Origin of the sequence: Moorena producens 3L (genome assembly GCF_000211815.1) — a bacterium.
Taxonomy (GTDB): domain Bacteria; phylum Cyanobacteriota; class Cyanobacteriia; order Cyanobacteriales; family Coleofasciculaceae; genus Moorena; species Moorena producens.
The window spans coordinates 1-49,697 of the sequence record NZ_GL890920.1 but is presented as its reverse complement, the minus strand read 5'-3'; the positions used below and the strand labels follow the sequence as shown (position 1 = coordinate 49,697).

Sequence of the window (49,697 nt, the reverse complement as noted above, 5' to 3'; positions counted from 1 at the left end):
CAATGCCCACCCTACGATCTTTTGCTGTTTGACCTGGTGGTGCGTTACGGGGCGGACTATACCAAGGCTGGCGCTTGAGCAAACAATTAGGGCAAGTCCGCCCCTAACGCACCCTACGCAACTGTTCCCGATTCCCAATTCCCAATTCCCAATTCTAAATTCTAAATTCTAAATTCTATTTCTTTTCCGTACATTTTCTTTCAATACCCCTTCAGAAAAAAAATTCTAAAATTCCTTGACAATTTTAACTATAATCGTTATGATTATAGTTGTAAACTTCAAACACGAGTTTAATTATGACTGAAGACTTTGTACCAAACGAAAACAACAATCCTGAAGAGACTACTCCCGGTAATACTCCTCAGGAACCTTCTCCAAAAAAATACCCAGTTAAGCACATTTTGAAAGGGTCACGTAAGGCAATACTCAATACCATGTATGCCCTTTATGCACTGCGTTACGCGGAAATCTCGGAGTGGAGCCCCCTTCAGCCCACTGGGATCCCAGGGGAATTCATTACGATAATGACGAAGTACTTAATTATCGGTTAAACTAACTTATGGGGGGTTTTACCCCCTTGGCAAAAAAATCGGGTCTGAAGTCAGTAGTCAGCGGTCAGCGGTCAGCGGTCAGCAGTCAGCGGTCAGCAGTCAGCGGTCAGCAGACATAACTCAGATTAAACAAATAGTTACCTGTTTTATTCAAAAGCTGTTGGCGTAGCGCATAAGCTGATAACTGATAGCTGATAACTGAAAGCTGATAACTGATAGCTGTTCCCGTAGCGTGCGCGTAGCGCATATGCTTACGGTCTAATCATATCGGATTATGTTGTCTGGTTTGGTTTACAAAGTTGAGTCATAAAGATAAATTCTAGCCGTGGAAAGTATTTCTGCGGCTATTTTTTTGGGGGTTGAAAGTTGTTCGGTTGAAGGTTGTTCGGTTGAAGGTTGAAGGTTGTTCGGTTGAAGGTTGAAGGTTGAAGGTTGTTCGGTTGAAGGTTGTTCGGTTTAAGGTTGAAGGTTGTTCGGTTGAAAGTTGCGTAGGGTGCGTGATAAGACGGGCTCACCCTCATTTTCTGCCTCGTCCTCAGCATTGCTACAGCCGGTCGGTGTAACGCACCACCGGGTCAAACAAGAATCAAACCGGTTAGTATGATTAGTGAAATTGTTAAATGCGTTCGCATAGGGTCGGCGAAGCCGAATCCCATTGAGTATCAGTTAACAACAATTGTTCGATTGTAATTAATTCTTGGTGGGCAGTGCATACCTACGCAAAATCCAAGCCAGATCAATCGGTCTGTTGCACTGCCCACCCTACATCTACTCTTGCCTATTGCTAGCATGCCTATTGCCTATTCAAAAGGGTGACAAACATCATTAACCTCCGAGTTAGTGTTCAAATAATCTTGTATCCAATTGCAACCATAGATTAGTAACTGATCTAAATCGAGGACTTGATCTAAATCCCATATAATAACAGTGTTGTCTCCACTAGCGGAGGCGAGCATCTCACCATTTGGGCTGAAAACTACGGCTAAGACGCCATCGCTATGTCCTTTCAGGGTAGTTAAAAGGGTTCCATCCTGCTTCCAGAGTTTGACGGTTTTGTCATAACTAGCGCTAGCAATTCTGTTACCGTCAGGGCTAAACACTACTGCTAATACCCCTGCTTGATGACCGTTGAGGGTAGTAATCAAGGTACCATCGCGCTTCCAGAGTTTAATGGTTTTGTCCCAACTCGCTGACGCAATGGTTTCACCGTCGGGACTGATGGCAACGCTGTAAACCCGGTCATGGTGTCCTTTCAGGGTAGTAATCAAGGTTCCGTCTGGCTTCCAAAGCTTGACAGTTTTATCCCAACTGGCGGAAGCAATTAGAGTCCCGTCTTTCTTGATGCAGTCGCTCATGGGGGAAACCCCCAAGACCGCGCTGCATCGCTTGCTGAAGGCTACTCCATCAATGCGATCGCTATGGCCCTTGAGGGTATTAATTAAGGTACCGTCCTGTTTCCAGAGCTTAATGGTGTTATCGGCACTAGCAGAGGCAATCATCTCACCGTCGGAGCTGAAGACTACTGCTAAAACGGCGCTGGTATGATTTGTTAAAGTTTTTAGCAAGCTACCGTTTCTGTGCCAGAGCTTGATGGTGTTATCGGCACTAGCGGAGGCAATCATCTCACCATCTGGGCTAATCGCTATTCCGGAAACTCTAGCACTATGGCCAGTTAGGGTTGTTTGTAGGCTACCGTCTTTATTCCACAGTTTGACTGTGTGATCCCAACTCGCCGATGCAATGGTTTTTCCGTCTGGGCTAATGGCCACTGCCCAAACTAAATCACTATGCCCCCTGAGCCTGGTGAGGATGATGCCATCGGGTTTCCAGAGCCTGACCGTTCCATCCCAACTCGCGGATGCAATAGTTTTTTCGTCTGGGCTAATGGCCACACCGTACACTAAATCTTGATGTCCTCTGAGGGTAGTGAGTAATGTGCCTTCCCAACTCCACTGGTTAACGGTTCCGTCCCAACTCGCGGACGCAATGGTTTTACCATCTGGGCTGATCGCAAGGTTGTAAACGCGATCGCTATGGCCCTGAAGGGTGTTTAGTAAAGTGCCATCAGTACCCCAAAGTCTAACGGTTTTATCCCCTGACGCTGACGCAATGGTTTGACCATCTGGGCTGATGGCAACGTTGTAAACGCGGTCATTATGCCCCTGAAACGTCCTTAGTAATTTCCCATTATAGCCCCAAAGTTTAACGGTTTTGTCCCCTGACGCTGACGCAATGGTTTGACCATCTGGGCTAATGGCCACTCCATAAACAGTAGCGCTATGGTCTTTAAGAGTAGTAATCAAGGTACCGTCAGCTTTCCAGAGCTTAACGGTTTTGTCTCCAGACCCTGAAGCAATCATCTGGCTGTCGGGGCTAATGGCAACACCATAAACGCCAGCTTGATGGCCGTTGAGGGTTTTATAGGGTCGGGGTTGAAACGTTCCCTGACTATCCCGTTTCCAGAGTTTGACGGTTTTGTCGTCACTAGCGGAAGCAATCAGATTGCCGTCTAGGCTAATGGCAATGTCGTAAACTCCAGCTTGATGACCGTTGAGAGTAGATAGTAGTTTACCATCCAGTGTCCAGAGTTTGATGGTCTTATCGTAACTAGCGGTAGCGATTAGATTAGCATCCTGGTTAATGGCAACTGCCCAAACCTGATTACTATGCTTTACTAAGCGATTATATTCAACAGTCCCATAAACTGCCTGTCTTAGCACCGATTCTACTTGAGTTTCCGTAGTGGGGTCTGCGTTACCAAAGCTTTTCAATCGTTCCTTGGCTCTGATCGCTTCTACTAGGGCGTCCAATTGTTGATTGGAGGCAAAGAGCGCTGCTGAGGATTTTGCGATCGCATTCATTTCGCTAATAGCTGAGCGTCTATATCCGAGGTAAGTGGTCACCCCTAACCCTGTGGAAACCATCAATGCTGTGCCCACTGCCATTAGCAAGAACTTGAGTCGTCTGGCACTTTTTTTCTGTTCTGCTAATCTTGCTTCTGCTTCCTTAGCCCGTTCTGCTTCTAAATACCGTTGCTGTTCAATCCAGCTTAATTCTTGAGAAGCAGCTAAGAATTCATCATCTACTATACTCAACCGTTTGCCCGCTTTCCAGTTTAAGGCTTCTGCTAAAGCTTGTCCTCGCAACAGCCGAGAATTATCTTCACGGTTGGAGGCTAACCAAGCGTTTAGGGCTTGATTATAAGGTCGCAGATTCCCTAATTTTTGCTCAACCCAATCCTGATTAAAAATAGACTGGTAGATGGGATTATAAACCCTTAATACTGGGGAAGTTTTGTTATCCTGACCAGGCTCCTTGACAACTAACCCACTTAGCCGTAATTCTATTTGTTCAGGAGTATCATCTGCAGCAATTTCTCCCTGTTGTAAGATTTCCTGATAAAGGGCTAATAACCGACTAGAGCCTTGTTCATTTCTGAGAATGCGTTCCCGTAGGGTTCGTAAATGCTCCGGTTGATCATTGGCTTCCCAGTTTTCAATAATTTCCTTACGCACAAGCTGCTCTAACCAAAATCCTTCCGTACCAGGGGGAATCGTCAGAGAGCCACTAATTGCCTTTTGATTCGATATCTGCACCAGATAGCACAGCTTTTGAGTCAGAAATGGTTGTCCTCCTGTCCAAGCCAATATCTCTTTGAGAATAGTTTGATGATTCTCTACTAATCCTACTAATCCTGATGCTAATGGTTGAGCTTCTTCTAGGGTAAAACCATGCAAATCAATAGCTTTACCAATATTAAAAGGAGTTCGTTTTATCTGGGAAATTAAATCCGAAGGGGTGGCGACTCCAAATAAAGCAAAGGTGAGGCGATTGTAGTCTGGATTTTCTGCTCGCTGGTTATAGCAGGATCGAATCAGAGCAAAAAAATCATCGGTCGGGAAATTGAGGCTAATCACGCTATCGATTTCATCGATAAAAATAAAAATCTTTTCGCTTTTGAGGTTAACTAACAAAATCTCTTCGATCACCTGACTCAATCGCTGGATTTCCGATAAATCATCGTGCTCACGCCACCAAGTTTTTAAATTAACCTTCCGGTAAAGTTTGAAATTCCTTAATAACTCAACTACTAATCCCTTATACCACTGCTGGGGAGTAATAGTTTCGCTACCAATGCGCGTCATATCAATAGAAGCGCAGCTAAAACCAGCCTGTTGCAGTCGATGCTTGATCCGTAAGCGCAAGCTAGACTTACCCATCTGTCGGGAGTTGAACACATAACAAAACTCACCCCTAATTAAGGCATTATAAAGTTCAGCATCAGCTCGACGCTCTACATAACTAGGGGCATTTAATTTTAAACTACCACCGACTTGATATTCGTAGGTGTCCATGTGTAGCAGTTTTGAATTGGGTGAGCTATTTTTATTCTGGGTTTTAGGGAGTAGGGAGCTAAGCTATCAGCTATCAGCTTTCAGCTATCAGCTTTCAGCTATCAGCTTTCAGCTATCAGCTTTCAGCTATCAGCTTTCAGCTATTAGCTATTAGCTATCAGCTTTCAGCTATTAGCTATCAGCTTATGGGTTAGGTCACAGCGTCGAAGCCTGTGCCACCCTACTGTTCGCGCAGCTTGCGCGTAGCGCAATCGGTGCTTTTGAATAAAATAAGCTGACCGCTGACCGCTGACTGCTGACTGCTGACTGCTGACTGCTGAATGCTTACAAAATCTTGAACTATTAAATTCTCCCGTCAAGGTTTATCTTAAGCACCTCAAGTAGCGTGAGCTTTTAGCTGACGGCTGACAGCTGACGGCACCTCAAGTAGCACCTCAAGTAGCGCATATGCTTACTGGGAATCAAAATTTGGGATACGTAACAATAAAGTTATCCTCCGCTTGAGCATTGTAATTCAGTCCAGATTCAAAACAGGTTACCGGAAATCCCATGGGAATACGGAATCCCTGACATATTGAGTAGTGGGGTTTTTGTCGTTGTTGGTTCATTGTTTCCTTAGGGAGTAGGGAGTAGGGAATCGGAACCCACCCCTAACCCCTCCCAGGAGGGGAACGGGAATCGGGAATCGGGAGCGGTGCGACCCGTGGCGAATTTAATTCGCCTACGGAAAGCGCACCGAGGGAGTCGGGGGAAGAAAATTGACTGTACCTCATCTAGCAATTATCAGACTCATTCGGAGTTTTTTTAGGGTTATGTTATATCAGCAATACTTTTGATTATATACACAACATACTATAGCATTAAATTTAAATTATAGGTCATAAATTTGCAGTTTTATTGTTAATATAAATAACCATAATGAATGAATTAGTATACTTCTCAATATTGTTGAGATATAATCGAAAATTGGATGGCTGATAAAACGCTGATGAATTACTAATTATTGGGTAAATAATTTATAATTACTCCTGAGGCGATACTCCTGAAGTGATATTACTGACGCGATACTCCAAATTCTTAACTTATGGATAACGTTGGTTATATAGAACTAAGGTAAATCCGTTTAATCACATTATTTATAGTAATATTGTTTGTTGTCCTTTGTGTTTTATACAAAATTAATTAAAAATTCACTATATAGCGTTTATCATACTTATGAGGTACAATTTTTTCCCGATTCCCGATTCCCGATTCCCGATTCCCGATTCCCGATTCCCAATTCCCGATTCCCGATTCCCGATTCCCTGAAATGATTATTCAAACCCTACCTAAAAACGTAGTTCATCTAATTGCTGCTGGGGAAGTCATTGATTCAATAGCGGCAGTGGTGCGAGAACTGATCGAAAATTCCCTTGATGCTGGGGCAACTCGGATTACTGTTTCCCTGTGGACTGAGCAATGGCGGGTACGAGTGGCAGATAATGGCACAGGGATGGAGGTGAAGAATTTGCAAAAAGCGGCTTTTGCCCACAGTACTAGCAAAATCTGTAGTAGTGATGATCTGTGGAAGATTACTAGTTTGGGATTTCGTGGGGAAGCGTTGCATAGTTTGGCGGCTGTGGCAGAGTTAGAAATTTTGAGCCGATGTCCAGGAAATAGTCAGGGGTGGCGAGTTATCTATAATTCCCAAGGTCAACTGCGTCAGATTGAATCTGCTGCGATCGCACCCGGTACGATTGTGATAGTGTCTAATTTATTTGGTAAATTGCCCGTGCGTCGCCAGGGTTTACCGCCGATGGCACAACAGTTGCGTGCTGTCCAAACCATTATTCATCAACATGCTCTGTGTCATCCTAGGGTTAGCTGGCAAGTGGAGCAAAATGGACGTCCATGGTTTAATCTTTGTCCTGGTCATACTGCCCAACAGATTCTGCCTCAAATTATCAAGCAGTTAAAGGAAAGTGATTTGCAGCCGTTAACGGTAGAAGTGCCCATACCGGATTCGGCAACAGAACAACAACAGGATAAAAGCACCAAGGGAAATCTCGGAAATGGTTTGATGGAGCTAGTGTTAGGATTACCGGATCGATGCCATCGCAGACGTCCAGACTGGGTAAAGGTAGCGACTAATGGACGAATTGTGCGATCGCATGAATTGGAACAAACCATGATCACAGGATTAGCTCGAACCTTGCCTCGCGATCGCTATCCCATTTGTTTCCTGCACCTGCGGATTTGTCCGAGTCAAATCGACTGGAATCGTCATCCAGCAAAGACCGAAATTTACTTACACTCCGTATCTTACTGGCAAGAGCAAGTTGCTGAAGCTATCGAGCACGCTTTGCGAATCACCCCAGCCAATCTCCCAGAAAGCATTCACTCCAACAGGGTAAAACAGTTACTCAAAACATCAGAAGCTAGAGGAGGTTACACCACTAGTCGTTCAATTGAACTGATACCAGACACTCAAGAAATTACTGACAAAACTGATCGCAAAATTGATAGCAAAATTGATAACAAAACTGATGATATTGGGCTAATCCAACTGCGAGCCATGGCTCAGCTTCATAATATGTATATTGTAGCCGAGCATCCTACTGGTATTTGGTTAATTGAACAGCACATTGCCCATGAACGGGTGTTGTATGAAGAATTATGCGATCGCTGGCAGTTAGTCCCCTTAGAACCTCCCATCATTCTCCAGCACTTATCCCCTAGCCAGGTGGAACAACTACAGCGCATTGGTTTAGAAGTGGACCCCTTTGGAGAAGAGCTGTGGGCAGTACGGAATGCACCAGAACTGTTGCGTCAGCGAGACGATTGTGCCAAAGCCCTATTAGAGCTGAGTTTAGGAGGAGACTTACAAACCGCTCAAGTAGCAACTGCCTGCCGCAGTGCAATTCGCAATGGCATCCCCCTGAGCTTGTCAGAAATGCAGCAGTTATTAGATCAGTGGAAAAAGACTAGGCACCCTCGCACTTGTCCCCACGGGCGTCCTATTTATTTATCCTTAAAAGAGTCTGCTCTTTCCCGTTTTTTCCGCCGTCATTGGGTAATTGGAAAAAGTCATGGGATTTAAGTAAGGGTTGGTAAGTTGAAGGTTAGCAGATTGGTAAGTTGAAGGTTGGCAAGTTGAAGGTTAGCAGGTTGGTAAGTTGTTCGCCCAAGGCGTTCGGTGTAGGGTAGGTTAGCAAGTTGTTCGCCCAAGGCGTTCGGTGTAGGGTAGGTTAGCAGGTTATCAAGTTGTTCGCCCAAGGCGTTCGGTGTAGGGTAGGTTAGGCAGTTGTTCGCCCAAGGCGATTCGGTGTAGGGAGTGACTGAATAGAAAATATCTATAGCGTTTATAAATGAGATGTAAACCTAGGAGGTATTTTTTTATTGGACAATACACTTCAGATCTCTTTACCCTCTTGCCTTTAGCCTTTTGCCTCTTGCTTCTTGGCGTTTGGGAGTATGTTCACAACTCAAATATAAACCCTATATATAATGACTGCTAGACATTGTGTCTTTAGTCATGGTGCTAGAGGGTAGACAATTAATTCTATAATCAGGATGAATAAAAAATGGCAATAGTTGTCAGGGTTTAAACACTATGTCGTCTACTAAAAAACAAGCCAGAGGTTTTCCACAACAACTTAAGTTGAGCAAGCCTCGCCATAGATTATCGATTTGGCTCAAAACTCAGCAACCTAGTAGTTTAGGTCGTTCTAAAAATGATTGGAACTTTAGCAATCAGGAACAAGGCTTCACACTGCTTGAGTTGCTTGTAGCAATTATTATCATAGGAATTTTGTCTGCCATTGCACTTCCTACATTGCTTAGACAAGCTAATAAAGCAAAAGAAGTTGAAGCTATTACTAGGGTGCGGAATCTACTACAACTTCAGCATGAATACTATATCACTAATGGAGAATTTGCTAATTCCCTAGAAGAATTAGGATTTTCACTTTCTTATGAGACTGAACAATACCAGTACATAGTATTATCTTCTCAGCCATTATTAGATGGTTCAGTTTTGTTAGGTTTATCTAAACAGCCTGAGCTGAAATCTTATGCAGGAGTAGTGTTTTTACAAGATGGTCAGACTAAGACCTGTCCTAAGATTCCTATAGATATCAACACGGATAATTTGAATAAGTTAATCATCCCACTTATTTTTAAGATTCTTGCTAATCCCAAAGAATACTGTTCATAACTCCTCTAGAAGATGCCGTGAACTCAAAGTGTCCATAAACAGGGTAGTGATCACAAAGATCCCGTCGGAGGGTTTCTGTTGCTTGATTCCATGGTTGGTCTGCACGAATGAGACGAACCTGATAGAATGCTTCTACTAGACGTAAATGGTTGTTTGAGTAAAAAATAGGAGATAGTTTTCGGTGTGTTGTAAGCATTCAACTGTGAGGCTATCAACTATCAGCTGTCAGCGTCACAGCGTCGAAGCCTGTGCCACTAAGCTGTTGCGCATTTAAACTGTGATAACAGCATTGCCTTTGTTTTTTATTTTTCGTACCCATTTTATAATTAACCCTCCTTCATTTAAAAGATGATTTAACAAACATTCTAATTCTTCAATTGATTTGAAAACTCGATTGGCAATATATTCTTTTGCTGAATGCCAAACCAATTCAATTAAGTTATAATCAGGACTATACTCGGGAAGATATTCTAAATAAATATTCGGCATATCTTCTTCTATTTTATGAATATATTCGGCTTTTTTGTGAAAACTAGCATTGTCTAAAATAATGACGATTTTCGGTCCTTTCTTAGCAAAGTCTTCTAGTTGATTACCCGCTTCCATCCATTCATTTTCTAGCTCTTTATAAAAGGTTTTTAAAACTTCATAAAAAGTTTGACTATTGCTTTTTTTGAGGAAATCTACAAATCTTTTTTTATCTGAATATCGCAAAGCTCCCATCACATTAACTCTCCCTTGCCTTTCGGGCAAAGCCCGACGCTGCGCGAACGGTCTCCTCTAACTTTTTTTCGCTTTCCTCTTTTACACCAGTTTTTTCTTCTGATGACTCTCAAACTAAATCCGCTTTCATCCCAAAACCATACCTGAAGACGCTCTGGGCTTTCTTTTTCTATTTTTAAATACTCATCTAGTTTCTTTTTAAATGCTTCCCTTTTTTTAGGGTCTTTTTTAGAATCTAAGCTATACTTTGACCAAAGGTAAACATATTTTTTCTTGACTAGTATCCTACGAACTTGAGACCCACTTAACTTGATGCCTGTTGTATCTTCTAAATGAACGGCTAATTTTTGAGCTGTCCATCGACCAAATTCATATCCTAATTCTTCGGGTTCTTTTTCGACTAATTCTAATAATACTTCTATATATTGTTTTGTTGCTTTTTGGTGATTGCCTTTCATTCTTTTATCTTTAAGACTCTCTAAGTCATCTGGATCTCCGTGGACACACCAATAACAGACTGTGTTCTTTGAACAACCCAAAACTTCAGCAATTTCTAACTGTGTTTTTCCACTATTCAACAACAGCAAAATTAAAATACGTTCTCTAATATTTCCATTTTCTTCTATTTTTAAGGCTTTTTGAAGTATTGTTTTTTGCTGTCAGATAATTTTTTGCTGGCATATTTCCTATTATTGGGTTATTTATTAATTTTTATTATACCAATTTAAATGCCGAACAGCTTATTCCCGATTCCCTATTCACTGTTCCCTGTTTCCAGAATATCTTTGAGCAAAATGTTCTTGCAGTATGCGGTGAATGAAGATATAACCACCCCCAACTTTTCTTAACAAGATACGTTCTGTGGCGTAGTCAAGGAAGCGGGCATAATGCCAAGGAGTATAGCCTTGCCACCAGAGAATTAGACGTAACGTAAAGTGTTGAATTAAAACAACTCCAGCAAATACTGGTCCTGTTCCACCTACTATCCCAGTAAGTAAACCAACCGCTAATGCAATACTGATGAGCTCATGAGGTGCTTGGATGTAATTTAAGCTATAGAGTATTCCTACAAAAAAAAAGATTCCAAAGAAAATACCAGCATTTTTAGCTGACTTCCAAACACCCTGGTTAGGAATTATGGTTTGTTCTAGGTTTTCTCCTTTGCCTAAAAAACCAACCAGTCCAGGAAGTGTTGAGAATACTATAACCTCAATAAAGATATCAAAATAAGCTCCGAACTGGCTGAGATCATATCTTTTTGTAAACAACAAACGCACAAGGATATAAATTAAACCACCTATTAGTCCAACCGTTCCATATCTTATGGCTTGCTTAGGATCTCGCTTGATAGTGTCAATAATTCCTATTTCTCTGTTGATAAAGCTTAACAAGAACCCCATAGCTACTCCATCAGCCGTCACAGGAGATAGAATAGCCCTCCATTTATCATCTTTTATGCCCTCTCCAACCATGGGATAGATCATTAAAGCAGTAATGATGATATAGAGTAGCCCAGATATAATTCCAGGAATAAGCTTAGATAGTTTTTGAGATAGTTTTTGGATTTTTTGAGGGATCAACTCAACCCTAAAACCTGGTATAGTTATAGTTCTCAAATAAGATAGCACTGGAAAACTTAGACAGGATACTATAGCTGCTATCACTGAAGGAATTACCAAGGAGATTTGTACTCCTATATCATCGGTAACCTGGGTACCAAAGTGTAAGGCTGTAGTCAATCCAGCTATCAGTCCAAGAATCACTCTAAAAACAACACTATAGATCCATTGTTGAATACCTACAGGTAAGCAATCAGGCTGCATCCGCTCAATTAATAATTCTTTTCGCTCTCTTTGTGTGATTTGATGAGCTATCCAAATTAACCATTTTTTTGAGCTTTTTTTTGAAAATTTTACCGGCTTTTCTTCAAGTTTTTTTTGAATATAAGCATCAAGTAAATGCTTTCGACGTTTTTCAAATAAGCTTATGTCTAATAAGTCATTGTTTAAGTCATTGTTTAAGTCATTGTTTAAGTCATCTTTTGTCTGACCTTTATAGGCAACAGCAATAAAGTTTAGAGTCAGAGGACTTTTCACTAATTCCTGTATGGCTTCGTCTTCTTCTTTTAATTCCTTAACTCCTGACAAGGCGTCTCCAGCATCGTCAAAATACCGTTGGATTTGTTGGTCTGTAAGTTGCCTATAGAAAACAGCAGTTTGAAATTGAAGCTTCTCTGAAATTTTGTGGTAATCTCGAATTCGAGAGCAAACCACCATTTCGGTTTCTTTATAGTTTACTATAAACTGATTGATTGCTCTAATGCAATCTCCTCTTTTGCTTTCTCTGACTTCATCTAAACCATCTAATAAAAGTAGTAGTTGCTGATTTTTTACCCAATCCTTACACTGCTTTTCAGAAAACTGATAGATTCTATTCAGTTCCGTAACCAGCCACTGGGCTAAGGGTTTTGGCTCTTTCTCCCCAGCCCAACTGGAAAGGTTGAGCACTACAGGAATTGGTAGGGTTGTGTTTTTCCTGGCATCACTGATTAATTCATCAGCAATTTCGAGAAGTGCGGTGGTCTTACCTGACCCCGATCTACCAAGAATCAGCATTGTTCTGGTGTTTTCAAGTTCCCCAAATACGTCAATTGCTCTAGTTCCTTCAGGCAGATCTTGTCTTTGCCGACTTGAATTTGCTCCTTGTTGACTTGAGGGATTGATCACGGCGCTAGGGTCTTCAATTAGACCCAATTCAAGGGTTTCTTCGATATGTAAAGACTTCTTAAGAACACCTTGAATCCAGAATTTTTCTACCCGCTTAAGTAAGGTTTCACGGGGACTAGCTTTCTTGCTGGCAATATCAATTTTCATTAATTGCAAGAGAGATCCTACTATCCCCCAGGAACTGACAGGAGCTGGAGTTGAGGGCATAGTGTCCGTATCTGAGAGTCCCCGTAACTGTTTCCAGGTGATGCTTTCTTTAGCTAGATTGTGATGAATGACTGGTAGCCAACTGACTTTTGGTAGTTTATTTTTGTTCTTTTTGATATAGCTCTGTAGCTTGATTCTAGCTTCCTGTACAGAGCGATATAGAGATAAATGCGTAGTGAAAAATCCCAGAAAATATTTGAGAAACTCTTGTGCCACTTGATCAGGAACGGGTTCTCGCCAAACAATAATCTGAGCAATATCTAAATCTGCGAGTTGACGTGCTAATCCCAGTCCATTGCAGGAATTAAAAATAGCCAACTTCATACCTTGCTCAATGGCTCTTTCCATCGTCTTTCTAATCGTTTGAATATCTAGAGATTCTTCTGAATTAATTTTGAGCAAGCCAGTTTGACCATCTTCTTGAACATCACTATGTCCAGCAAAAAATAGAATATCCCAAGATTTATTTAAAAATGATTCCAATTCTTCAAGAGTTGGCTGTCGCAGAAAAACACAATATGCTCCTGGTATCTTTCGGAGTAATCGTCTATCAGCTTCCACATCAATACCTTGACCGCTGTCTCCTAAAATACATAAGATTTTGACCCGTTTCGGTCTTTGGGAATTTGAGTTCTGGTCAGTAACAATAGCAGCGGCAATTTGCTCTGATGCAGCGAAGGAGAGAGCAACATCACCAAAACAGTCATCAATAAACAAGTCCCAGCAGTGCCAGGGTAGTTTGTGTAATATATTTTTGGTGGATTCAGAGGTAATCTCATGTGTTTGAACAACGACCTGAATTTCATCCTGGGAGTTTAGATCGAGAATTTGTTCGAGTTGTTGTTTTGTAGTCCTCAGCCAATGATTGAGATCGTTGCGTAAAAGATCAAGGGACTGATCACACTTAGCTATGTACTCAGGGATAGAAAACCGAGGACGTATAGTCCGTATAATACCTCTAGAATCCTCATCCCTAGAAGACTCCAGAAGGGTTTTATATTTATCCTGCCATTCCTGATAATACCTGAGAATTTCTGGGATTTGAGGTAGTTGACAGTATATCTGTCTGTAGTTCTCTGGATCATTTTTACCTTCCTCCACAATCTTGATGGTAGCTTGACCAAAACCTCGCTGAAAATTGCCATCTTCTGGGATAATAATAACTGTCTTACTCATTTTATTTGCCTTTGTGTAGAGCTAAGCAACAAATTCCTCAGTTACAGATTCATCATTTAGAGAAATTTGAACAGTGACTAGTTTTCCTGGAAGTTCAGTTAAGGCAATCTGAATCCAACTGTCTGCTTCCTGGGCTTCTACTTCCTCACTATCTGACTCAAGCATGACTTTTAATTTTAAACCCAAAGGCAAAAACTCATTCTTTTCTGTAGGATGAACTTGAAATAAAAATCCCACCTCTTGATTTTCTGCCAACCATTGACTCACTACTAAATCTACTTGTTGAGAATCTGCTGATAAACCTAGAGTAATTTTTTTAGCCCGTTCAATAACATCATCGTTTATTTCTAGATTTCTAAATGCAAATTGTCTAGGTGCCAGGACAGCATCTACAGCTTGCCATGTGTCATCAAAAAGCTTTTCCAAGTCTTTTAATTTTAAGGGGTTTACTACCGGTAGAGGTGAGAGTTCACCAATCAAGTCATCAACCGAGCGCAACCGACTAACTTCGATAACATCTGCAACGACTGCTTTAGCAAATCCTAAAAGCTGGACTTGATCTAAGTGTTCGCTAAACTGAATAGCAAGATAACCAATCCGGTCTTCGGTTACTTCTGGAGGTAAAGACACAGTAGTTTCTCCAGGTAGCACAGGACGACATTCTAATCTGCCAATGTCAGGAACAACTAAATCGGCAACATTCCATTGATGTCTTAGAATTGGATTCCAACAATCACTTTCCTTTAAATCAGTGTCAATGCCAAGATACTTAAGATATCTGTGAACTGCATAAACCGCTAATGTATTAAAATAAACCTGTTTACTTTTTGCAGTTGTGGCTTGTTCCGCTGCGAATTTGCTAGCGAAACGATGAGCTTCAATACCGAGGGTAATTTCTAAATTTTGCATGTTTTGATTTGTCATGATTCTTCGTCTCCTGAGTAACCTAGATCCTTCAATTTTTTTTGAAGGAGTGGTAGGCATTTTCTTTTCCAATGGGATATGATAGTATCGTACTTAATGCCCAACTCCCTGCTGAGGTGAGTTAACTTCTCTGGTGGGTCTTTAAAAAGTAACCTTTGGCAAAGGAGCTGACAGTTACAATCGGGACGCTTACGAGGATGACACTTTTGAAAGCTATGGTCTGGATCTTCCTCTACGTAACGTTCTAATTGTTCAAAGGTTTCCTGAATTTTCTGCTTTCTGAGTTTCTCAATGTAACCTTCAATTCCACTGATAGTAGGAGTCTCAAAACCACCATCTGGAAGTTGATCTAGTAGTGTTGAGGGATTGTCCGAATTTTCATTGATGTAGACATCTAAACTAGACTCACGACTATGTTGGTATGCTTGGTTAAGATATAAATCTTTAATCCGCCATATTAGATAACCATTTATCCATTTTAACAAGCTTGTCTGAACTGCTAAGTCTGGTTTGGGTTCAAAAGCACAAATATTTTTGATTACCCATTCCCAAGTTTGGTCTAAAGCTTCCAAATAAAGGGGATAAGAAGATTTTCGGAGTCCGGGTAACTGCTGACATTCAAGTAATAGTCGATGGATATCCCGTCGCCGTTCTTCACTCTGAAAGTCCTGATTGCCACAAATCTTATTAATAAGTGCCAGTAATTGTTGATCTGTCATAGTCATCTTTTTTTTGATAACTGGTGTAGATTACTCTTTAATCCCTGATATTTCAATAAACAAGAATATTCAGAGGGAACTTAGAGGATATCTCCCAAGTTTTTTGATACTGAATTTTGCCCCCCTGACCCCCCAAGCGAGCAATCCCTCGCTTGGGGGGAACAAGAGTCAATTTGCTTCTAAAAGTCCCCCAGAATTGGGGGACCAACGGGGGCTTGGATGTAGCAAATGAGACTTCTCAGACAACCTCTTAGGGTAAGCGCCAGAAAAATTGAGCCAAAATGTGATATAGGACAATAATTATGACCATATTAAGCCTTGATTATCAGCACTATTGCATACTTTTATCAATAGTGTTGATAATTATGCTCCATTATTAATTTTTGCCTTTACCCTGAGAGGGAACTAACAATGACTCTTCTGTTGATAATTATAATTCTTATGAAGCACTTGAGATTGAAGGGCTGCATCTCACTGTCTTGATGGAGTTGATCATGGCGGGAACCACGGCAGTCGTTCATGGGGGAAACCCCCAAGACCACACCGGTAGTCCCTGATTACTCAAGCCTCCCGAAGCTCTACTGGCTGTATGGCTCATCATTACTAGCTTTGCAACTTTTTAGATCAGATTTTGCACATTTTTTTTTTCTAGGGCTGAGTCTTAAATATAGGGGTGCGTTCCACGTCGCCTCAAAACTTAAATAGTCCACGAGGATCATTAATTTCTCACTCATACCCCACATTCCACCTTCAGAATGGGTCAACTTGAGAAATATACACATTCTTGTGAACTATTCTGCTTATGGAGCTTGGAGTAATGTCTAGAGTAGATTTTGTTGGAAGTGAGTTATTGACAGATAGTGGGATATTAATCCTGGATAGGGCATTGGATCAGGCTCTATCAATTTTGGCTGATTTTGCAACAGATGAGTCGTTTGAGCAGAAGATTATTGAAGTCTTTGGTGATCAGTTTGATACCCAGAAGCTAGATGAGTTACGTCAGAATTTTACCTCAAGCAGCTTAGACTGGTTACCAAAATTTGAGATTCGCTCTGCTGATGAACTAAATGGAGCAAATGCTGCATTTGCGGCAAGTAACAACAGAGTGTACCTTTCACAGGATTTTATTAGTGCCAATAGCTCTGATATTCAGAAAACTACGGATGTTCTCTTAGAGGAGCTAGGTCATTTAATTGATTCAACTATTAATACTGAAGATACACCTGGAGATGAGGGAGAGTATTTTAGCTATCTAGTTCAAGGTAAAGAATTAGATTCAGAAAAAGTAGCAACTATCAAAAGCGATCAGGATTTTCTGTCTCTTCATTTAGATGAATCAAGTACACTTTTATATGAAACTCAGACTTTCAGACCAGAAGAAATTGAAGGAAAATTATACGTGGCGGCAAGAGACCTTGCTCGTTTTCCAGTTGGAACTCATCAATTTTTAATAATTGAGATTTTTAATATTGATAGTAATTTATCAAAATACTTAACTGAAAATTACTCTGATATAGATATTGAAATTGAAAATTTCAATAATTCAAGTCAACAACTGAGCAAGAACTACATAGTCATTGGTGCTCATAATCCATCTGATAGGCTTCAAGTAGAATTTTCCAGAGAATCAGATCTTGATGCAGCTCGTGAAAAATTTACAGGTAAACGTGAAGCTCTAATATCGTGGGACCCTGAGTTACATGAAGTTAAGTTTTCAGATAGTACAAGCGTATCATCTGATTTTATTTATGACTTACTAGATGCTGTCAGAGCTTATACCTTAAATGAGAGTGAGATACCTATATACTACCCTGATATATTAGGTTCAGGGGAACCTGGATGCGCAGCAGATTCAAAAAACCATAAGTCTAAAGAAAAAGCTATAAATTTGGGCTTTCCTTATACAGGTGATTATGTAGAAAAGCCCGTCAATAGTAATAGTTGGGCACAGTCTATTGTTCGTTTTGTAGGTAAAAACAGAAAAGAAAAAGTAAATTTTCCCGAAAATTATATGGGATTTGATTGTCTTTCTGAAAACCGGATTGATAATTGGTATTTCACTTTATCATCACAATCCAATAGTGCAGGAACAACAATTGCTGATGCCTTAGATTCTAGCCTTACGACGTTAGAAACACTCACAGAAGATAAATGGTCATCAGTGTTTTCATCAAGTCCAGTACCTTTTTCCAATCAAGAAGACGTAGAACTCAAATCTTTTTCAAGTTCAAGCTCTGAGCTTACTCCTGTTGAAAATAGCCGATCGATTCAGGTTGAAGCTTCTTATGATTCTGTTGAAGAACAAAAGCTGAACCAAACAGCTTATTATGATGTAGAGAATGATTCAATATTGGTTTCAGTAGAAGCAAACTCTTCACTACCGAAACCTATAAATTTTCTTGGTGAAATCAGAAATACACTGGTTCCTATTTTCAGGCAATTGTCGAATGAAGATAACTTAGAATCCGTCCAAAAATTACTTGTTGATGCTCTTGATTCTGATGGCTTAAATCTTGTTGATAGTGAGGATGATATTGAGGTGACAGGAGATATCAATGGAGATTTTGCTGTTAACCTTTCATTAAACTCGGATTTACCACTAATTGAAAGATCTCTAAGTGCAGACTTCGGTTTGCCCTGGCTTGGATTAGAAGTTGTTGATGGTGGGACTGTCAAAACAGCGTTCAACTATGAGTTCGACTTTTCATTCGGACTTCGAGATGGTGAATTTTTCTTTGATACTCCAGAAGAAGAAGATCTTTCAATCAGACTTGATACATCGATCCCTGATGTAGATTTTAATGGTAACTTGGGCTTCTTTCAGTTTAATATCACTGATGAGGATACAGATACCAATTCAGACAATGATGGAGTTGATATTGATGGCGATGGACTTACTCCTAGTAAAGTCAGCTTAGGGGCAGCAATTGACTTAGATTTTTCCGATGAGAGTATTGCCATTAAAGACTTTAACCCTACAGGAGAAGCTGATATCAACCTTAACTTAAAAACAAGTTTTGATGATTCTGTCGTTCTGCCCTCTATTGAAACGGATTTAGACATTGATCTTGATTTTATTAATGAAAGTGATCCTGAAATTACATTTAGGGATGTTCAGCTTGGGTTAGGAAGCTTTCTCAGTCGTGTTGCTGGTCCTACCTTTGATGTTATCCAGGAAGTAACGGGCACTTTCCCAATTAAAAAAATAACAGATACGCTTGTAAAAAAACAGTTTCTTCTTTGGAGAAAGTCCCTGGCTGAAGTTGCGGAAAAGGCTGGCTCATACTTTTCAGATGTTTACTTCGATCCACAAACTCTAGAGTTTATTAAAGTTGCTAGTGAAATAGCTGAAGTCGTTAATTGGATTAACTCTATTTCAGCAGATTCCCAAAATACAAAGATTAACTTTGGAGACTTCACTGTTAATGGTGCAGAGGTTCAAAATGGTGGGCTTGAAAGTGTGTCTCCTATTCTATCCGGTGAAGAAACTGATGATTTTCTAGATTCTTCAGAGAACGTTATTAATGGATTTACTTCAACCTTAGAAGATTCTTCAACAAATCTGACGTTCCCAATCCTAACGGAACCAACTACAGCCTTCAACCTTTTACTGGGGAAACCTGTTGATTTATTCAACTTAGATCTACCCGTTATAGGTTTAGGGTTTGAATATACCTCACCACAATTTCCTATCTTTGGCCCTCTCTCTGTTCAGATTTTAGGTAGAGCTGGAGCTGCGGCTAACTTAGACTTTGGATTTGACACCTATGGTCTAGAACAATTTAAAGCCAGTGGCTATCAAGATCCATCTTTGATTGCCCAAGGACTTTACGTCGCTGATCTGCCTACTGATTCAGTACCACAGCCTCTTGATGGTAGCCGAGAAGGGGGATTTGCCGCTGGTTTGGGGGCAGGAATTGCAGCAGACGTAGGCATTGATTTAGGGATATTGAGAGCTAGTGTTGAGGCGGGGATTGCAGGAACAACTTATTTAGACCTTCTACCAGACGAATCAAACCTCCCAGATGACGACCCACGTAAATACAGAGAAGGTAGAAAGCACATTCTTGATTTTGATAACCTTGGCTGTGTATTTGAACTAGAAGGAGGTCTGGATGCAATTCTAGGAGCCAAGATTCGGATAGGCTTCGGGCCTTTTAGCTTTAGCAAGCGAATTACTATTGTTAGAGAAACCTTGGTAGATTTCCATGCTGGATGCTCTGATGGCGATGGTGATGGTGCTATTGAAGAAGATGGCATCCTTAAACTGAAGACCAATGGTGGTAATGACTTAGTTCTGGTTAACCACATTGATGGTGAATTGGGTGCAGAGACTATCGAAGTTGAATCCTATGCTGTAGAATACCAAGATACTGAGAACGGAGAAATCTCTGGTCAAAATGAACCGCGAGGTAATGCCTCTTACAACAATATTAAACAAATAGAAGGTAATGGAGGCAAAGGTAAAGATCGTATCGAGATTGGAAATACGGTCTTAGCTCCTACCTTTATTAAAGGTGGCGGGAATGATGATGAGCTATTCGGTGGAAGTGGTTTAGATACACTTGAAGGGAATGACGGAGATGACTTCCTATCTGGAGGAAAAGGAAATGATGTACTCAAGGGTGGCAAGGGAAACGATTTCTTTGAGGGAGGTGAGGGTAACAATACCATTGATGGCGGTAAAGACGATGATGGGAAAGACGTTGATGCTATTAGTTACGCCAATGAAACTGAGGGAATCACGGGAAAACTTGCCCCAGATGCAGATGGGAAGATTTATGTGAAACGAGCCAATGGTCAGACTGATACAATAATCAATGTTGAGCAGTTTGATCTAACAAACAAAGATGATGTCATGACTGGCACCGATCAGAATAATGAAGTTATTGACGGTCTAGATGGAAATGACAAAATTTACGGTTTGGGCGGTGATGATTTCCTTATTGGTGGTCTTGGTGCAGATTTGATTGATGGTGGTGAAGAAGGAAAGAAGGGAGATGGAACTAGCTATATCAAGGGAGATAGAACTAGCTATATCAAGGGAGATGGAACTAGCTATTTAAATTCTTTTGCTGGTGTGAGAATTGATTTAGAGACAGGCTTTGCTACAGGTGGAGAAGCAACAGGTGATCAGCTAATCTCTATCGAGCATATCTTAGCAACAATACATCCAGACGATCTCAGAGGTAACGAGAAAGCAAATATTTTAAACGGCTCAGAAGGTAATGATGTTATAGAAGGTCGTGAAGGGGCTGATCAACTTGATGGTGGGGGTGTTCGTGGATTCTTTGGGAGTTCTGATAAAGATGTACTTTCTTATGAATCTTCTTCAACAGGTATAGCAGTTAGTCTCAAAGATGGTAAGGGTACTGGAGGAGAGGCAAATGGAGACAGTATTGCTTTTGCATTTTTTGAAAAAACTTCTGAGTTCAGCAAGTACAGTTCCTTTGAAAACCTGACAGGTTCAAATCAAGATGATAACAAACTGGAAGGTGATTTAGGTCACAATGAAATACGAGGTCTTGAGGGTAATGACAACTTATATGGTGATGGTGGTAATGATACGCTAATTGGTGGAGTAGGAGCTGATAAGTTTAACGGTGGAGAAGGAGAAGACTGGGCTGACTACAGTGAAGCTCTTTCCAGTGTTGGTGTTGACTTAGCCTCTCAAGGATTTAGGGGAGAAGGGACTGGTGATACTTTTGAAAAACAAAATAGCCAGTCAACAACTGAAAACCTAAAGGGTTCTCCATACGGGGATACCTTCTTTGGAGATATTGGCAATAATGATATTGATCCAGATATAAGCAGTGGTGAAACTGACTTTGTTGATGGAAGAGAAGGAGATGACCTCTTAATTGTCAACTATGGTATCAGGAATGACTGGGGGAGTGGCATCACTGGAGGTTTCGACAGCGATAATGCAACGTCTGGTTATATTTCTAGACAAAGAACAGATTTAAATGGTCAGCAATTAAATGATGCTATTAGTTTCTTTAACATTGAACGAAGTCAAATAATTGGCACGATTCAAAGTGACAATATCCAAGGTGGTGGTGGTTTTGATACTATCTTTGCTGGGGTTGGTGATGATCTAATTAGTGGTGGTAATGGAAATGATAGGATTCAAGCTGATGATGGAGATGATATTTTAATTGGAGGAGCTGGTGCTGATGTGCTAGATGGTGGTGAAGGTCAAGATACAGCTAGCTATGAAAATGCCCGTTTCTCAGGTGTATATGTTGACCTAGAAAAATCTTTTCAAGAATTTGTATATCTGAACCCATTCAGCGATGCTGCTGGTGATCAACTCATCTCAATTGAGAACTTACATGGTTCTATATATGATGATTGGTTATTCGGTAATAATCAAGCTAATCAGCTTTATGGAGATGCAGGAAATGATAACCTGACCGGGAAAGGCGGTGCAGATACATTAGATGGTGGAAGTGGTATCAATACAGCTTCTTATTCTAATTCCCTTGAAGGTGTCAGGATTAACTTAGAAACTGGAAACATTCTAGGTGGTGATGCTGAAGGTGATACTCTCATTAATATCCAAAACATTACAGGTTCTAGTCAAGACGATTCTCTTGCTGGTGATTCTAGTAGTAACAATTTAAGAGGGTTAGAAGGTGATGATCTACTTCAAGGCAACGGTAACAATGATACTCTCTTGGGAGGTGATGGTAGCGATACTTTAGAAGGGGGTTCTGGTAATGATGTCCTAAAAGGAACTTCAAATAGCAACAATGTACAAGAGGTTGATGTTCTCACTGGTGGGGATGGTGCTGACGAATTTTATCTGGGGAATAGCTCATCAGATTACTATAAAGCTTCGGACAGCTACGCTATTATTACAGACTTTAATCCTTCTGAGGATACTATCCACCTTTATTTTACAGAAAAACGTTGTAGTCGGTTATTGCCTGATTACTACTTGGCTTCTACAGGGGATACTTTACCAACAGGAATAGGAATTTTCAGCCGTGGTTCTCGTGAGACAAACAAAGATGAACTAATTGGAATTATTCAAGGAGGTTTCGAGCTAGATCTTCAGGATGATTACTTTAGCTTCAACAAAGTACATGAAGAATACTGCAATATTTTAGAGTAAAAATAAATCCTCAAGTTCTGTTTGAGTGCATCCCAGTTTTGTAAGACTCAAGTTGAGAATTGCAAATTCATATTGAATACCTTAATTGGAGAGGTAAAATGAAATCAATAAAAATTGAGAGCTTGTTGTTCATATTAACGAGCATCTTAACATTTATTCCTTCGCAACCAGCAACAGGTTTTGATGTACAACAAAACAGTTCCCCTAATCTTTTAATTGACTTTTTGTTGGGTGATACTACAGGACTTAGTGATTTTAAAGTTGAATTAAATGGAGATTCAAGAGGATTTGGTGTTTTTGAAGATGATCCATTTAGATTAGAATCGGGTATTGTATTGAGTACAGGAAAAGTCAATGAGATTGTCGGCATTAACAGTTTTGATGGAGAAAATCCTAGTTTTACACAAGATTTAAGTACAGATTTTGGTACTCCAGGTGAAGATATAACGTCATTGGTTATTGAGTTTGATGTTAGTTCAGAAAAAGATACTCTGTACTTTCAATATATATTCGGATCCGAAGAATTCATTGAGTATGGTGGAAGCCCTTTCAATGATTCATTTGAATTTCTGTTAAATGGGGTTAACCTAGCAACATTAACTGATGGTCGTCCAGCAACTATTAACCAGTTATTTTTCGATCTTGAACCAGGTATTGAAAGCGAAACTGACCCATATCATCCTGATTTTATCTATAACCCTGTTGAAACAGGTTCAGTTAGTAATCTGACAAAAATAGATGGCTATACACGTCCTTTACTTTTCTCGGGGGCACTACTACAAAACTCACGCAACAGACTTGAAATTAAGATTCAAGATGTCAGAGATGGGATATATGATTCTGCTGTTTTCCTGAAAGCTGGAACTTTTGGTACTGTGAAACCACCTTCAATTGTTGGTGATGGCCTTGATGGTGCTTTAGATGATGAAAGCAATCTGAAAGTGCCAGAACCAGCGTCTTCATTAGGGATGCTTTTTCTTGGTGGATTGCTTCTGACTGGACTTTTAACCAGAGATTAGTTTTAAAATAAATTTTTTGGGGAATGATATACCAGCCCGAACAGTTACGACCCCGAACACTTGAGACCTTTGAATTCTCTCAATTTCAAAAGACTTTGGCAGCTTTAATTTAAAACAAGATCTCCTCCAGAAGTCAGCATAAATATTCATCTTTAAAAAGACTGTTTCATCTACAAATTTTTTCAAAAATTATGGAACATTAATGTCAGAGTAAGCGCAAGAAAGAGAACGCTATTTTGTGCTAGCAGCCGATAGTTATCAATCAACCCTGCCTTGTCTTGATGCAGCCCCTCCCCATGAGCGACTGCATCAGGACAAGGTCAAAAACTGTAATCCTGGTTTACAATTCCTACACGAAACGCTATAATTCAAAAGAACTTTCACCTGGTAATTGCAAATTGCTATAGCAATCCGTGTAGGAATTGTGATAATTTTTATTCCCTACTCCCTACTCCCTACTCCCTACTCCCTGCTCCCTGTTCCCTTTGCTATATGCAAATCCAAGACTACTTCAACTTCCTAGCCTCTGATGATATCCGCATCAAAGGTAGCCGCATTGGCATCGAAAGTGTCCTCTACGAATACATCTATCGTGCCAAAACCCCGGAAGAAATTGCCGAACAATTTGATACCATTACCTTGTGTTGATGCAGTCGCTCATGGGGGAAACCCCCAAGACCGCGCTGCATCGCTAGAAGAAGTCTACGCCACCATCCTCTACTATCTACACAACAAAGAAGAGGTCAGGGCTTACTTGGCTGACTGGCTAGAGTTTTGCCGTCAACAACGAGAACAGCAAAAACGTAATCCTTCCCCTGCACGGCAGAGGTTTCGGCAATTAAAAGCAGAAGCAGATGCTCAGCAAGAGTCTACTAAATCAGTTAAGGCTGTAACCTAAAACGCATTTGAAATAGGTTTTAGGTAAGCATTCAGCTATCAGCTATCAGCTATCAGCTATCAGCTATCAGCTATCAGCTATCAGCTATCAGCTATCAGCTATCAGCTATCAGCTATCAGCTATCAGCTATCAGCTATCAGCTATCAGCTATCAGCGATTAGCTATCAGCGATTAGCGCTACGCCCACGCTACGCGAACAGTTTTCAGCTAAAGGCTAAAGGCTGACCGCTGACCGCTGACGGCTGACGGCTGACTACTGACCGCTGACCGCTGACCGCTGACCGCTTACCCCGACTCCCGACTCCCGACTCCCCAAAACCATTAAGAACTGCCATAAAATGGCATAATTGCCTGATGCCCAAATAAATAATAGGGTAATCCAAGATAATGTGAAGGTAATCGACATCTGTTACCTTCAGGCCATGACCGAAGGACCAAACCGCGATCAGACTAGTCGTCTGGTCTTATTCATTACCCTCTGGCTCAGCTTGTTTGTTTTATCAGTCAAGGTGTCAGCAGCTTGGGCTACCCAATCGCTCAGTCTGATGGGGGAATCTCTGTTCACCCTATTAATTTGCTTTAATACCCTTGTCAATTTGCTGATGATCACTACCTTTGACAATTCGCCAGATCTGTCAGTCTATGGTCATGGTAAACGGGAAACGGTGATTACCTTTGTGCTAATTGCCTTTTTTGGCTTTGCTGGGGGAAATTTGTGCTTACTGTCCTCTCAGCAGTTACTAACCCTGATTCAGGGAGGAACCTTAACTATTGGTGTCCGGCTCAGTTTACCCTTAGTACAGCTGTTGGGAGCAGTATTAGCCATGAGCCTTGGTTGGTCTTGCCTGATGGTTTACCAAGCTAGAGTGGTCAGGAGTCCTACCCTACGCTTTCAGGCGGCTCAAATGCTTCAGGATGTGGGCTTAACTATACTAGTACTCGGTGGGCTTTGGGGCGTTTCCCAAGGTTTCCTATGGCTGGATCCACTGTTGAGTAGTGTGCTGGTGCTCTTTGCCGGGGCAAATTGTTGGCAAGTTATCAACTGGCAATTGCCCCTGCTAGTCAAACAAAATCCCATTGATCCAGAAGCGATCGCTCACATAGCCCATCAAGTTGGAGGTGTCACTCGCTGTGATCAAATTCAGTGCCGGGGTGTTGTAGGACGCTTCATGTATGTTGAAATGCATTTGGTAGTGCATCCAGAGTTTTCAGGAGTCATTTCCCTGATTGCTGAACGGATTCAGGGAGGAATTCAAGAACGCTACGGACCCGTACAAGCTATTTTCCACATCGATGATGATTTAACAGCATCCTTACGATGGAATGGCTCGAACCGAAACCAACAAATGAACGGTAAAGATGAACCAGATGGGGAGTAGGGAGTCGGGAGTCGGGAGTCGGGAGTCGGGAGTCGGGAGTCGGGAGTCGGGAGTCGGGAGTCGGGAGTCGGGAATCGGGAATTGGGAGTCGGTTAGTGGTAAAGATGTAGTGGTTTAGCCCAGGTCTGGTAGCGGTGCGACCCCGCGCTTTTTCACAGCGCTAGGGAACGCGCACCGTAAGGTTTCGGGAGCTAAAATCACTAGCTGTGTACCACTCCAATTTTTTGCCTCTTGCCTCTTGCCTCTTGCCTCTTGCCTTAGTGGTGCGTTACGGGGCGGACTATCTCAACGCTGGCTACAAGGTTGAAGATGAGGGCAAGTCCGCCCCTAACGCACCCTACGCACTGTTCCCGATTCCCGATTCCCGATTCCCTATTCTCTCGAATAAACTAATCTACTATAATAGTTTATTGCCCAAAAATTAATACTTAAGCAGACAGCTGCTAAAGTAAACAGAATGTAGGTGGGAGCCATCACTACTCCAATCATCAACCAACTATACACATGGAATAGCATTGCAAAAGCTGGGATGCACGCAACTAAAGCAGCTTTCCGCACCTGAACTTGGGGATAACCAATCACAGTAAAGATGATGGTTTGCAAGGTCAGCAGCAAGTTAGCAGGAACTAAAATGGCACAGATCGCTACACAATGGTTACGGGAGAAATCACATAGGATATTAAAATCAAACATTTTAAAATTGCTAATATTATCGTAAGCATTCAGCCGTGAGCTAAAAGCTCACGCTACGCGAACAGCCGTCAGCCGTCAGCATTAGGCTCACGCTACGCTAACAGCTTTTTGGCACAGGCTTTGGCCTTGGCCTTTCGGCCACGCTACGCGAATGGCCACGCTGTGCGAACGATGCTGGGACTTCACTCAGCATTATTCCAATGCTTACTTGTTGTCTTGATGCAAAGCGCGAGTGGGGGAAACCCCCAAGACCGCTTAGGTGCGCTTACAGTCGTCGAATTAAATTCGCCACGGGTCGCACCTCTGCATCGCTTATTCAAAAGCTGAGAGCTGAGAGCTGAGAGCTGATAGCTGAATACTTACACATTTCCTTATCAGTTTATACTCAAAGGTTTCACAGACATTGGGAATTGCTCAATATAGCATTTACAAGTCTCCCCCCTCTCCCCACAATCTTCTCCCGACTCCCGACTCCCTACTCCCTACTCCCGACTCCCTAAGAAGCTAATCAAAGGGATAAGCCATCCGATAGGGATCAACAATCTGGTCAAACTCAGTAGCAGAAACATAGCCTAATTCTAGGCAAGCTGCTTTCAGGGTAAGGTTCTTCTCAGAAGCATGGTGCGCCACTTCTGCGGCTTTGTCGTAACCGATGATTGGACTCAAAGCAGTCACTAGCATCAGGGACTGTTCCAGGAAATACTGGATTTTCTCTCGATTCGGTTCCAGTCCCTTCAGCAGGAAGTCAGTGAAATTGTTGCAGCTGTCAGCAAGTAGATGGACAGATTGGAGCAAGTTGAACACAATCATCGGCTTAAAGGTGTTCAACTCAAAGTGCCCCTGAGCACCAGCAAATGCGATCGCACTATCGTAGCCCATCACCTGAGTAGCAGCCATAGTCATCGCTTCGCACTGGGTCGGATTAACTTTCCCTGGCATAATCGAAGACCCTGGCTCATTGGATGGCAGTTTCAGTTCTCCAAATCCGCACCGTGGTCCACACCCTAGGAAACGGATATCATTAGCAATCTTCAATAACGAGCACCCTAGGGTTTTCAGGGCACCGCTAGCCATAACCATGTCATCATGAGCTGCTAGAGCCGCAAACTTGTTAGGAGCAGACACAAAGGGCAAGCCGGTCAACTTAGCAATATGCTCAGCAGCCTTTTCAGCAAACCCCTTGCCAGCATTTAAGCCAGTGCCGACAGCGGTTCCACCAATCGCCAACTCGTATAAGCCAGGAAGCACAGAGTCTATCCGTGCTAAATTAGCATCTAGCTGGGCAACGTAACCGGAAAACTCTTGACCCAAGGTTAACGGTACAGCATCTTGAAGGTGAGTGCGCCCAATTTTTGCTATATTATCCCATGCTTTCGCTTTCTCCTCTAGAGCATCCCGCATTTTCTTGACTTTGGGCATCAGTCCCTCATGAAGCGCTACCGCTGACGCGATGTGCATGGCCGTGGGAAAGGTATCATTAGAAGATTGGGACATATTGACGTGGTCATTGGGATGAATGGGTTTTTTGCTACCCATCACCCCCCCAGCTAGTTCAATAGCACGATTAGCAATCACCTCGTTCACGTTCATGTTGCACTGGGTACCACTACCAGTCATCCAAACACGGAGAGGGAAGTTACCGTCTAGCTGGCCTTCGATGACCTCTGTTGCTGCTTCAATGATTAACTGAGCTTTATCCTCTGGTAGTTTACCCAGTTCACAGTTAGTCAGAGCAGCCGCTTTTTTCAGAATAGCCATCGCTGTTATGACTTCCGGAGGGATAAAGTCTTGTCCAATCGAGAAATATTTTAGCGATCGCTGAGTTTGAGCGCCCCAATACCGATTAGCAGGAACTTCGATTTCCCCCATGCTATCGGTTTCTGTTCGCATCTTAGTCATCAGTGATATCAACTCCCCTTGCTTCCTTCGTTTATGGTATAGCACGGGGAGTAGGGAGTAGGGAGTAGGGATGCATGGCTTTTATGGTACTTCATGCTATGTTTAAAATGGCGATAGATATCAGCAACTTTGGTAATCGTTTATGGCTGTATTAAAACTTGATTATGATTTCCAAATCAATCATTAAAACCAATCTTAATTTATCATAAAAACCAAGACCAATCGGCTCTAGTTTAGACTGTTACCTGTTATCTTTGTATAGATTACCTCTTATAGTTAGTTTCAACTCAATAGAGTTTTTTATATAATAAGTGTAAGATAAATTCTAAATTATTAATTATTAATTCTAAATTCTAAATTCTAAATTCTAAATTCTTAATTATTAATGATGGAAGAATGGTTAATTTACAAGGAGTTTCGGTTTGAAGCTGCTCATCGCCTTCCCCATCATGACGGCAAATGTAGTCGGTTACATGGCCATAGCTGGGTGGGGCGAGTTTATGTCAAAGGTAATCAACTGATTGAGGAGGGTTCCAAACAGGGGATGATAATGGACTATGGAGATATCAAGACCTATCTCAAGCCTCTGTTGGATAACTTTTTGGATCATTATTACCTCAATGAGACAACCGGCTTGGAGAATCCTACTAGTGAAGCGATCGCCAAGTGGGTTTTTGAGCGACTTGAAGAAGCAGGTTTACCGGGATTGTATGCCGTTGAAATTCAAGAAACCTGTACCTCTGGTACGCGATATAGCAGAAGTCAGAAGTCAGAAGTCAGAAGTCAGAAGTCAGAAGTAAGCTATGACTAAGTTTCGGAGTTTAGTAATGTCAAACATCTGAAGGCGTAGTGCTATAGCGGTTTTTAGCATCATGAGGTACAAAAAATTTTACCTTTTTCCTCTTCGGACTTCACTAATTTATGCTCCCTGCTCCCTGCTCCCTGCTCCCTAAAAGCCAACAAATGTACCTTACTAGCTTAAAATACGCTATATAATTATCCTGAGTCAACAGCTTAGCTACCCGAATAGGAGTTGCCAACCGACAAATGCGATCGCTAAATCTGCAAGAACATGACTAACATAACCAGACCAGATTGAACGGTAGGTTAGATAGCACCACGACCATACCGCTCCAGCCATGAACACCCCTAATGAGCCAAGTATGACCACCAGCCAATCCTGGGTATAAAAGGTTAAAGCAATAATGTGATGGAGGGTAAACAGCAATGCACAAAGCAATACTGACCCAAGTCCGGGGATGAGAATCTGGCACTTGCTCCAGACAAACCAACGCCAGATATACTCTTCCAGGAAGGCATTAATAAAAGTCCAATACATCGCCCCGAGTACATAAATGTATGCACTAGTTATGCCAGCTTCTTGGGCTTGACTTTGAACATCCGTCTGATCAATCCAGTGCTGACCAAAAAGCCAATAAGCCCCAAGGATGATCCCAAACATCACCAGTCCCAAAATAGTTCCAGTCAACAACTCCTGTCCCTTCGGCAAGGATAAACGTAACTTGCCACGATCCACCCAGAAAAACCAAGCAAGAGGCAGTGCTAGTAACCAGACTTTGCAAAATGAGAATATTGCCTGCCCTAATGATCCTGGAGCAATATATAGTGCCATTGCTATACCGATACTCCCAGCAGGAACTAGCAGTAGCAAAGCCAATAGTGGATTTTTACCAGAGTCAGTCTTGAGCATTGAAAATTCTCCGGTGGTAACTTTATTGGTTATGCTAGAAGCTTTGCTGCAAACTATCGGTACGTTCTGTGCCAGTTGTACAACTTTCCTAAGGGTATAGCTAGGATAACGTCATGTCTTTAAACCTTTTTGCCATACTGCCCTCTTCCTTAGCCATAGTTTCGCTAATGTATATTTCCTGGCTCGGCAGTGGGATCACAATTCCCTCTTCTTCAAATCTTTCTTTGATAATTTGTCTGAGGTCACAATAGGCTGTCCAGTAATCCTCTCTTTTAGTATATACCATAAACCAAATGTTAACAGCATATTCAGCCAATTCACCGGTATCAATCCAAGGTCCAGGGTCTTCCAATACTAAAGGATGGGAGTTGGCAATATCCTTAAGAACTTGGATCGCTTCAGTAATACTATTGGCGTAGCTGATCCTAACTGTAATAAAGATAGCGCGGACGGGGCTAATGGTTTCATTCTCGATAACGTTACCCCAGACTGAGTTGTTCGGCACAATAATAATTTTATTTTGAGAAGTCTTGATGGTAGTGCAAATTAAGTTGACATCTTGAACCTTTCCTTTTACCCCAGCTACTTCAATGGTATCCCCCACATCGAAAGGTTTATAGAGTAAAATCATTAACCCATTGGCCAAGTTACCGAGGGTACTTTGGAACGCAAACGCTACCACAAAACCAGCAGCTCCAATCATAGCGATCAGTGGTCCAATACTGACCTCTAGGGCAGTAATCCCTACAAGAATACCCACCACAAATAATCCTTGGCGGGTTAGAGTAACCAAGAACTGACCCAGCATAACTGAGATATTCGGGAACATCCCCAAAGATTTCTCGAGGACTGTACTTAAGATCACCGAGAGGATGCTAAAGCCAGCAATGATTCCTAGACATTTGCCAATGTTATTGGCCCAGCGCTGACCTCCTTCTTTAGACTGGAGCCAGCCAACAATGGTAATCCAGGTTCCTTGAGTGTCGGTTACGTCAACCTTAATCCCACTGATGGCATTGACGTATTTTTTGTACAACTCGACATCACCACCTTTAGTTTCCAGCTCTTCAAGTACCACCTCAAAGCGTTCGCTCAAACCAGCCCGTTCATCCCGCAGTTTCGTGATGTTTACCAGTACTTGCTTTTTAACTTCGGTCTTGGCCTCGACCGCTTCTTCTATCTTTTCTTGAGCTTTTTCCAGTCCCTGTTCAGTCTTTTTCTGCTGTTGTTCATCCGTAACGACTTTGTTGCTAATTGTCCCAATCTGCTCTTGAACCTTAGCAACTTCCTCGTCTGAGGTTTTGGCTTTATCTTTCTCCTCTTCCGTACCTTCAACTGCTTTATCAATTGCCCCCTGCAAGGTTTTATCCTGCTGGGTCTTTTCTTCTTCTTTGACCGCTTCTTCTACTGACTTCTGAGCTTTTTCGAGAGCTTCCTTTGCTTCTTCCGCCGCGTCATTAGCTTCAACCCGACCTGATGGTGATGCCTCAGTCTCTATTTTTTCTTTAGTTTCTGTCGCTTCCTCAAGAGCTTCTTTGGCCTCTTCTAGGGCATCAACAGCTTCCTTAGATTGTTCAAGCTCTCGATTTTTGCGCTTGACAGCAATTTCCGCATCGCTGAGTTCTTTAACTTTAGTTTTAAGCAAGAACATCCACCCTTTAGCTTCACCCTCCAGCTCATCTAATGTCAAGGGCTTGAGCATTAGCTCTAGCTCCTCAATCGGAATAGTTGGATCTGCAGTTGTAACTGCTTTCTGATTGGGTGCATTAGTGCTTTGTTGAGCTTGGACAGGTAACCAGCATGTCCCAAGGATTAAGAGACTCCCAAACAAAATGCTAATTTTCTTTTGTCGGTAACGAATCATTAGTTTTTGGTGTTGATAAGACGTTAATGACGATGTGACCTGTACAGTTTGGTTTACTTTTCAGTGTTAATCAAAGAAGATGTAAGGTGTATAGTTTTTTTCACTGTTCAGTGTTAACCGTTAACTGTCAACAGTTGCTCCCGACCTTACCACCCGAAAATCGGCAGGGCTGTAACATTGCTCGATTTAGACTGAGGGGGGCAGATGAGAACAGGATAGGAGCTGAATTTTCCCCAACTATTCGGGGGAATTTTGACAGAATTTATCCCTTTATAATTCTCTCTATCTAACCAAGAAATTAAGATCCCGGGGCAATCCATAGTTAACATTTAACAGTTTACTTTAAATAGTCAACAATATATAAATAGCCTTTTATGGGATCAAATCAAGGGATGTGCTTATTGTTTACCAACATTTTTGGCAAACAAACACCTTGGACAAAAATTTTGCTTTGCCCAATCTTGCCTGATCAACGACTAGGATGTTATCACATTTTTATTTCCCCGAGTGTTAATTTTTGTTTCCATCATCCATGGCTTATGGTTTAACATCACTTTGAAAACGTGCGGAATTAGCAGCTTCTGCCGCAGCCACATCCCCTTTACCAAAAAAGGCAGGAAAAGGTTTGGGGAGCTCTAGTGCACGTTGAGTTGCAGGTCTGGCATCAATACGGTCAAACCAGGCTTGAAGGTTATTCAGCCCATCCACTGATACTTTCGCCCAGTAATAAGCTCGTGCCCAAGGATAAGTGGCCATATCTACAATCGTGAAGTCATCGCCAAGGATGTAAGTTTTCCCCTCAAGCTGCTGATCCAAGACTTCCAGCAGCCTGCGTGATTCTGTCCCATAGCGCTTGATGGCAAATTCATCACGATGCCCTTGAGGTTCAGCAATCCGCTGAAAGTACATCGCCTGACCCATAATCGGTCCAATGCCACTCATCTGAAACATCAGCCACTGAAGTGCTTGGGATCGGGCTTTTTCCCCCTCGGGAAGGAACTTCCCATATTTCTCGGCTAGATACCAAAGAATTGCACCCGACTCAAAAACAACAAAATTGTCGTTGCTACGATCCACGATGGTCGGAATACGCCCGTTAGGGTTAAGAGATTTGTACCAGTCTGACTTTTGTTCTTTTTTGGAAAAGTCAATATAGGTCATCTCATAGTCCACTTCTGCTTCTTCAAGAAAGATCAGCGGCTTCCATCCGTTCATAGTCGATGCGGTGTAGAGATGAATTTCAGCTTGTTTGGTCATGATTTTTCTTTGGATGAGATATTGACTAAGAATAAGTTTTAATGAGCTTTAGAGCACTGAGCAGACAGAGGCTCTGCTACTTCAACACCTAAATCATGGGCGGAGTCAAGAAACACCATCTTTAGGTGACTGATGTATCGGTCTCGGTCAGCGTCAAATTGTGGATTTTTGATCACGTTGTAGCAAGCGAAATGGGGCAATTCCTCGAAGCCACAAAACTCATGACTCTTAAGCATGGGCAGCAGCACCTCTTCTAGTGAGCGTCCTTCAAAGAAACTATTGGGATTATTAAAAACATCGGCGGGCGCATTCCATGTAGTAGACAGCATGAATTTCTTGCCATTCATCAGGCCACCCGATCCGTATGAGCCATCACTGTGCCCGAAAAACTCACCATAGGCGTAAACATCGTCTATGTAACGCTTCAGGATTGACGGCATCATGAACCAATACACTGGGTACTGAAAGATTACCCCATCAGCTTGCTTGAATTTCGCAATCTCCTCTGGAATGTTGTAGTCTTCTTCCACAACAGTGGTGAGTAGCTCGTATTGAGCTTTCAATATTTCCACCGCTATCTCGAAAAGACCTTGATTGTAGCGGCCTTTGGCGAACTCCTTAGTCTCTTTGCCCAAAATCAAAAGCAAAGTTTTCATGACTATTACTTCCCCCCATCAGATAATGTGTACAGTTATTGCTTCATGTATTGCTTCATGGTAAAAATTAAAGTTACTATAGTCAACTAGTATACGTTTAGTAACCAGGTATAAAAAATGAGTTCCGTCATGGACATGGAAACAGATAGCGATATCGACATCAAAACCAATAGCGATAGCGATCGCATCAAGAAAGCCATTGACCCCTGTCTCAGCCCCTGTCCAATCGAGCGTGGAATGAGGATTTTGGGTGGCAAATGGAAAGGATCGATTCTTTGGCATCTCAAGGATGGCCCGATGCGATTCAACGATCTGGCGCGCCAGATCGGCGGAGCTAGCAAAAAAATGGTGACCCAGCGGCTAAGAGAAATGGAGGATACGGGCTTAGTCAAGCGTAACGTCATCAGTACCAAGCCCATTGCTGTGGCCTATGAAATCACAGATTTTGGTCGAACAGCCCTCAGATTTCTGGAGGAGCTAAAGAAATGGGCAGAGGAATATAATATCTAATCTTTTAGCAGTTCTCAATTCGGTGAGGTAACCCGCCCTTGGGGTTAATGGGAGTCGAGAGTAGCGATGCATCGCTGTATCGCTTTTTCTATCAATCCTATGTTTACATCTCAAATAAAAATGCTATATTTTGTCATACTATTAATTGGTTTTTATCTTGGGTAAACCTCAAAAGCTAACTGGTGCCGATAAAAACACACGTTGAATTCCGCGAAAAAGTTCATGTGTCCGAGAATTACAGGCACGTCTTTAGACCTCTCCAAAAAACAAACTTATGGTAAAATAAGATAAAATTAATCACTTTTATCAACCTCAAAAACCATGAGCTACACTTGGAACTACATCCAAAAAAATCCTAAACAAACAAAAAGATTGCTAGGAATAAATTATGAGCAACTCTCTCAACTGATAGAACAAGCTAAGTTATTACATCGTCAACATCAAGAAAAAATTGAAAATCAAAAAGTCCGGCTAATAAAGCCTGGGGGAGGTGCTGGACAAAAATTATCAATTGAAGACCAAATAGTCTTGACATTAATTTACTTACGACATCACATAAACTTTCAACTTCTCGGACTACAGTTCCAGGTGAGTGAATCTAAAGCAAACTCTACTTTTAACTACTGGCAATCTATTTTCAGGGAAGCTCTACCAGCTTCTTTGTTAGAACAAGTAAAAAAGTACGAAGAATCCGAGGATATAATTCAAGAAGCCTTAACTGAGTATGAGTTAATAGTAGATAGCGCAGAACAAGTCAGAGAAAGACCTTCAGACTATAATCAACAAAAATTATTCTATTCTGGCAAGAAGAAAAACCATACATTTAAAAATCAATTTATTGTTTTGCCAAAAGGGGAAGATATAGTGGATGTAGTGGTCGGTAAACCAGGCCCCAAAAGTGACATAAATATTTGTCGGGAAAGTTTAAAAAAATTTGATGATAAACAACGACTGAGTGGGGACAAAGCTTATCTAGGAGAAGAACAAATAAGAACTCCCCATAAAAAGCCAAGAAATGGTGAGTTAACCTCACAGCAAAAGAAATATAACAAGCTATTATCTTCAAACAGAATATTTGTAGAACATGTGATTAGGTTGGTAAAAATTTTTAAAATAGCGGGAGAAAGGTTTCGCCTAAATTATAATAAATATTCTGGGGTGATTTTGACAATATGTGGTTTGGTAAGATTGAGAACAGGAGCCTTAGTATTACAAGTAACAAAAGCCTCGGAAATTGCTGAAACAATTGAGGTTGTCTATGCTCATAGTTTTAGTGCTAAATTAACATCAATAGCTTCTTAAGCTTATTATAGCGTTAATTCAACGTAAAATTGACTTGGTCAATTTGATCGCTGAAAAGCAGTGCCTGAGAAAGTTTCAAGTTTTTGGAGAGGTCTTTTGGATTGAGTCCAAGCAAATGCCAGCAAAACAGGCGAAAACGAAGCAACTGTACCCGAAATAACCAATCCTCGTGCCTGACTTTGAGCCAAGTTCCCACTCAAGGGAATGGAGATGGTTTGGTTCTCCCAGACTGCCCCTAGCTGTACGCCAATCTCGTAAGGCAGAACATTGACACTTGCACCGGTATCCAACAATGCCATCACTTCTAGAGAACGGTTCCCCAAACTGAGAATCAAGGGTAAATATGGCATGATGCTCGATCGCCCAAGGCTATCGGTTCGCTCTGTGAATGAAAAACGTTGACCATCAACCATTGGCTGCTTCCTGTGCTGCTACCAGAAGATCTGACAAGGCTTGAACTGCCTCGTGATCTGCCTGAGGAGACCAGAACACAGCTTCAGTTGATGCCAACTGATTCAGAAGCACGTTTTCAGAATCACTATCTTCAACAGATTCTAGGCTACATCCTTCTTCTTTAGCAACTGCAAGGAGAAGAAAGTGGATGAGTCGAAGTTTATCTTGATGAGATAGTTTACTAACCGTGGGTAAAAGTTCGCTGAGGGACATATTGGTTCTCTCAAATGAAAATGCTATAGGTAGAATGTAGAATTTAGAATGTAGAATGTAGAATTTAGAATTTAGAATTTAGAATTTAGAATTTAGAATTTAGAATTTAGAATTTAGAATTTAGAATTTAGAATTTAGAATTTAGAATTTAGAATTTAGAATTTAGAATTCGGCATTCGGCGTTGCTTAATAATGGAATGATTTTAAGAGTAGGTGCGCGCCTCCAAGGCCGCGAGCAATCCCTCGCGGCCTTGGGTCGCACCTGTGGAATGGGCATCAGGCGTGGAACTGGCATCTTGCCAGTTTCAATATATTTTCGGGCGGGCAGGATGCCCACTCTACTTCTATTCATTCCTTGATTCAGCAACACCCTGAATTCTGCATTCTACATTCTACATTCTACATTCTTATAAATTATTAATTCTACATTCTACATTCTACATTCTACATTCTACATTCTTCATTCTTCATTCTTCATTCTCAATTCAGAAACATCTCAAACACCAAAATAAGCCGGTTCATTCCCCGGTTTCCACTTAATATTGCAACCAATACTAGGCTTTTGCTCAGAATTCACTGGTTGCGACCCTAGCACCGCATCAATAGCTGCTCGTAAATCCTTACCGGTAACTGGTATCCCATTACTAGGACGACTATCATCCAATTGACCTCGGTAAACTAGCTCTTGGTTAGCATCGAATACAAAAAAATCTGGGGTACAAGCAGCTGTATAGGTCTGAGCGGTTTCCTGACTTTGATCATGACAGAAGGGAAAAGTGAATCCCAGCTCCTGAGCCATTTCCTTAAGTTTATCGGGAGCATCATCCGGGTAATTATCGGCATCATTAGCGCTAATCGCCACCATACCGATATTAGCATCGGCATAGTCTTTCCCTAGCTTAGCCAATTCTCCCTGTACATGTTTAACAAAAGGACAATGGCGGCAGATAAACATGACCAGTAACCCCTGCTTACCGGCAAAGGTGTCTAAGGAAATCGTCTCCCCAGAAACCGCATCCGGTAACTGAAACTCTGGTGCTTTGGTACCTAAGGACAACATTGTCGAGTTAACTAGTGCCATCGTTTTACTCCTAAACTATTGCGGTGACAACTTATATTCTTCTAACCTTGCCTACCATATCAGATCCCATGGCAACGGCTATGATCTGATATAGCGCTACGCGCAAGTCCGCAAGTCCGCAAGTCCGCAAGTCCGCAAGTAAGCTATGACTAAGTTTCGGAGTTTAGGAATGTCAAACATCTGAATGGGTAGTGCTATAGCAGTCGCCAGGGCAGTTAGGACATGACAAAAGTCTCACACCCTTTGTAAGCGCAAGAGTTTGACTTCTGACAAATGACTTCTGACTTCTGACTTCTGCTATATATGGTAATCCGACCCAGAACCAAACCAGCAAACCCTCTTCAACCTTCAACCAAACCACCTTCAACCAACCAACCTTCAACCAACCAACCTTCAATCAACCAACCTTCAACCAACCAACCTTCAATCAACCAACCTTCAATCAACCAACCTTCAACCTTCAACCAAAAAAACGTGGTATAATATATCCACTTCCAAGAGGGAGTTGTTTGGAAAAGGTAATCAGAAAGGAACGGAAGATTCTGGTGCCAGCGGTTACCGATGATGAATGGGAATGACTGTTTCAGGTGTTGCAGCAAAGGCGAGTAAAAGATGAAGATCCCTATCAAACCCTTGTCATAAAACAATGGCCTTTCGGCCACGCTACGCGAACGCGCTACCCTTGGAAAGCACAACCGTTGCCCAAGGGAGGGAACCCTAAGGGTTAGCAGTAGTCACTCATGGTAGAAACCCCCCCATGAACGCGCTCCATGGCGACCAAGATCAGCAGAGGGGATGGTCAGGGCGTAAATCCGATTTTGGCAGAAGCACAACAGTTGGAATGAATATGACCGTCCAACCCAAAGATTTCAATGACAATAACAATGAATCATTAAGAATGCTAGCACGGGCGATCGCATTTTCTCAGGGACAATTTTCTCTGATTTTAGCCCGTTGTAATTATCAATCATTGCGGCAGCGATTAACACAACAACTGACAGAACACTACCAGATTAAGTTTCACTCCAGGGCTTTGGCCTCATCGGCTCTTAACCTCTATAGCAATGTTCAAGCGGAACTGACTTCAGAACTACCCAATGCCGTGATTGTTCACAATTTGGAATTAGTCAAGGATATTGATCGGCTATTGGTTTCTACCAATAATGCACGGGATGAATTTCGCAAAACGTTCCCCTTCCCCCTGGTGTTATGGGTAACCGATCAGGTCCAACACAAGCTCAGACGAGTAGCACCAGATTTCACCAGTTGGGCTGCTACTCCCATTGGCTTTGAGATGGCAACGGATGAGTTAATTGATTTTATCGAGCAAACCGTCAATCAGGTCTATGGCAAAGTATTAAACTCTGGTGCTGGTAGATTTCTAGACAATGATGACTTGAATTTGGGCATTGGTTCGACTCGCCGCACCGAGTTAAAGTCAGCCCAGAATGAGCTAAACCATCGTAAAGTCAGATTAGACCCACCGTTAGAAGCCAGTTTAGAATTTGTCTTGGGTCGTGCCGGTGATGGGTCATCACAAGAGTCTCTGGAACATTATCAGCGTAGTTTAGCCCTTTGGCAGCAGATTGAGCCAGAGGCCAGGGCAACCGAGGGAAAACCCCAAACATTCACCTCCTCATCAGAGCGGATTGGATGCTTACTGTATTATTTAGGATTATGGTGGCGTACCTATGGTGAGAGACATCGGGCTGAACATAAAGTGGCTTGTGGTCATGCCGCAGAGTATTATCAGCAATGTATTAAGGTCTTTGAACAGGCTCAGCGACCAGACTTAGTTGCCAAGTTTATTAATCCTTGGGCAGAAGTACTGCAACGACTGGGACAGTGGGATGAGTTGGAGGCGGTTGCTAACACAGCCTTGACTCTCCATCAAACCTATGGTAATCCCTTTAGACTAGCGCGAGCCTATGGCTTTTTAGCAGAAGTTGCTTTATGGAAATCTGATTGGACTAACGCGCAACAGTTAGCCCAACAGGCTCTGTCAATCTTAGAAGAGGCATTGTCTGAATTCTGTACACCAACCTCATGCTCACTCGATACCGATTGTGATTGGGAGCGCTCATTTCACCAAGGTTGGTATTTATTGTCTCTAGCGCGATCGCATCGTGGGGCCGCGCGATCGCAACAGCAACAGCAGCAAGCTAAAATCCAAGACAGTCTGACAACTCTGGAAACGGCTAAAGCCAGAACCAAACCCCAGTATGATCCAGACCTTTACATTCGGATTTTAGAAGAATTGCGCCAGTGCTACTGCCAACAAGGTAACTATTTGACTGCTTTTCGGGTTAAACAAGAACGACGCTCCATTGAGCAGCAGTACAATTTTCGAGCCTTTATTGGTGCTGGTCGATTGCAGCCTAAACAACAGGTAACTAACCCAGCATTACCAGATCTAGAATACCACAATTCTGTGACCCCAGCCATTGCGGCCTCTGGTAGACAAGGGGATGTTAATCGCTTAATGCAACGTATGGGCCGTAGTGACCATAAACTAACGGTAATTTATGGTCAATCAGGAGTAGGTAAAAGTTCCCTTGTCCAAGCTGGGTTAATTCCCACTTTGAAACAAAAAACCATTGGCTCCCGTGAGGTTTTAACGGTTTTCCAGCAAGTTTATACCGATTGGATTCCGGAATTTGGGAAAGCCTTAGCCAAGTCTCTGGCCGAAAAACACCTGATTAACTATCAGGCTAATACTCTCGAAACAACAAGCGCAATTCTCAAGACATTCTGGAAAATAACAGAAGAAAATATCCTAGTGGTTTTAGTCTTTGACCAATTTGAAGAATTTTTCTTTGCTGCCAAAGACATAAAACAACGACTGGTTTTCTATGACTTCCTGAAGAATTGTTTGAATATTCCCTATGTTAAAATTATTTTATCCCTTCGAGAAGATGACATTCATTATTTGTTAGAGTGTAACCGTCTAATTAACTTAGATGTCATCAACAACAATATTTTAGATAAAACAATTCTTTACTATCTCGGTAACTTTTCCCCAAAGCAAGCTCAATCAGTTATTCAAAGCTTAACTGAACACACGGCATTTTCTCTAGAGCCAAAGCTAACGGATGCCTTAGTTAAGGATTTAGCAGGAGATACCAATGAGGTGCTCCCCATTGAATTGCAAGTGGTAGGAGCTCAGCTCCAAGCGGAAAAAATTACCACCTTAGCAGATTATATAGCCAAAGGTCCTAAGGAAAAACTGGTTGAACGATACCTAGAAACAGCTATTAAAGACTGTGGTGAAGAGAACGAACGAATCACTAAACTTGTTTTGTATTTGCTTACCGATGAAAACGGGATGCGGCCCCTAAAGACTAAGGCTGAATTAGCGGAAGATTTGGACTTAGAAGAGGAGCAACTAGATTTAGGATTAGAAGTGCTAGTGGGTTCTGGGTTAGTCTTTGAAGTGCCAGAATACCCCGCTGATCGTTATCAGTTAGTTCATGATTATTTAGTATCATTTATTCGCCAAGGACAAGAGCCTCAAATCCTAGCGGAGTTAAAACTCACCAAAGAAGAACTAAAGCAAGCACTCCATCAAGAACAAGAGGAACGAAGACGAGCAGAAATTGCAGAAATTAAAGCCCTTAATTCTCTATCTCAAGCTCTACTATCTTCCCACGACCAGTTAGGAGCATTGGTCGCTAGTGTAAAAGCTGGTAAACGATTACTCACCACAGAGGTTACTCCTGATATCAAACAGCAACAAGTCAATCAGCTTCAGGAAATTATCAATAACTTGCAAGAGTGCAATCGTTTGGAAGGACATAATGCGGGAGTATTTGGTGTTTGTTTAAGTCCTGATGGTAAACTAATTACCTCTGCTAGTGAAGATGGCACGATCAGGATTTGGGGAATTGATGGGAAAGCTTTGACAAGCTGTCGGGGCCACAAGGAGCAAGTGTTTAGCATTAACTTTAGTCCCAATGGTGAGATGTTTGCCTCTGCTAGTGCTGATAGCACCATCAAACTCTGGCAACGGGATGGTAGGTTACTGAAAACTCTCAGAGGTCATAAAAACCAAGTTTTCAACATTAGTTTTAGTCCCGATGGTCAAACCATTGCTGCTGCTAGTAAGGATGGCACGATCCAGCTCTGGCATCCTAATGGTACTCGGATTAAAACCCTGACCAGGTTTGGTCCTGCTAACTTTGGGATTAGTTTTAGTCCTGATGGTAAATCCCTTGCGATCGCTAGTGAAGATGGCACTATCAAGCTCTGGAATTTACACAGTAGTTGGCCCAAAATTTTCAATCGTCATGCTAGGGGTGTCTTGAGTGTCTGCTTTAGTCCAGATGGTCAGATGCTGGCTTCCGGGAGTTGGGACGGTACCGCTAAACTCTGGAATATAGATGGCAAAGAACTCAACTCCATCGATAATTATGGCTTGCCAGTCTATCGGGTTAGATTTAGTCCCGATGGTCAACTATTAGCACTAGCAAGTAAAGATAATCGAATTCGACTGTATAACCTTGATGGCATTAAGCTCAAGACCTTACGAGGACACAAAGGGTCTGTGTGTGGGGTAAGTTTCAGCCCCGATGGACGGCTACTGGCTTCTGCTAGTGTAGATAAAACTATCAGACTTTGGAGTCTTAAGGGCATTGGACTGAATACTCAGCAAAGCCATACTGGTAAACTGATCGGCTTTTGTTTTAATTCTACCGGTCAGCAGTATGCTTCAGCTAGTGAAGATAAAACAGTGAAACTATGGAATTTAGAAGGCACATTACTCAGAACATTTTCAGGACATCAAGCTAGTGTCAGGAGTGTCAGTTTTAGTCCTAAAGCAAAACTATTAGCCACTGCTAGTGTCGATGGTATCATTAAAATTTGGCATCTTAATGGAGCATTACTGCAAACCTTTCCAGCCCATGGTTTGAGTATTAGGAGTCTAAGTTTTAGTCCTGATGGTAAAATCCTGGCCTCTGCGGGCAATGACAGAATTATCAAGCTGTGGGGGATTGATGATAAGTATGGACAGGATAAGGGAGTACTCTTAAATACTCTTAACGGTCATATTGCTAAAATCTATACCATTAGATTCAGTCAGGATGGTCAAATGCTGGCTTCCGCTGGAGAAGATAAAACCATTAAACGTTGGCATCTTGATGGTAGCTTAATCGATACGATTCCAGCCCATAGTCTAAAAATTGTCTGTTTGAGATTCAGTGGGGATGGTGAAATTATGGCTTCCGCTAGTGCTGATAAAACGGTGAAATTATGGAGTTTGGATGGTAAACTGATCACTACCTTACAAGGACATCAAGCAGGAGTTAGAGGTGTTGTTTTTAGTCCTGACAGTCAAATTATTGCTTCAGTTAGTGCTGATAGGACGGTAAAGCTTTGGACTCGTGATGGTAAGGAATTCAAAACCCTAAAAGGACATCTTGCTCCTGTGTGCAATGCCTGTTTCCTGGCTGATGGTGAAACTTTGGTATCGGTCAGTGAAGATGGTACTGCTAAAATCTGGAATATCGATGGTACAGAAATCAAAACCGTTGGCGGACCGATTAATGACAGTACAGTCCTAGGTGTAAAACCTGGACAGGGGATAGTTACCAGGGGGAGTCATACCACTACCTCTGATTTAAGCTCTGATTTAAAGGATTTATTGGTGAAGGGGTGCTATTGGATCAGGGACTATTTGAACCATAATCCGACCTTGAGTGAAAGCGATCGCAAATTGTGTGATGGGGTTTTACCAGAACTGTTGAATGGGGAATCGGGAATCGGGAATCGGGAATCGGAACCCACCCCGTTCCCCTCCCAGGAGGGGAACGGGAGTCGGGAATCGGGAGTATAGCTTTTTTTAGTCTAATCAGGTACACAGGATTTTTTCCCTGTTCCCTGTTCCGGTGATCCGCTGTTCCCTAGCTAAATACTGCTATAAACAAGCTGCTCTATACAACTAGACCGCTGGCTGAGCCATAGAGGATTTGAGTAGCACCAGAATTGATAATACTTCCGAGGTCTTCACCAGGAACTCCTATGGCTAAGTCATCGTAGCCGTCCCCATTGAAGTCCTGCACCGCCAAGCTAGATCCAAAGTTATCGTACTCCTCAGCTATATCGTTAACGCCAGAACTAGCTTGGCTCCAAAACTGATTACCAGTAGTAGTCAAGCCAAAGACGGAACCGTAGATAATGTTTACAGCCCCAGCATCAGTGATTGAATCGATATCTTCATAGGGACTTCCCACTGCTAAGTCATCGTAACCGTCGTTGTTAAAGTCGCCCACAGCTAAGGTAGTTCCGAAGCGGTCAAATGCTTCAGGGTTGCTGACAATGAGATCGTCTTGAGACCAGAATTGGCTACCAGTGGTAGTCAAGCCTGTTACAGAACCATAGAGGGTATTAACTTTACCTCCATCGGTTACATTCCCATTTGACAAATCTTCATAAGGAGCACCAATAGCCAGGTCATCATAGCCATCCCCGTTGAAATCTCCGGCAGCTAAACTGCTACCAAAGCGGTCACCTTCTTCATCACCCCCTTGAGGAAAGGCCGTCTGGGTGAAGAATTTGTTACCAGTGCTCGTCAGACCGAAGAAAGAACCATTGATAATGTTAACTATGCCAGTATCTTTAATCGATCCCAAATCCTCGTGAGGCGTTCCTATAGCTAAGTCATCATAACCATCCCCATTAAAGTCCCCTGAGGTTAAGGTCTCTCCGAAGCGATCGAAAGCTTCATTAAAACTACCACTAAGATTGTTTTGCTCCCACAATTGGCTACCAAAGCTAGTTAAGCCTGTTGAAGATCCTTGGAGGACATTGACTTTACCTACGTCACTGTTCCCATCAAGATCTTCATAAGGAGCACCGATAGCCAGGTCATCATAGCCATCCCCGTCAAAATCTCCCGCAGCCAAGCTGCTACCAAAGCGGTCACCTGCTTCATCACCCCCCTGAGGAAAGGCTGTCTGGGTGAAGAATTTGTTACCAGTGCTGGTCAGACCAAAGAAAGAACCATTGATAATGTTAACTATGCCGGTATTTGTAGTCGATCCCCAATCTTCGTAAGGTGTGCCTACAGCTAAGTCATCGTAACCATCCCCATTAAAGTCCCCTGAGATCAGGGTATCTCCGAAGCGATCGAAAGCTTCAGTTGAACTGCCAGCAAGATTGTCCTGGTTCCACAATTGGCTACCAAAGCTAGTTAAGCCTGTTGAAGATCCTCGGAGGACATTGACTTTACCTCTGTTGGTTTCCCCACCAACATCTTCGTTGGGTGTGCCTATAGCCAAGTCGCCCCGACGATCACCATTGAAATCTCCTCCAGTTAAGCTAGTGCCGAAGCGGTCATAGGCTTCATTGCCTCCGGAAGGAAATACGGATTGAGTCCAGAATTGATCGTTGGGAATATTCATATAGTTTTAATCGTCCTGTGTCAGTTTATTGATGTTGGGTTGATCTCCTTGGCGTTGCTGATTCTGGGTATGATTTTGCCCCCCTAGCCCCCCAAGCGAGGGATTGCTCGCTTGGGGGGAACAAAACTCCCAAAGTCCCCCCCGGTGCGCGCCTCCTAGGGCGAGTAAATCGCCCTTGGGTCGCACCGCAAAGTTGGGGGACTCACGGGGGCTTTAACAGGGGGCTTTAACAAAACTAGATGATCGCGCATTCATACTTCAATTCAGCAACCCTAAGAATTCTGTCGTTAATCAAGAGTCCAGGTGATCTACCAAAACCAAATCGATCATGAAAGCTAATGCTGATTTTTCTTGGCACCAAAAACTTATTGGATCCTCTTGTGACCTTCGCTTCTAGCGGTGCGACCCGTGGCGAATTAAATTACGGGTCAAGCGCACCGGGAGGTTTTCCAAAACCAATCTATTGGGCAAACTATTGCGCTAGCAAGCTACATTGCTGCATCGCTTTTTCTAGCAATGCTAGTAGAGGTCTCAAATGAAAATACTAGATATCAAGTGCTCCCCTGAGCTTAGGTGTTTTTTCTTTTGCTACTTTAAATTGCTAGCTATTAGAACAATAAACTAGTTAAGATGGATGGCTGATTTATCTACCAAAAACAGTATTACATATCAATCCGAAGTAATTGAGCTACTTCACTAAAAATTTACTAAATCTTTAAACGAATAAAGTTGTTGTAAAAAATACTTTGAGGAGAGATATAGGGCTGGGGTAAGGGAATCGGGAATCGGGAATCGGGAATCGGGAGTGTGGGCAGAGAGGGGAGTGTGGGGAGAGGGGGGAGTGTGGGAAGAATTTTCCACAACAGATGCAGCGCCGACCTGAGAGGGTTTCCCCATCAGCAACGGTTGTAGTTTGTCCCATTAGCAACTGCATCTTGAGGGGGGAAGAAAATTGACTGTACCTGATAAATATCAGAAACCCTATAAAAATATTTCCTATCTCCCCATCTCCCTATCTCCCTATCTCCCCATCTCCCCATCTCCCCATCTCCCCATCTCCCCACACTTCCCACACCTCCCACACTTCACTCTCTTCCCCTACTCCCTTGAGAATCTAAAAATTCTCTCGATTCCGATTTGCCTGCTCCATCTTCTCTACAACCTGGTCTATGGGCATCATGCCCAACTCCCCAGCGGCACGGGTACGAATATTCAAACTATTGGCTTCGACTTCCTTGGCACCAACCACACTCATCACGGGGATTTTAGCCTTTTCGGCATTACGAATTGCTTTACCGAGCCTTTCCCCACTGGTATCGACTTCTGCTCGAATCCCATGCGATCGCATTTTTGCTGCCACTTCCTGAGCAAAAGGCAACTGTGCATCCCCTACTGGTAACAATCGTGCTTGTACTGGTGCTAACCAGAAGGGGAAGTCTCCCCCATACTGTTCAATCAATATGCCAGTTAGGCGCTCCAGGGATCCAAAGGGGGCACGGTGAATCATAATCGGGCGTTGGCGAGTACCATCTTCTGCCACATACTCCAAATCAAATCGTTCTGGCAAGTTGTAATCTACCTGTACCGTTCCTAACTGCCATTCCCTGTCCAGGATATCCTGGAAGATAAAGTCCAGTTTCGGGCCATAAAATGCCGCTTCCCCTGGTGCTTCAAAGGATTCCATGCCCAAGGTATCCACAGCACGGCGAATTGCTGATTGGGCTTTTTCCCAAGCCTGATCCGAACCAATATACTTATCCGAGGCCGGGTCACGGAAACTCAACCGTGCTTTAAAGTTCTTCATTTGCAGACTTTTGAACACTGAGAGGATTAAATCCACCACACTGAGGAATTCCTGATCCAACTGATCCGGCATCACAAATAGGTGAGAATCATCCACCGTGAAACCGCGCACCCTGGTCAACCCCCCCAGTTCCCCAGATTGCTCATAGCGATACACTGTTCCAAACTCTGCCAAGCGCATGGGCAACTCCCGGTAGGAGCGCAATTCACTCTTATAAATTTGGATATGGAAGGGGCAATTCATCGGTTTTAGGACAAACCCTTGTTCTGCGGCTGCTGCTTCCTCATCTTCAGCCATCATCGGGAACATATCCTCTTTATAGTTCTGCCAGTGACCGGATACCTTAAACAAGTCCACTCGACCAATATGGGGTGTCACCACTGGTAGATAACCTCGTTTAACCTGTTCTTGCTTGAGGAAATCTTCCAAAAGGGTACGCAAAACCGTTCCTTTGGGGGTCCACAGCGGTAATCCTGGTCCAACCGGGTCAGAAAAGATAAACAGTCCTAGTTCCTTACCCAGCTTACGGTGATCCCGTTTCAGGGCTTCTTGCTTACGGCGCTTATATTCCTGTAGTTGCTCTGGGTTTTCCCAAGCTGTACCATAAATGCGCTGGAGTTGAGCATTACTCGCATCCCCTCGCCAGTAAGCCCCAGCCACACTTTCCAATTCAATTGCCTTCGGGTTGATTTCACTAGTGTTTTCTACATGGGGACCAGCACACAAATCCCACCACTGATCCCCCAGGTGGTAAATCGAGATCGGGTCTTCTAAATCTGCTAAAATTTCCAGTTTATAGGGTTCACCCAGTTCCTTGATCCGCTGTTGAGCTTCTTCCCGTGGCACCTCTTCCCGAATTACCGGAAGCTTCCGCTTAATGATTTTGACCATTTCCTTTTGGATTTTCTTGAGGTCTTGCTCAGTAAACGGTTCTGGCTGGTCGAAATCATAATAAAAACCATTTTCAATCCAAGGACCGATAGTCACCTGAGCCTTCGGAAATAGCTTCTGGACGGCCATTGCCATCACATGAGACGTCGTATGACGGAGCCTTTTTAGGGTATCGGATTCGCTAGTACGGGGCAAATGAATTTTTTCAGGCTGTTCGGAGGGTTCTGAGTTAACCATCGGTGACTGTTCTATGGAATTGAGTAACGCGCTATGACCGTAACACCAATTTTGTGCTATCCCTCTATGATACAAACCTTAGCTTTTGGTGCAGTACATGTTTCTGGTGTAGTACTGTTCCATAAAACTTACACAAAACGTCACTAAGTGACGTTTTGAAGTTTACTTCCTGCATCATCCAGGACTGTCGGCAGCACCCTGTCAGTCAGGCATTCCACCGTAGAACCTACGGCAAGACGTTCTAAATTGATTGCAGCATTAAGATCACGATCTTTAACCATCCCGCAAGCTTCACAGTTAAATACCCGAACGTTCAAAGGCATTCCCTGTTCATGTCCACAGTCTGAGCAAGTCTTTGTAGAGGGATAGAATCTGTTGGCATAAATAACTTGAGAACCATACCATTGAGACTTGTACTCAACTTGTCGGCGAATTTCGGAAAAAGCGGAATCAGCAATTGCACCAGCGAGCTTATGATTCAATAGCATTCCAGATACATTCAAGTCTTCTAGGACTACAGCACCGTGATTCTTGGTCAGCCATGAGGTTAACTTGTGAATGGTATCCTGGCGAATGTTCCTGACTCGCTGGTATGCCTTGGCTAACTTAAGTTTTGCCTTCTGTCGGTTGTTTGAACCAAACTGCTTTCTGGCTAATTGCCGCTGGAGTCGAGCCAGTTTACGCTGTGCCCGTTTGTATGGCCTGGGATTTGGGAACACAGAACCATCAGAGATGGTTGCGAGTTCCTTAACACCTAGGTCTACACCAATTGCAGCCTTAAGTTTTTTTGTTGGTTCAGCCTCAAACTCGTAAGCTACAGAAATAAACCACTGATCAGCCCCTCGGCTGATGGTTAATCGTTTCGTCTGGACTTGGGGCAGTGGTTCATAGGTACTAACCCAACCGATAAATGGCAGTTTCAACCGTGTGCCAGAAAATTCCATGACTTTGCCGCAGTTATCCAGGGTGAAGCTATCATTTTTGCCTTTCTTTTTGAATTTGGGCTTGTCAGCTAACCCACTAAAGAAGCGGGTAAATGCTTCACCCAAATGCAGAAACACAAACTGATAAACCCTGGAACTAAGAGTCTTTTGCCACAGATAATTAGGTTTAACATGATTGGTGTAGAACTTTTTTAATTTGTGAGCAGATGGCTTCAAGCCTTCCTTATCGGCTTCGTCCCACATCCTTAACGCCCAATTCCAAATCCAACGAGCATAACCTGCGTGTTGAGCCATAATTGACTGCTGATGGTTATTTAGCTTTAACCTGGTTTTAAAGGCTCGTTGCATAGCATCGATAGTTTCTACCTGATGTGGTTGTGTCAGTTAGCTTTTTACCAGTTGTGAATAGGCTGATCGGTTATGGAGAGCTTTTAAAAAAGCTCTCGGTGCTCAGAGGCTGATTACGGTTTAAGATATTTGGTTACCTGACTAACGTTGACAACATACTTATAGTAGCGTGTTGTGCCGTAAACTTTTAACTAAGTTTTGGCTCTCTCAATTTAGTTTTGAGGGTTAGGGCAAGGGCTTAGGTGTTCAAGGTTAGGGGTTAGGGGTTAGGGGTTAGGGGTTACGGGTTGGCTTAATGGTTTTGGTACTTAATGGATAGCACCGATGCATAGTACAAGGGTGCCTCATTGGCCAAAGTCCATTGTAGATCATGTCAGGATAATTACCCTTAATCAAAATCTGCCCCATTTAACCATCTGGCCATCAATCGTCTTTATGATGG

The 49,697-nt window shown here is 42.5% G+C and carries 34 protein-coding genes and 2 pseudogenes; 13 read left to right on the top strand and 23 right to left on the bottom strand.

What is annotated here, in order from left to right:
* Nucleotides 1-296: 296 nt before the first annotated feature.
* Nucleotides 297-551, top strand: coding sequence for a hypothetical protein (locus LYNGBM3L_RS14780; protein ID WP_008184674.1), 255 nt, complete (start codon nt 297-299; stop codon nt 549-551).
* 344 nt (nt 552-895) lie between these two features.
* Here LYNGBM3L_RS14780 and LYNGBM3L_RS45760 read toward each other — a convergent pair whose 3' ends face one another.
* The 4 genes from LYNGBM3L_RS45760 to LYNGBM3L_RS43580 form a co-directional block, all read right to left on the bottom strand.
* Nucleotides 896-1,066, bottom strand: coding sequence for a hypothetical protein (locus tag LYNGBM3L_RS45760; protein ID WP_154659799.1), 171 nt, complete (start codon nt 1,064-1,066; stop codon nt 896-898).
* A gap of 285 nt (nt 1,067-1,351) precedes the next feature.
* On the bottom strand, nt 1,352-4,906 hold the full coding sequence (locus LYNGBM3L_RS14775; protein WP_008184672.1) for an AAA-like domain-containing protein: 3,555 nt from the start codon (nt 4,904-4,906) through the stop codon (nt 1,352-1,354).
* 461 nt (nt 4,907-5,367) lie between these two features.
* The gene (locus LYNGBM3L_RS45105; RefSeq protein ID WP_161603168.1) at nt 5,368-5,514 is read right to left on the bottom strand and encodes a hypothetical protein; all 147 of its coding nucleotides are present in this window, start codon (nt 5,512-5,514) and stop codon (nt 5,368-5,370) included.
* 7 nt (nt 5,515-5,521) lie between these two features.
* The gene (locus tag LYNGBM3L_RS43580; protein WP_154659798.1) at nt 5,522-5,686 is read right to left on the bottom strand and encodes a hypothetical protein; all 165 of its coding nucleotides are present in this window, start codon (nt 5,684-5,686) and stop codon (nt 5,522-5,524) included.
* Between the two features lie 529 nt (nt 5,687-6,215).
* Between LYNGBM3L_RS43580 and mutL the strand changes: the two genes are divergently transcribed.
* Complete coding sequence (gene mutL, locus LYNGBM3L_RS14770) at nt 6,216-7,985, top strand: DNA mismatch repair endonuclease MutL (RefSeq protein ID WP_008184670.1); 1,770 nt, start codon at nt 6,216-6,218, stop codon at nt 7,983-7,985.
* Here mutL and LYNGBM3L_RS14765 read toward each other — a convergent pair.
* Nucleotides 7,982-8,161, bottom strand: coding sequence for a hypothetical protein (locus tag LYNGBM3L_RS14765; RefSeq protein WP_044493278.1), 180 nt, complete (start codon nt 8,159-8,161; stop codon nt 7,982-7,984). The two genes, mutL and LYNGBM3L_RS14765, sit on opposite strands and share 4 nt — an antisense overlap.
* A gap of 337 nt (nt 8,162-8,498) precedes the next feature.
* On the opposite strand from LYNGBM3L_RS14765, the gene LYNGBM3L_RS14760 reads away from it, so the two are divergent.
* A complete protein-coding gene (locus tag LYNGBM3L_RS14760) occupies nt 8,499-9,101 on the top strand; it encodes a type IV pilin-like G/H family protein (protein ID WP_008184668.1) in 603 nt (200 codons plus the stop codon).
* Between the two features lie 270 nt (nt 9,102-9,371).
* Here the strand turns inward: LYNGBM3L_RS14760 and LYNGBM3L_RS38365 are convergent.
* From LYNGBM3L_RS38365 to LYNGBM3L_RS14730, 4 genes and pseudogenes are all read right to left on the bottom strand, one after another.
* Nucleotides 9,372-10,505: pseudogene (locus LYNGBM3L_RS38365) on the bottom strand (IS630 family transposase).
* A gap of 77 nt (nt 10,506-10,582) precedes the next feature.
* Nucleotides 10,583-13,933, bottom strand: a complete 3,351-nt coding sequence (locus LYNGBM3L_RS33970; protein WP_008184665.1) for an NACHT domain-containing protein — start codon at nt 13,931-13,933, stop codon at nt 10,583-10,585.
* Between the two features lie 21 nt (nt 13,934-13,954).
* On the bottom strand, nt 13,955-14,857 hold the full coding sequence (locus LYNGBM3L_RS14735) for a DUF1822 family protein (RefSeq protein ID WP_008184662.1): 903 nt from the start codon (nt 14,855-14,857) through the stop codon (nt 13,955-13,957).
* Nucleotides 14,854-15,576, bottom strand: coding sequence for a hypothetical protein (locus tag LYNGBM3L_RS14730; RefSeq protein WP_048815251.1), 723 nt, complete (start codon nt 15,574-15,576; stop codon nt 14,854-14,856). The genes LYNGBM3L_RS14735 and LYNGBM3L_RS14730 overlap by 4 nt, the downstream gene beginning before the upstream one ends.
* 817 nt (nt 15,577-16,393) lie before the next feature.
* Here LYNGBM3L_RS14730 and LYNGBM3L_RS14720 point away from each other — a divergent pair.
* From LYNGBM3L_RS14720 to LYNGBM3L_RS14710, 3 genes and pseudogenes are all read left to right on the top strand, one after another.
* Complete coding sequence (locus LYNGBM3L_RS14720; protein ID WP_161603167.1) at nt 16,394-22,696, top strand: calcium-binding protein; 6,303 nt, start codon at nt 16,394-16,396, stop codon at nt 22,694-22,696.
* 98 nt (nt 22,697-22,794) lie between these two features.
* Nucleotides 22,795-23,715, top strand: a complete 921-nt coding sequence (locus LYNGBM3L_RS14715; protein ID WP_008184654.1) for a choice-of-anchor L domain-containing protein — start codon at nt 22,795-22,797, stop codon at nt 23,713-23,715.
* 492 nt (nt 23,716-24,207) lie between these two features.
* Nucleotides 24,208-24,613 (top strand): annotated as a pseudogene (locus LYNGBM3L_RS14710) (DUF433 domain-containing protein).
* 203 nt (nt 24,614-24,816) lie between these two features.
* Here the strand turns inward: LYNGBM3L_RS14710 and LYNGBM3L_RS48660 are convergent.
* Entirely contained in the window at nt 24,817-24,948 is a 132-nt protein-coding gene (locus tag LYNGBM3L_RS48660) for a hypothetical protein (protein WP_267872036.1), read from the bottom strand.
* Nucleotides 24,949-24,960: 12 nt separating this feature from the next.
* Here LYNGBM3L_RS48660 and LYNGBM3L_RS14705 point away from each other — a divergent pair, with 12 nt between their 5' ends.
* The 3 genes from LYNGBM3L_RS14705 (at nt 24,961) to LYNGBM3L_RS40745 (ending at nt 26,417) form a co-directional block, all read left to right on the top strand.
* Nucleotides 24,961-25,992 (top strand): cation diffusion facilitator family transporter, encoded by a 1,032-nt coding sequence (locus tag LYNGBM3L_RS14705; protein ID WP_008184650.1) that lies wholly within the window; start codon nt 24,961-24,963, stop codon nt 25,990-25,992.
* Nucleotides 25,973-26,110 (top strand): AraC family transcriptional regulator, encoded by a 138-nt coding sequence (locus tag LYNGBM3L_RS40750; protein ID WP_131827141.1) that lies wholly within the window; start codon nt 25,973-25,975, stop codon nt 26,108-26,110. Before LYNGBM3L_RS14705 ends, LYNGBM3L_RS40750 begins: the two co-directional genes overlap by 20 nt.
* An 88-nt stretch (nt 26,111-26,198) precedes the next feature.
* The gene (locus tag LYNGBM3L_RS40745) at nt 26,199-26,417 is read left to right on the top strand and encodes a hypothetical protein (RefSeq protein WP_131827140.1); all 219 of its coding nucleotides are present in this window, start codon (nt 26,199-26,201) and stop codon (nt 26,415-26,417) included.
* Between the two features lie 772 nt (nt 26,418-27,189).
* On the opposite strand, the gene fumC is transcribed toward LYNGBM3L_RS40745, so the two are convergent.
* Complete coding sequence (fumC, locus tag LYNGBM3L_RS14695) at nt 27,190-28,584, bottom strand: class II fumarate hydratase (RefSeq protein ID WP_008184647.1); 1,395 nt, start codon at nt 28,582-28,584, stop codon at nt 27,190-27,192.
* Between the two features lie 388 nt (nt 28,585-28,972).
* Here fumC and queD point away from each other — a divergent pair, with 388 nt between their 5' ends.
* Nucleotides 28,973-29,395, top strand: a complete 423-nt coding sequence (gene queD, locus LYNGBM3L_RS14690) for a 6-carboxytetrahydropterin synthase QueD (protein WP_131827399.1) — start codon at nt 28,973-28,975, stop codon at nt 29,393-29,395.
* Between the two features lie 207 nt (nt 29,396-29,602).
* On the opposite strand, the gene LYNGBM3L_RS14685 is transcribed toward queD, so the two are convergent.
* The 4 genes from LYNGBM3L_RS14685 to LYNGBM3L_RS14670 form a co-directional block, all read right to left on the bottom strand.
* A complete protein-coding gene (locus LYNGBM3L_RS14685) occupies nt 29,603-30,295 on the bottom strand; it encodes a CPBP family intramembrane glutamic endopeptidase (RefSeq protein ID WP_008184641.1) in 693 nt (230 codons plus the stop codon).
* Between the two features lie 100 nt (nt 30,296-30,395).
* Complete coding sequence (locus LYNGBM3L_RS14680; RefSeq protein WP_008184639.1) at nt 30,396-32,159, bottom strand: mechanosensitive ion channel domain-containing protein; 1,764 nt, start codon at nt 32,157-32,159, stop codon at nt 30,396-30,398.
* A 537-nt stretch (nt 32,160-32,696) separates the two neighbouring features.
* Entirely contained in the window at nt 32,697-33,416 is a 720-nt protein-coding gene (locus tag LYNGBM3L_RS14675; protein WP_008184637.1) for a glutathione S-transferase family protein, read from the bottom strand.
* Nucleotides 33,417-33,454: 38 nt separating this feature from the next.
* The gene (locus LYNGBM3L_RS14670; RefSeq protein ID WP_008184635.1) at nt 33,455-34,072 is read right to left on the bottom strand and encodes an NAD(P)H-dependent oxidoreductase; all 618 of its coding nucleotides are present in this window, start codon (nt 34,070-34,072) and stop codon (nt 33,455-33,457) included.
* A 135-nt stretch (nt 34,073-34,207) separates the two neighbouring features.
* On the opposite strand from LYNGBM3L_RS14670, the gene LYNGBM3L_RS14665 reads away from it, so the two are divergent.
* Together LYNGBM3L_RS14665 and LYNGBM3L_RS14660 are read left to right on the top strand one after the other, a co-directional pair.
* Nucleotides 34,208-34,582, top strand: a complete 375-nt coding sequence (locus LYNGBM3L_RS14665; RefSeq protein WP_165691884.1) for a winged helix-turn-helix transcriptional regulator — start codon at nt 34,208-34,210, stop codon at nt 34,580-34,582.
* 321 nt (nt 34,583-34,903) lie between these two features.
* The gene (locus LYNGBM3L_RS14660; RefSeq protein WP_008184631.1) at nt 34,904-35,884 is read left to right on the top strand and encodes a transposase family protein; all 981 of its coding nucleotides are present in this window, start codon (nt 34,904-34,906) and stop codon (nt 35,882-35,884) included.
* A 38-nt stretch (nt 35,885-35,922) separates the two neighbouring features.
* Here LYNGBM3L_RS14660 and LYNGBM3L_RS14655 read toward each other — a convergent pair whose 3' ends face one another.
* The 4 genes from LYNGBM3L_RS14655 to LYNGBM3L_RS45100 all read right to left on the bottom strand — a co-directional run bounded on the left by LYNGBM3L_RS14655 (nt 35,923) and on the right by LYNGBM3L_RS45100 (nt 38,278).
* Complete coding sequence (locus LYNGBM3L_RS14655; protein ID WP_008184629.1) at nt 35,923-36,297, bottom strand: pepsin/retropepsin-like aspartic protease family protein; 375 nt, start codon at nt 36,295-36,297, stop codon at nt 35,923-35,925.
* A complete protein-coding gene (locus LYNGBM3L_RS14650; RefSeq protein WP_008184627.1) occupies nt 36,290-36,550 on the bottom strand; it encodes a hypothetical protein in 261 nt (86 codons plus the stop codon). Before LYNGBM3L_RS14650 ends, LYNGBM3L_RS14655 begins: the two co-directional genes overlap by 8 nt.
* Before the next feature lie 496 nt (nt 36,551-37,046).
* Nucleotides 37,047-37,631 (bottom strand): thioredoxin family protein, encoded by a 585-nt coding sequence (locus LYNGBM3L_RS14645; RefSeq protein ID WP_008184625.1) that lies wholly within the window; start codon nt 37,629-37,631, stop codon nt 37,047-37,049.
* A 341-nt stretch (nt 37,632-37,972) separates the two neighbouring features.
* On the bottom strand, nt 37,973-38,278 hold the full coding sequence (locus tag LYNGBM3L_RS45100) for a hypothetical protein (protein ID WP_131827139.1): 306 nt from the start codon (nt 38,276-38,278) through the stop codon (nt 37,973-37,975).
* Between the two features lie 110 nt (nt 38,279-38,388).
* Here LYNGBM3L_RS45100 and LYNGBM3L_RS14635 point away from each other — a divergent pair, with 110 nt between their 5' ends.
* Entirely contained in the window at nt 38,389-43,464 is a 5,076-nt protein-coding gene (locus LYNGBM3L_RS14635) for a WD40 domain-containing protein (RefSeq protein WP_008184621.1), read from the top strand.
* Between the two features lie 97 nt (nt 43,465-43,561).
* Here LYNGBM3L_RS14635 and LYNGBM3L_RS14630 read toward each other — a convergent pair whose 3' ends face one another.
* The 4 genes from LYNGBM3L_RS14630 to LYNGBM3L_RS14605 form a co-directional block, all read right to left on the bottom strand.
* Nucleotides 43,562-45,031: an FG-GAP-like repeat-containing protein gene (locus LYNGBM3L_RS14630; RefSeq protein WP_008184619.1), complete on the bottom strand. Its 1,470-nt coding sequence runs from the start codon at nt 45,029-45,031 to the stop codon at nt 43,562-43,564.
* Nucleotides 45,032-45,727: 696 nt separating this feature from the next.
* A complete protein-coding gene (locus LYNGBM3L_RS14620; RefSeq protein ID WP_044493271.1) occupies nt 45,728-45,928 on the bottom strand; it encodes a hypothetical protein in 201 nt (66 codons plus the stop codon).
* A 217-nt stretch (nt 45,929-46,145) separates the two neighbouring features.
* A complete protein-coding gene (gene thrS / locus LYNGBM3L_RS14610) occupies nt 46,146-47,963 on the bottom strand; it encodes a threonine--tRNA ligase (RefSeq protein ID WP_008184612.1) in 1,818 nt (605 codons plus the stop codon).
* Nucleotides 47,964-48,106: 143 nt separating this feature from the next.
* Nucleotides 48,107-49,201 (bottom strand): RNA-guided endonuclease InsQ/TnpB family protein, encoded by a 1,095-nt coding sequence (locus LYNGBM3L_RS14605; protein WP_229414497.1) that lies wholly within the window; start codon nt 49,199-49,201, stop codon nt 48,107-48,109.
* Nucleotides 49,202-49,697: the final 496 nt, after the last annotated feature.

Excerpts from the sequence above, each read along its gene's own strand:
- LYNGBM3L_RS14780 (WP_008184674.1), top strand. The coding sequence starts at position 297 with ATGACTGAAGACTTTGTACCAAACGAAAACAACAATCCTGAAGAGACT.
- LYNGBM3L_RS14775 (WP_008184672.1), bottom strand. The coding sequence starts at position 4,906 with ATGGACACCTACGAATATCAAGTCGGTGGTAGTTTAAAATTAAATGCC.
- LYNGBM3L_RS45105 (WP_161603168.1), bottom strand. The coding sequence starts at position 5,514 with ATGAACCAACAACGACAAAAACCCCACTACTCAATATGTCAGGGATTC.
- mutL (WP_008184670.1), top strand. The coding sequence starts at position 6,216 with ATGATTATTCAAACCCTACCTAAAAACGTAGTTCATCTAATTGCTGCT.
- LYNGBM3L_RS14760 (WP_008184668.1), top strand. The coding sequence starts at position 8,499 with ATGTCGTCTACTAAAAAACAAGCCAGAGGTTTTCCACAACAACTTAAG.
- LYNGBM3L_RS33970 (WP_008184665.1), bottom strand. The coding sequence starts at position 13,933 with ATGAGTAAGACAGTTATTATTATCCCAGAAGATGGCAATTTTCAGCGA.
- LYNGBM3L_RS14735 (WP_008184662.1), bottom strand. The coding sequence starts at position 14,857 with ATGACAAATCAAAACATGCAAAATTTAGAAATTACCCTCGGTATTGAA.
- LYNGBM3L_RS14730 (WP_048815251.1), bottom strand. The coding sequence starts at position 15,576 with ATGACAGATCAACAATTACTGGCACTTATTAATAAGATTTGTGGCAAT.
- LYNGBM3L_RS14720 (WP_161603167.1), top strand. The coding sequence starts at position 16,394 with ATGTCTAGAGTAGATTTTGTTGGAAGTGAGTTATTGACAGATAGTGGG.
- LYNGBM3L_RS14715 (WP_008184654.1), top strand. The coding sequence starts at position 22,795 with ATGAAATCAATAAAAATTGAGAGCTTGTTGTTCATATTAACGAGCATC.
- LYNGBM3L_RS48660 (WP_267872036.1), bottom strand. The coding sequence starts at position 24,948 with ATGGCAGTTCTTAATGGTTTTGGGGAGTCGGGAGTCGGGAGTCGGGGT.
- LYNGBM3L_RS40750 (WP_131827141.1), top strand. The coding sequence starts at position 25,973 with ATGAACCAGATGGGGAGTAGGGAGTCGGGAGTCGGGAGTCGGGAGTCG.
- fumC (WP_008184647.1), bottom strand. The coding sequence starts at position 28,584 with ATGACTAAGATGCGAACAGAAACCGATAGCATGGGGGAAATCGAAGTT.
- queD (WP_131827399.1), top strand. The coding sequence starts at position 28,973 with ATGGAAGAATGGTTAATTTACAAGGAGTTTCGGTTTGAAGCTGCTCAT.
- LYNGBM3L_RS14685 (WP_008184641.1), bottom strand. The coding sequence starts at position 30,295 with ATGCTCAAGACTGACTCTGGTAAAAATCCACTATTGGCTTTGCTACTG.
- LYNGBM3L_RS14680 (WP_008184639.1), bottom strand. The coding sequence starts at position 32,159 with ATGATTCGTTACCGACAAAAGAAAATTAGCATTTTGTTTGGGAGTCTC.
- LYNGBM3L_RS14675 (WP_008184637.1), bottom strand. The coding sequence starts at position 33,416 with ATGACCAAACAAGCTGAAATTCATCTCTACACCGCATCGACTATGAAC.
- LYNGBM3L_RS14670 (WP_008184635.1), bottom strand. The coding sequence starts at position 34,072 with ATGAAAACTTTGCTTTTGATTTTGGGCAAAGAGACTAAGGAGTTCGCC.
- LYNGBM3L_RS14665 (WP_165691884.1), top strand. The coding sequence starts at position 34,208 with ATGGAAACAGATAGCGATATCGACATCAAAACCAATAGCGATAGCGAT.
- LYNGBM3L_RS14660 (WP_008184631.1), top strand. The coding sequence starts at position 34,904 with ATGAGCTACACTTGGAACTACATCCAAAAAAATCCTAAACAAACAAAA.
- LYNGBM3L_RS14655 (WP_008184629.1), bottom strand. The coding sequence starts at position 36,297 with ATGGTTGATGGTCAACGTTTTTCATTCACAGAGCGAACCGATAGCCTT.
- LYNGBM3L_RS14650 (WP_008184627.1), bottom strand. The coding sequence starts at position 36,550 with ATGTCCCTCAGCGAACTTTTACCCACGGTTAGTAAACTATCTCATCAA.
- LYNGBM3L_RS14645 (WP_008184625.1), bottom strand. The coding sequence starts at position 37,631 with ATGGCACTAGTTAACTCGACAATGTTGTCCTTAGGTACCAAAGCACCA.
- LYNGBM3L_RS14635 (WP_008184621.1), top strand. The coding sequence starts at position 38,389 with ATGAACGCGCTCCATGGCGACCAAGATCAGCAGAGGGGATGGTCAGGG.
- LYNGBM3L_RS14630 (WP_008184619.1), bottom strand. The coding sequence starts at position 45,031 with ATGAATATTCCCAACGATCAATTCTGGACTCAATCCGTATTTCCTTCC.
- LYNGBM3L_RS14620 (WP_044493271.1), bottom strand. The coding sequence starts at position 45,928 with ATGGGGAAACCCTCTCAGGTCGGCGCTGCATCTGTTGTGGAAAATTCT.
- thrS (WP_008184612.1), bottom strand. The coding sequence starts at position 47,963 with ATGGTTAACTCAGAACCCTCCGAACAGCCTGAAAAAATTCATTTGCCC.
- LYNGBM3L_RS14605 (WP_229414497.1), bottom strand. The coding sequence starts at position 49,201 with ATGGCTCAACACGCAGGTTATGCTCGTTGGATTTGGAATTGGGCGTTA.